The sequence below is a fragment of the Methylobacterium sp. AC832 genome (assembly GCF_979256025.1).
Genome location: NZ_CEEDMV010000007.1, coordinates 112696 through 166877 on the forward strand (window position 1 = coordinate 112696; position 54182 = coordinate 166877).

General features: G+C 66.4%; 60 protein-coding genes, 1 tRNA gene and 2 riboswitches (2 of these 63 only partly in view). Of the genes, 39 read left to right on the top strand and 22 right to left on the bottom strand.

Features of this window, described 5'->3' with window-relative positions; translation table 11 throughout:
- Nucleotides 1–136: the 5' portion of a chemotaxis protein CheW gene (locus AC0IXR_RS20605; protein ID WP_471761941.1), read on the bottom strand. 356 nt of this gene lie to the left of the window's left edge; only the first 136 of its 492 coding nucleotides appear in the window; the start codon lies at nucleotides 134–136; the stop codon falls past the left edge of the window.
- Between the two features lie 269 nt (nucleotides 137–405).
- On the opposite strand from AC0IXR_RS20605, the gene AC0IXR_RS20610 reads away from it, so the two are divergent.
- The 9 genes from AC0IXR_RS20610 (at nucleotide 406) to ilvC (ending at nucleotide 6969) form a co-directional block, all read left to right on the top strand.
- Nucleotides 406–864, top strand: coding sequence for a MerR family transcriptional regulator (locus tag AC0IXR_RS20610; protein ID WP_471761942.1), 459 nt, complete (start codon nucleotides 406–408; stop codon nucleotides 862–864).
- Nucleotides 782–1234 (top strand): carboxymuconolactone decarboxylase family protein, encoded by a 453-nt coding sequence (locus tag AC0IXR_RS20615; protein WP_419953906.1) that lies wholly within the window; start codon nucleotides 782–784, stop codon nucleotides 1232–1234. The genes AC0IXR_RS20610 and AC0IXR_RS20615 overlap by 83 nt, the downstream gene beginning before the upstream one ends.
- A 271-nt stretch (nucleotides 1235–1505) precedes the next feature.
- A complete protein-coding gene (locus tag AC0IXR_RS20620; protein ID WP_471761943.1) occupies nucleotides 1506–3281 on the top strand; it encodes an acetolactate synthase 3 large subunit in 1776 nt (591 codons plus the stop codon).
- A gap of 24 nt (nucleotides 3282–3305) precedes the next feature.
- A complete protein-coding gene (gene ilvN, locus AC0IXR_RS20625; protein WP_018044192.1) occupies nucleotides 3306–3848 on the top strand; it encodes an acetolactate synthase small subunit in 543 nt (180 codons plus the stop codon).
- 54 nt (nucleotides 3849–3902) lie between these two features.
- Nucleotides 3903–4184: an AbrB/MazE/SpoVT family DNA-binding domain-containing protein gene (locus AC0IXR_RS20630; protein WP_207412087.1), complete on the top strand. Its 282-nt coding sequence runs from the start codon at nucleotides 3903–3905 to the stop codon at nucleotides 4182–4184.
- Nucleotides 4165–4539 (top strand): type II toxin-antitoxin system PemK/MazF family toxin, encoded by a 375-nt coding sequence (locus AC0IXR_RS20635; RefSeq protein WP_471761944.1) that lies wholly within the window; start codon nucleotides 4165–4167, stop codon nucleotides 4537–4539. Before AC0IXR_RS20630 ends, AC0IXR_RS20635 begins: the two co-directional genes overlap by 20 nt.
- Before the next feature lie 7 nt (nucleotides 4540–4546).
- Entirely contained in the window at nucleotides 4547–5185 is a 639-nt protein-coding gene (locus tag AC0IXR_RS20640; RefSeq protein WP_471761945.1) for a glutathione S-transferase family protein, read from the top strand.
- Nucleotides 5186–5278: 93 nt separating this feature from the next.
- Nucleotides 5279–5923 carry a TetR/AcrR family transcriptional regulator C-terminal domain-containing protein gene (locus AC0IXR_RS20645; RefSeq protein ID WP_471761946.1) on the top strand — a complete coding sequence of 215 codons (645 nt, stop codon included), beginning with the start codon at nucleotides 5279–5281 and terminating at the stop codon, nucleotides 5921–5923.
- Between the two features lie 26 nt (nucleotides 5924–5949).
- The gene (gene ilvC, locus AC0IXR_RS20650) at nucleotides 5950–6969 is read left to right on the top strand and encodes a ketol-acid reductoisomerase (RefSeq protein WP_019904456.1); all 1020 of its coding nucleotides are present in this window, start codon (nucleotides 5950–5952) and stop codon (nucleotides 6967–6969) included.
- Nucleotides 6970–7170: 201 nt separating this feature from the next.
- On the opposite strand, the gene AC0IXR_RS20655 is transcribed toward ilvC, so the two are convergent.
- Complete coding sequence (locus AC0IXR_RS20655) at nucleotides 7171–7470, bottom strand: helix-turn-helix domain-containing protein (RefSeq protein WP_471761947.1); 300 nt, start codon at nucleotides 7468–7470, stop codon at nucleotides 7171–7173.
- 152 nt (nucleotides 7471–7622) lie between these two features.
- Nucleotides 7623–7814 (bottom strand): hypothetical protein, encoded by a 192-nt coding sequence (locus AC0IXR_RS20660; protein WP_471761948.1) that lies wholly within the window; start codon nucleotides 7812–7814, stop codon nucleotides 7623–7625.
- A gap of 265 nt (nucleotides 7815–8079) precedes the next feature.
- On the opposite strand from AC0IXR_RS20660, the gene AC0IXR_RS20665 reads away from it, so the two are divergent.
- A complete protein-coding gene (locus AC0IXR_RS20665; RefSeq protein ID WP_018044186.1) occupies nucleotides 8080–8733 on the top strand; it encodes a pyridoxamine 5'-phosphate oxidase family protein in 654 nt (217 codons plus the stop codon).
- Between the two features lie 148 nt (nucleotides 8734–8881).
- On the opposite strand, the gene tam is transcribed toward AC0IXR_RS20665, so the two are convergent.
- Genes tam through trpS form a run of 3 tightly spaced genes read right to left on the bottom strand, consistent with a single transcriptional unit; the run spans nucleotide 8882 to nucleotide 11460 of the window.
- The gene (tam, locus tag AC0IXR_RS20670) at nucleotides 8882–9664 is read right to left on the bottom strand and encodes a trans-aconitate 2-methyltransferase (RefSeq protein WP_471762009.1); all 783 of its coding nucleotides are present in this window, start codon (nucleotides 9662–9664) and stop codon (nucleotides 8882–8884) included.
- 27 nt (nucleotides 9665–9691) lie between these two features.
- The gene (locus tag AC0IXR_RS20675; RefSeq protein ID WP_471761949.1) at nucleotides 9692–10390 is read right to left on the bottom strand and encodes a haloacid dehalogenase type II; all 699 of its coding nucleotides are present in this window, start codon (nucleotides 10388–10390) and stop codon (nucleotides 9692–9694) included.
- On the bottom strand, nucleotides 10390–11460 hold the full coding sequence (gene trpS, locus AC0IXR_RS20680) for a tryptophan--tRNA ligase (protein WP_419953899.1): 1071 nt from the start codon (nucleotides 11458–11460) through the stop codon (nucleotides 10390–10392). The genes AC0IXR_RS20675 and trpS overlap by 1 nt, the downstream gene beginning before the upstream one ends.
- Before the next feature lie 221 nt (nucleotides 11461–11681).
- On the opposite strand from trpS, the gene AC0IXR_RS20685 reads away from it, so the two are divergent.
- Nucleotides 11682–11939: a type II toxin-antitoxin system Phd/YefM family antitoxin gene (locus AC0IXR_RS20685; protein WP_244478043.1), complete on the top strand. Its 258-nt coding sequence runs from the start codon at nucleotides 11682–11684 to the stop codon at nucleotides 11937–11939.
- Nucleotides 11929–12213: a type II toxin-antitoxin system RelE family toxin gene (locus tag AC0IXR_RS20690; RefSeq protein WP_471761950.1), complete on the top strand. Its 285-nt coding sequence runs from the start codon at nucleotides 11929–11931 to the stop codon at nucleotides 12211–12213. Before AC0IXR_RS20685 ends, AC0IXR_RS20690 begins: the two co-directional genes overlap by 11 nt.
- A gap of 15 nt (nucleotides 12214–12228) precedes the next feature.
- Here AC0IXR_RS20690 and AC0IXR_RS20695 read toward each other — a convergent pair whose 3' ends face one another.
- Complete coding sequence (locus AC0IXR_RS20695) at nucleotides 12229–12990, bottom strand: endonuclease III domain-containing protein (RefSeq protein ID WP_471761951.1); 762 nt, start codon at nucleotides 12988–12990, stop codon at nucleotides 12229–12231.
- A 157-nt stretch (nucleotides 12991–13147) separates the two neighbouring features.
- Nucleotides 13148–13247, top strand: a riboswitch (glycine riboswitch).
- Nucleotide 13248: 1 nt separating this feature from the next.
- Nucleotides 13249–13343, top strand: a riboswitch (glycine riboswitch).
- A gap of 56 nt (nucleotides 13344–13399) precedes the next feature.
- Between AC0IXR_RS20695 and gcvT the strand changes: the two genes are divergently transcribed.
- From gcvT to AC0IXR_RS20725, 6 genes are all read left to right on the top strand, one after another.
- Nucleotides 13400–14530, top strand: a complete 1131-nt coding sequence (gcvT, locus tag AC0IXR_RS20700) for a glycine cleavage system aminomethyltransferase GcvT (RefSeq protein WP_471761952.1) — start codon at nucleotides 13400–13402, stop codon at nucleotides 14528–14530.
- Nucleotides 14531–14581: 51 nt separating this feature from the next.
- A complete protein-coding gene (gene gcvH, locus AC0IXR_RS20705; protein ID WP_056159241.1) occupies nucleotides 14582–14944 on the top strand; it encodes a glycine cleavage system protein GcvH in 363 nt (120 codons plus the stop codon).
- Between the two features lie 234 nt (nucleotides 14945–15178).
- Nucleotides 15179–18025, top strand: coding sequence for an aminomethyl-transferring glycine dehydrogenase (gene gcvP, locus AC0IXR_RS20710; RefSeq protein WP_471761953.1), 2847 nt, complete (start codon nucleotides 15179–15181; stop codon nucleotides 18023–18025).
- Between the two features lie 188 nt (nucleotides 18026–18213).
- The gene (gene bla / locus AC0IXR_RS20715) at nucleotides 18214–19101 is read left to right on the top strand and encodes a class A beta-lactamase (protein ID WP_471761954.1); all 888 of its coding nucleotides are present in this window, start codon (nucleotides 18214–18216) and stop codon (nucleotides 19099–19101) included.
- A gap of 100 nt (nucleotides 19102–19201) precedes the next feature.
- Nucleotides 19202–19714 carry a methylated-DNA--[protein]-cysteine S-methyltransferase gene (locus AC0IXR_RS20720; RefSeq protein WP_471761955.1) on the top strand — a complete coding sequence of 171 codons (513 nt, stop codon included), beginning with the start codon at nucleotides 19202–19204 and terminating at the stop codon, nucleotides 19712–19714.
- A gap of 320 nt (nucleotides 19715–20034) precedes the next feature.
- Nucleotides 20035–21699 carry a cyclic peptide export ABC transporter gene (locus AC0IXR_RS20725; RefSeq protein ID WP_471761956.1) on the top strand — a complete coding sequence of 555 codons (1665 nt, stop codon included), beginning with the start codon at nucleotides 20035–20037 and terminating at the stop codon, nucleotides 21697–21699.
- A 12-nt stretch (nucleotides 21700–21711) separates the two neighbouring features.
- Here AC0IXR_RS20725 and AC0IXR_RS20730 read toward each other — a convergent pair whose 3' ends face one another.
- The gene (locus tag AC0IXR_RS20730) at nucleotides 21712–22416 is read right to left on the bottom strand and encodes a GyrI-like domain-containing protein (protein ID WP_461233148.1); all 705 of its coding nucleotides are present in this window, start codon (nucleotides 22414–22416) and stop codon (nucleotides 21712–21714) included.
- 243 nt (nucleotides 22417–22659) lie between these two features.
- Here AC0IXR_RS20730 and dapF point away from each other — a divergent pair, with 243 nt between their 5' ends.
- Nucleotides 22660–23547, top strand: a complete 888-nt coding sequence (dapF, locus tag AC0IXR_RS20735) for a diaminopimelate epimerase (RefSeq protein ID WP_471761957.1) — start codon at nucleotides 22660–22662, stop codon at nucleotides 23545–23547.
- Entirely contained in the window at nucleotides 23548–24795 is a 1248-nt protein-coding gene (gene mtaB / locus AC0IXR_RS20740; RefSeq protein WP_471761958.1) for a tRNA (N(6)-L-threonylcarbamoyladenosine(37)-C(2))-methylthiotransferase MtaB, read from the top strand.
- Between the two features lie 248 nt (nucleotides 24796–25043).
- Here mtaB and AC0IXR_RS20745 read toward each other — a convergent pair whose 3' ends face one another.
- Nucleotides 25044–25769, bottom strand: a complete 726-nt coding sequence (locus tag AC0IXR_RS20745; RefSeq protein WP_471761959.1) for an RluA family pseudouridine synthase — start codon at nucleotides 25767–25769, stop codon at nucleotides 25044–25046.
- Between the two features lie 41 nt (nucleotides 25770–25810).
- On the opposite strand from AC0IXR_RS20745, the gene ftsY reads away from it, so the two are divergent.
- The 3 genes from ftsY to AC0IXR_RS20760 all read left to right on the top strand — a co-directional run bounded on the left by ftsY (nucleotide 25811) and on the right by AC0IXR_RS20760 (nucleotide 28443).
- Nucleotides 25811–27202 (top strand): signal recognition particle-docking protein FtsY, encoded by a 1392-nt coding sequence (ftsY, locus tag AC0IXR_RS20750; protein ID WP_471761960.1) that lies wholly within the window; start codon nucleotides 25811–25813, stop codon nucleotides 27200–27202.
- Between the two features lie 151 nt (nucleotides 27203–27353).
- On the top strand, nucleotides 27354–27671 hold the full coding sequence (locus tag AC0IXR_RS20755; protein ID WP_471761962.1) for a helix-turn-helix domain-containing transcriptional regulator: 318 nt from the start codon (nucleotides 27354–27356) through the stop codon (nucleotides 27669–27671).
- 154 nt (nucleotides 27672–27825) lie between these two features.
- Nucleotides 27826–28443: a septation protein A gene (locus AC0IXR_RS20760; RefSeq protein ID WP_419953960.1), complete on the top strand. Its 618-nt coding sequence runs from the start codon at nucleotides 27826–27828 to the stop codon at nucleotides 28441–28443.
- Between the two features lie 18 nt (nucleotides 28444–28461).
- Here AC0IXR_RS20760 and AC0IXR_RS20765 read toward each other — a convergent pair whose 3' ends face one another.
- From AC0IXR_RS20765 to AC0IXR_RS20780, 4 genes are all read right to left on the bottom strand, one after another.
- Nucleotides 28462–29064: a DsbE family thiol:disulfide interchange protein gene (locus AC0IXR_RS20765; RefSeq protein ID WP_471761964.1), complete on the bottom strand. Its 603-nt coding sequence runs from the start codon at nucleotides 29062–29064 to the stop codon at nucleotides 28462–28464.
- Nucleotides 29061–29216: a heme exporter protein CcmD gene (gene ccmD, locus AC0IXR_RS20770; RefSeq protein ID WP_471761966.1), complete on the bottom strand. Its 156-nt coding sequence runs from the start codon at nucleotides 29214–29216 to the stop codon at nucleotides 29061–29063. Before ccmD ends, AC0IXR_RS20765 begins: the two co-directional genes overlap by 4 nt.
- Before the next feature lie 3 nt (nucleotides 29217–29219).
- Nucleotides 29220–29996 (bottom strand): heme ABC transporter permease, encoded by a 777-nt coding sequence (locus AC0IXR_RS20775; RefSeq protein ID WP_471761968.1) that lies wholly within the window; start codon nucleotides 29994–29996, stop codon nucleotides 29220–29222.
- Nucleotides 29997–30066: 70 nt separating this feature from the next.
- Entirely contained in the window at nucleotides 30067–30606 is a 540-nt protein-coding gene (locus AC0IXR_RS20780; protein WP_471761970.1) for a DUF2380 domain-containing protein, read from the bottom strand.
- A gap of 135 nt (nucleotides 30607–30741) precedes the next feature.
- On the opposite strand from AC0IXR_RS20780, the gene AC0IXR_RS20785 reads away from it, so the two are divergent.
- The gene (locus AC0IXR_RS20785) at nucleotides 30742–31758 is read left to right on the top strand and encodes an AraC family transcriptional regulator (protein ID WP_420604529.1); all 1017 of its coding nucleotides are present in this window, start codon (nucleotides 30742–30744) and stop codon (nucleotides 31756–31758) included.
- Between the two features lie 9 nt (nucleotides 31759–31767).
- Entirely contained in the window at nucleotides 31768–32379 is a 612-nt protein-coding gene (locus tag AC0IXR_RS20790; protein ID WP_207413754.1) for an SOUL family heme-binding protein, read from the top strand.
- On the opposite strand, the gene ccmB is transcribed toward AC0IXR_RS20790, so the two are convergent.
- The 3 genes from ccmB to relB form a co-directional block, all read right to left on the bottom strand.
- Nucleotides 32380–33036, bottom strand: a complete 657-nt coding sequence (ccmB, locus tag AC0IXR_RS20795; RefSeq protein ID WP_043764704.1) for a heme exporter protein CcmB — start codon at nucleotides 33034–33036, stop codon at nucleotides 32380–32382.
- Between the two features lie 8 nt (nucleotides 33037–33044).
- Nucleotides 33045–33701 (bottom strand): heme ABC exporter ATP-binding protein CcmA, encoded by a 657-nt coding sequence (gene ccmA, locus AC0IXR_RS20800; RefSeq protein WP_420604527.1) that lies wholly within the window; start codon nucleotides 33699–33701, stop codon nucleotides 33045–33047.
- Nucleotides 33702–34125: 424 nt separating this feature from the next.
- Nucleotides 34126–34344, bottom strand: coding sequence for a type II toxin-antitoxin system RelB family antitoxin (gene relB, locus AC0IXR_RS20805; protein ID WP_311275442.1), 219 nt, complete (start codon nucleotides 34342–34344; stop codon nucleotides 34126–34128).
- A gap of 299 nt (nucleotides 34345–34643) precedes the next feature.
- On the opposite strand from relB, the gene acnA reads away from it, so the two are divergent.
- Nucleotides 34644–37343 carry an aconitate hydratase AcnA gene (acnA, locus tag AC0IXR_RS20810; protein ID WP_471761973.1) on the top strand — a complete coding sequence of 900 codons (2700 nt, stop codon included), beginning with the start codon at nucleotides 34644–34646 and terminating at the stop codon, nucleotides 37341–37343.
- A 150-nt stretch (nucleotides 37344–37493) separates the two neighbouring features.
- Here the strand turns inward: acnA and AC0IXR_RS20815 are convergent, their stop codons facing one another.
- Nucleotides 37494–38615 (bottom strand): AI-2E family transporter, encoded by a 1122-nt coding sequence (locus AC0IXR_RS20815; RefSeq protein ID WP_461233160.1) that lies wholly within the window; start codon nucleotides 38613–38615, stop codon nucleotides 37494–37496.
- A gap of 373 nt (nucleotides 38616–38988) precedes the next feature.
- Between AC0IXR_RS20815 and AC0IXR_RS20820 the strand changes: the two genes are divergently transcribed.
- The 9 genes from AC0IXR_RS20820 (at nucleotide 38989) to AC0IXR_RS20860 (ending at nucleotide 46592) form a co-directional block, all read left to right on the top strand.
- Nucleotides 38989–39291, top strand: coding sequence for an acyl carrier protein (locus tag AC0IXR_RS20820; RefSeq protein ID WP_018044158.1), 303 nt, complete (start codon nucleotides 38989–38991; stop codon nucleotides 39289–39291).
- Between the two features lie 71 nt (nucleotides 39292–39362).
- Nucleotides 39363–39860 carry a 3-hydroxyacyl-ACP dehydratase FabZ family protein gene (locus tag AC0IXR_RS20825; RefSeq protein WP_056427490.1) on the top strand — a complete coding sequence of 166 codons (498 nt, stop codon included), beginning with the start codon at nucleotides 39363–39365 and terminating at the stop codon, nucleotides 39858–39860.
- The gene (locus AC0IXR_RS20830) at nucleotides 39857–41008 is read left to right on the top strand and encodes a beta-ketoacyl-ACP synthase (RefSeq protein WP_207413767.1); all 1152 of its coding nucleotides are present in this window, start codon (nucleotides 39857–39859) and stop codon (nucleotides 41006–41008) included. The genes AC0IXR_RS20825 and AC0IXR_RS20830 overlap by 4 nt, the downstream gene beginning before the upstream one ends.
- Nucleotides 41009–41137: 129 nt before the next feature.
- The gene (locus tag AC0IXR_RS20835; protein ID WP_471761976.1) at nucleotides 41138–42439 is read left to right on the top strand and encodes a beta-ketoacyl-ACP synthase; all 1302 of its coding nucleotides are present in this window, start codon (nucleotides 41138–41140) and stop codon (nucleotides 42437–42439) included.
- Nucleotides 42436–43200, top strand: coding sequence for an SDR family NAD(P)-dependent oxidoreductase (locus AC0IXR_RS20840; RefSeq protein WP_056427500.1), 765 nt, complete (start codon nucleotides 42436–42438; stop codon nucleotides 43198–43200). The genes AC0IXR_RS20835 and AC0IXR_RS20840 overlap by 4 nt, the downstream gene beginning before the upstream one ends.
- A gap of 13 nt (nucleotides 43201–43213) precedes the next feature.
- Nucleotides 43214–43489, top strand: a complete 276-nt coding sequence (locus AC0IXR_RS20845) for an SH3 domain-containing protein (RefSeq protein WP_056427723.1) — start codon at nucleotides 43214–43216, stop codon at nucleotides 43487–43489.
- 208 nt (nucleotides 43490–43697) lie between these two features.
- On the top strand, nucleotides 43698–44723 hold the full coding sequence (locus tag AC0IXR_RS20850) for a zinc-binding dehydrogenase (RefSeq protein ID WP_056427503.1): 1026 nt from the start codon (nucleotides 43698–43700) through the stop codon (nucleotides 44721–44723).
- A 96-nt stretch (nucleotides 44724–44819) separates the two neighbouring features.
- The gene (locus tag AC0IXR_RS20855; protein ID WP_056427506.1) at nucleotides 44820–45824 is read left to right on the top strand and encodes a lipid A biosynthesis lauroyl acyltransferase; all 1005 of its coding nucleotides are present in this window, start codon (nucleotides 44820–44822) and stop codon (nucleotides 45822–45824) included.
- 180 nt (nucleotides 45825–46004) lie between these two features.
- Nucleotides 46005–46592: a DUF1223 domain-containing protein gene (locus AC0IXR_RS20860; RefSeq protein ID WP_471761979.1), complete on the top strand. Its 588-nt coding sequence runs from the start codon at nucleotides 46005–46007 to the stop codon at nucleotides 46590–46592.
- Between the two features lie 29 nt (nucleotides 46593–46621).
- On the opposite strand, the gene AC0IXR_RS20865 is transcribed toward AC0IXR_RS20860, so the two are convergent.
- From AC0IXR_RS20865 to AC0IXR_RS20875, 3 genes are all read right to left on the bottom strand, one after another.
- Entirely contained in the window at nucleotides 46622–47887 is a 1266-nt protein-coding gene (locus tag AC0IXR_RS20865) for an aminopeptidase (protein ID WP_056427507.1), read from the bottom strand.
- 102 nt (nucleotides 47888–47989) lie between these two features.
- A complete protein-coding gene (locus tag AC0IXR_RS20870) occupies nucleotides 47990–48283 on the bottom strand; it encodes a DUF2218 domain-containing protein (protein ID WP_056427510.1) in 294 nt (97 codons plus the stop codon).
- A gap of 314 nt (nucleotides 48284–48597) precedes the next feature.
- Nucleotides 48598–50043 carry an FAD-binding oxidoreductase gene (locus tag AC0IXR_RS20875; RefSeq protein ID WP_471761982.1) on the bottom strand — a complete coding sequence of 482 codons (1446 nt, stop codon included), beginning with the start codon at nucleotides 50041–50043 and terminating at the stop codon, nucleotides 48598–48600.
- 165 nt (nucleotides 50044–50208) lie between these two features.
- On the opposite strand from AC0IXR_RS20875, the gene AC0IXR_RS20880 reads away from it, so the two are divergent.
- From AC0IXR_RS20880 to AC0IXR_RS20895, 4 genes are all read left to right on the top strand, one after another.
- The gene (locus AC0IXR_RS20880) at nucleotides 50209–50907 is read left to right on the top strand and encodes a fumarylacetoacetate hydrolase family protein (RefSeq protein WP_056427516.1); all 699 of its coding nucleotides are present in this window, start codon (nucleotides 50209–50211) and stop codon (nucleotides 50905–50907) included.
- Nucleotides 50904–51383: an NUDIX domain-containing protein gene (locus tag AC0IXR_RS20885; RefSeq protein WP_461224281.1), complete on the top strand. Its 480-nt coding sequence runs from the start codon at nucleotides 50904–50906 to the stop codon at nucleotides 51381–51383. The genes AC0IXR_RS20880 and AC0IXR_RS20885 overlap by 4 nt, the downstream gene beginning before the upstream one ends.
- A gap of 129 nt (nucleotides 51384–51512) precedes the next feature.
- Nucleotides 51513–51587 (top strand) — tRNA-Gly (locus AC0IXR_RS20890).
- A gap of 207 nt (nucleotides 51588–51794) precedes the next feature.
- Nucleotides 51795–51929, top strand: a complete 135-nt coding sequence (locus AC0IXR_RS20895; RefSeq protein WP_280136553.1) for a hypothetical protein — start codon at nucleotides 51795–51797, stop codon at nucleotides 51927–51929.
- A 741-nt stretch (nucleotides 51930–52670) separates the two neighbouring features.
- Here the strand turns inward: AC0IXR_RS20895 and AC0IXR_RS20900 are convergent.
- Both AC0IXR_RS20900 and AC0IXR_RS20905 read right to left on the bottom strand, forming a co-directional pair.
- Entirely contained in the window at nucleotides 52671–52853 is a 183-nt protein-coding gene (locus tag AC0IXR_RS20900; protein WP_374767566.1) for a hypothetical protein, read from the bottom strand.
- Between the two features lie 208 nt (nucleotides 52854–53061).
- A protein-coding gene (locus AC0IXR_RS20905) for an adenine deaminase (RefSeq protein WP_419952868.1) crosses the window boundary here: on the bottom strand, nucleotides 53062–54182 show its 3' portion. The gene runs 694 nt beyond the window's last position; the window shows 1121 of its 1815 coding nt (coding positions 695–1815); its start codon lies beyond the right edge, outside the window; it ends in the stop codon at nucleotides 53062–53064.

Genomic DNA, 54182 nt, shown 5'->3' on the forward strand with positions numbered 1-54182 from the left:
GATCGAGGAACCCGGCGAGCCAAGTACCCATCAGGGTGGGCGGATGGAGGAGGGGGAGGGGCAGGACCTCGCTCACGGACGAGCGTCGCATCGCGAAGCCGGTGCCGGCCACGTCGAGGATGAGATAGGCCGTCATCTCGGGCTGAGGCATCGTCCCGGCGGGGTCTGAGGAAGTACGATTTCGGATCCCCGCCAGATAGGACGACAGGGCGCTCCGGCGCAAACGGGTTCGTCATCCCGATGTCGCCGGATGCAAGGCGATCGAAGGCTGCCGCGCGCAGCCAAGAGAGCGGCCGGGGCACAACCTTCCGGGCCGAACGGAGCGGTCTCGCCGTACCGTCGAAAAGCCGCTTGACCTGGAGCGCACTCCAGCTCGTAGACAGCCTTTACCGAAGGGGTTTCGCGATGAGAATCAGTGCCTTCGCAGCGAGGAGCGGGCTCAGCGTCGACACGCTTCGATACTACGAGCGGATCGGATTGCTCCCTCGCAGCGGGCGCGATTCCGGCGGTCGGCGGGATTACGGAAGCGACGACCTCGTCTGGGCGACCTTCCTGCGCAAGCTCCAGGCGATGGATATGCCCATGCGCGAGCGGCTCGCATACAGCCGTCTGCGTGCGGAGGGCGATGCGACCCTCGAAGCCCGTCGCAGTCTCCTCGAGGCACATCGCATCGCGCTGATCGCGCGCAGGTCGGAACTGTCGGACCTCATCGCGGGACTGGATGACAAGATCACCCACTACCGGGCCCTGGAAGCAACGCGCGAGAGCAAGGACAATGACGATGACCCGACGTACCGTGCTGACCTCAGCAACGGCCCTCCCGCTGGCGGCCCAACATGCCGAGGCGCAGGAAGCACCGACTGAAACCCGCTATCAACGCGGACTGGCTCAGCTGGAGGCCATCAGCGGCCCGCACGGCGCGGCGGTCGTCAGAAGTCTCGACGACATCGCGCCCGATCTCGGCCGATACATCGTCGAGTTCGCTTACGGCGACGTGTTTTCCCGCGACGGGCTCGATGTGAAGACGCGGGAGATCGCCACAGTCGCCGCCCTCACGGCGATGGGAACGGCCGCGCCCCAACTCAAGGTCCACATGCAGGCCGCCCTCCGCGTCGGCGTGACGCCGGCGGCCTTGATCGAGACGATCATGCAGATGATTCCCTATGCGGGGTTCCCTGCGGCGCTCAACGCCGTGGCGATCGCACGCGACGTTTTCGCCACCGACCATCGGTGAGCCGACCTCTGATTGGCCGTTGACCGTGATGGATTGCTTCTATATTCAGACCCCTCGAAATGTCGATTCGCCATTCGGCGGGTCACAGAGCAAAGTTTTCAAGTCGATGCGTGTCATCCTTATCGTAACGAAAGCGCCACCGACGGGGCGGTCCTGACAGCAGGATCGCGATCCGGATGGTGGCGCATGCAGGGTCCTTCGGGGCCCTTTTTTGTTGCCTGAGCCAAGACGTGACACGGAACGAGCAACCGGGTTTCAGGGAGTTGAGACGATGAGCGGCGAGGTCATGACCGGGGCCGAAATGGTCATCCGGGCGTTCCGGGATCAGGGTGTCGATACGCTGTTCGGGTATCCGGGCGGTGCGGTGCTGCCGATCTACGATGCCCTCTTCCACCAGGAAGAACTGAAGCACGTCCTCGTGCGCCACGAGCAGGGCGCTGTCCATGCGGCCGAGGGCTATGCCCGCTCCTCGGGCAAGGTCGGCTGCGTCCTCGTCACCTCCGGCCCCGGCGCCACCAACATCGTCACGGGCCTCACCGACGCGATGCTGGATTCGATCCCCCTCGTCTGCATCACCGGCCAGGTCCCGACGCACCTGATCGGCACCGATGCGTTCCAGGAATGCGACACGGTCGGCATCACCCGCCACTGCACGAAGCACAATTACCTGGTCAAATCGATCGACGACCTGCCGCGCATCCTGCACGAGGCCTTCTTCGTCGCCTCGAACGGCCGGCCGGGCCCCGTCGTGGTCGATCTGCCGAAAGACATCCAGTTCGCCAGCGGGATCTACGAGCGCCCCACCCATAACGGCCACAAGACCTACCGCCCCGCCTTCAAGGGCGACGCGCAGGCGATCCAGTCGGCCGTCGAGCTGATGGCGGGCGCGCGCCGTCCGGTTCTCTATACCGGCGGCGGCGTCATCAATTCCGGCCCGCACGCCTCGGCGCTCCTGCGCCAGCTGGCGGAGGTCACCGGCTTTCCCGTCACCTCGACCCTGATGGGTCTGGGTGCCTTCCCGGCCTCGAACCCGCAGTTCCTGGGCATGCTGGGCATGCACGGGACCTACGAGGCCAACCTCGCCATGCACGAATGCGACGTGATGGTCTGTATCGGCGCTCGGTTCGACGACCGCATCACCGGCCGTCTCGACGCGTTCTCGCCCTTCTCCAAGAAGATCCACATCGACGTCGATGCCTCCTCGATCAACAAGGTGGTCAAGGTCGATGTCGGCATCGTCGGCGATTGCGGCTCGGTGCTCGAAGACATGCTGGCGGCCTGGAAGGCCCTGCCCAAGCGTCCCGACCAGGGCCGCTTCGACGAGTGGATGGCCAAGATCCGCACCTGGAAGGCGCGGGACTGCCTCGCCTATTGGCCGTCGGGCACGATCATCAAGCCGCAATACGCGGTGCAGCGCCTCTATGAGGCCTGCAAGGACCGGAAGACCTTCATCACCACGGAGGTCGGCCAGCACCAGATGTGGGCGGCGCAGTACTTCAAGTTCGACGAGCCGAACCGTTGGATGACCTCCGGCGGCCTCGGCACCATGGGCTACGGCCTGCCCGCGGCCATCGGCACCCAGCTCGCCAATCCGGACGGTCTCGTCATCGACATCGCCGGCGAAGCCTCGATCCTGATGAACATCCAGGAGATGTCGACCGCCGTGCAGTATCGCCTGCCGGTCAAGATCTTCATCCTGAACAACGAGTATATGGGCATGGTGCGCCAGTGGCAGGAGCTGCTGCACGGGTCGCGCTATTCGCAGAGCTATTCGGAAAGCCTGCCGGACTTCGTCAAGCTGGCGGAAGCCTATGGCGCCAAGGGCATGCGCTGCGACAAGCCGGGCGAGCTCGACGGGGCGATCGCCGAGATGCTGGCCCATGACGGCCCGGTCATCTTCGATTGCATCGTCGACAAGAAAGAGAACTGCTTCCCGATGATCCCGTCGGGCAAGGCGCATAACGAGATGCTGCTCTCCGACTACCTCGGCGAGACCGGTATGGACCTCGGTGACGTGATCTCCGAGGAAGGCAAGATGCTGGTCTGACCGGCGGCGCGGAGGAGAGACGTCATGAACGCCATGAACACACACTACCCCGATGCCGGTCGGGTCGAGCCGATCAACCGGCACACCCTCGCCGTCATCGTGGACAACGAGCCGGGCGTCCTCGCGCGGATCGCGGGGATGTTCTCGGGACGCGGCTACAACATCGAGAGCCTGACCGTGTCGGAGACCGAGGTGGCGCGCCACATCTCGCGCATCACCATCGTCACCGCCGGCACCGATGCGGTGATCCAGCAGATCAAAGCCCAGCTCGACCGCCTCGTGCCCGTGCACCGGGTCGTCGACCTCACGCTCCAGGGCAAGGCCCTCGAGCGTGAGCTCTGCCTCGTCAAGGTGGCGGGTACCGGTGAGCACCGCACCGAATCGCTGACCCTCGCCGCCGCCTTCGGCGCCAAGACCCTGGACGCGACCCTGAACTCCTTCGTGTTCGAGGTCACCGGCACCACCGAGGAGATCGACCGCTTCATCGGCCTGATGACGGTGATCGGCCTCGTGGAAATCTCCCGCACGGGCATCGCGGCCATGGGGCGTGGCTCCGAGGCGATGTAGGTACGACGCCGCGAGCGGTGATAAGGTCCTGCCTGCAACTCGGAGGGTGAGGCGATGGAAGCCAAAATCATTCGCTGGGGTGATGATCTCGTCGTGAGATTGTCGCCGCAAGCCGTGACGCAGCTCGGCGTGAACGAGGGTGAGACGGTGGAAGTGCTGTCGAAGCGGCAAATTCCGGCGTCGGGAGCACGACGCACCGTGAACGGCGTCGCGGTCCCGACGCTCGCTGAAATGATCGCCGAGATGGACCGATTGGGTCCGTCTCATCGCCCCGCCCCCCTCGATTGGGGACCGGACGTGGGTGCGGAGATCATTCGTGACGATTACGACCGCTGACCACCCGGTCCCAGAGGCTGGGGATGTCGTCTGGGTCGATCTGAGACCGACACTCGGTCGAGAACAGAGTGGCATCCGTCCGGCTGTCGTCTTGTCCGATGTGACCTTCCACCTGCGAAACGCGACAGCGATCATCTGTCCGATCACGAGCAACGTCACGCCCTGGCCGACGAAAATTCTCCTTCCGGATGGTCTGGTTGTCTCCGGCGCCGTTCTCCTCGACCATATCTGCTGCGTGGATCGCGCGTCCCGCGGATTCCGACGCGTCGGCGCACTACCGCCGGATATTCTCTTGAGGATTCGCCTGGGCATCGCAGAACTGATCGGCTTGCCCGCAGCGGTTGCCAACACATGAGTTCCCCATGACCACCCTCTACTACGCCCCCGGCGCCTGCTCGCTCGCCTCCCACATCGCCCTCGAGGAGACGGGAGCACCCTACGAGACCGTGCGGCTCGACCTCGCCAAGGGCGACCAGCGGGCGGCCGAATACCTCGCTATCAACGAGCGCGGCCGCGTGCCGGCGCTGGTGGAGGAGGATTGGGTGCTCACCGAGAACACCGCCATCCTGCGCCACATCGCGCGCAGTCATCCGCAGGCCGGCCTGTGGCCGCAAGCGCCCCGCGATCAGGCGCGGGTCGACGAATGGCTGGGCTGGCTCTCCACCGGCCATCATATCGCCTACGCGCATATCCGCCGGGCCGAGCGCTACGCGAGCGATGAGACGGCCTTCCCGGGCATCCAGGCCAAGGGAGTCGAGACCTGCGGCGACCTCTTCACGATGGCAGAGGTCAAGCTCTCCAACGGCGGCTGGGCCGTCGGCGAAGCCTACAGCGTCGCCGATCCCTACCTGCTGCTGTTCTGGACCTGGGGCCGGGGACCCGCGCTCGGTTTCGACATGGCAGAGCGCTTTCCCCATTGGACCGCACATGCCCGCGCCATGGCGGCGCGGCCCGCCGTGCAGGCCGTGTTCGCCCGCGAAGGCCTCAAACTGCCTGAATAAGGTTCGACCGGGGGTACACCGCCTCTTGTCCGGGAAACCGAATCGGCCTATGCCGCCGCGTACCGTACGGTACGGTACTGGTTTTCTGGAAGCATGAGCGCGACGGTCGCACGCGACGAGACGGTGCATGAGGCGCCCTCGGCCCGCCAACAGGCGGTGCTCGATGCCGTGCTCGCTCTCCTCGTCGAGGAGGGCGACCAGCTCACCATGGATGCGGTCGCGCGCCGGGCGAGTTGCTCGAAGGAAACCCTGTACAAGTGGTTCGGGGACCGGGACGGCCTCCTCACCGCCACGGTGCGCTGGCAAGCCTCGCGCGTCCATGCGGGGCGCGACGCGGTGGGCGCGCTCGATGCGGCGACCCTGCGGGAGCGCCTGCTCGATTTCGCCGTGACCTGGCTCGATGTGATCGCGGGCCGCACCTCGGTGGTGCTGAACCGCATCGCCATCGCGCATGCCGGGTCGCGCAAGGGCAACCTCGGCGCCATCGTGCTGGCGAACGGGCGCCTCGCCATCGGCGGGCGGGTCAAGCCCCTGCTCGAAGCGGGCCGTGCGGCCGGGCTCCTCGCCTTCGAGGACAGCGAGACCGCCTTCCGGACCTTCTTCGGTCTGGTCGGGCGCGACGTCCAGATCCGACTTCTCCTCGGCGACGCGCTCGACCTCGACGCCGCCGAGATCCGACGCGACGCGGCCCGCGCCGTCGACCAGTTCCTGGCCCTCTACGGCCAGGCCCGTCCCTGACACCCCACGAAGAGAGGAACCAACCCATGCGGGTCTATTACGATCGTGACGCCGACCTCAACCTGATCAAGGGCAAGAAGGTCGTCATCGTCGGCTACGGCAGCCAGGGCCATGCCCACGCCCTCAACCTGCGTGATTCCGGCGTGAAGGGCATCGTCATCGCCCTCCGCGAGGGCTCGGCCACCGCCAAGAAGGCGGAGCACGAGGGCTTCACGGTGATGAACGTCGCCGACGCCGCCAAACAGGCCGACGTCGTCATGATGCTCACCCCAGACGAGCTCCAGGGCGACATCTACAAGGAGTCGCTCGAGCCGAACATGAAGCAGGGCGCCGCCCTCCTGTTCGCCCACGGCCTCAACGTCCACTTCAACCTGATCGAGCCCCGCAAGGACCTCGACGTGCTCATGGTCGCCCCGAAGGGCCCCGGCCACACCGTGCGCGGCGAGTACCTCAAGGGCGGCGGCGTGCCGACCCTGATCGCCATTGCGCAGGACGCCTCCGGCAATGCGCACGATCTCGGACTGTCCTACGCTTCGGCGAATGGCGGCGGCCGCGCCGGCATCATCGAGACGACCTTCAAGGAAGAGTGCGAGACCGACCTGTTCGGCGAGCAGGCCGTGCTGTGCGGCGGCCTCGTCGAGCTCATCAAGGCCGGCTTCGAGACCCTGGTCGAGGGCGGCTACGCTCCCGAGATGGCCTATTTCGAGTGCCTCCACGAGGTGAAGCTCATCGTTGACCTCATCTACGAGGGCGGCATCGCCAACATGAACTACTCGATCTCCAACACCGCCGAGTACGGTGAATACGTCACCGGCCCGCGCATCGTCACCGCCGAGACGAAGGCCGAGATGAAGCGCGTGCTGGACGATATCCAGTCGGGCAAGTTCACCCGCGACTGGATGCTGGAGAACAAGGTCGGCCAGACCTCGTTCAAGGCCACCCGCGCCAAGCTCGCCCGTCACCCGATCGAGGAAGTCGGCTCGAAGCTCCGTGGCATGATGCCGTGGATCTCCGAGAAGGCCCTGGTCGACAAGTCCAAGAACTGATTTTTTGTGATGGGTGGCCGGGCTTCGCTCGGCTGCCTCATCGCGGAGAAAGCCGGCCTCGTGCGAGCGGGGCCGGCTTTTTCGTGCGCGACCGGGCAAGGAAGTTTATGTCGGGAGATGACGCTCCCATTGCCCGCCCCTCGATCTTGCGAAGGCCGCCGTCTCCCGAACCAGTGCGGAAGAGCGGCGATCTCTCTGCCGTCATGGCATCTGACCGAGCGTCTCCTCGACGAGGCGAGGGTTCTTGTCGAGGAGAGCCAGGAGTACGCGCGCCGGCCCCTGAGGCTGGCGACGTTGATGCTCCCATTGCCTGAGAGTTGCGACGGGCACGCCTATGCTCGCGGCGAAGGCTGGCTGTGCCTTGCCGGTCCGCCTGCGGATCCCGGCGACATCGACGGTCTCGGGAACATGGACGACGAGACCGGCCGGCATCCCTCCCTGGGCGTGTTCCTCGGCTTCCCGCAGAGCGGAAAGGGTTCGTTCGAAAATATCCCTGCCCATGGTCGACCTTGCTCCTGTGAGAGGGCGATGCCCTGGTTGCCGTATGGATGCGCGTCACCTTCCACGCTTCTGCCAATGCGCCTTGATGGAAAGCGTTAGCCGAGCCAGTTGCTGGACTTCCGCCGGCGAGAAGTTCTCCCGGTCCGCCTTGCTCAGAACCGCCAGGAGGTAGACCGGTGCATCGGGCCCGACATAACAGCGAGAACGCGATAGCCGCCGCTCTTGCCCTTGCCCCGCCCGGCGACGCGCACCTTACGGATACCACCCGAGCCGACGATGAGATCACCCGCCTCCGGGTTCGCGGCGAGCATGTCCTTGAGGGCCGTCCGAGTTGCGGCCGGCATGCGCTCGGCATCCGCATCCCTGACGAACTCGGAGGTTTCCGCGACCGTATGCAGGGGCGAGGGCGTTCCAATCGTCTAAGCCAACACCGCCCATACGTCAACGACGTACGCCACCGACCTCCATGAGCGATCCGGCCCGGCAGTCGGCGGCTCTGAAGGGAAGGGGGGAGGGACGGACGCTCCCCGTTGTACTCTTAAGCAAATCCGGCGATCATGCTCCGTAACGGCTGCCCATCTGAGAGCGGCCGAAGGTTGGAGGACACCCATGGCTTCGCTCTATTACGACGAGCATCGCGCGCTTCAGGAAGAGTACAACACCGTCAAGCTCGCCGAGCGTCTCGACACCGGCTGGGTGCATGACGAGATCGGCCCCGACGAGGCCGCCTTCATCGGCAGCCGCGACATGTTCTTCCTGTCCACGGTCGATCCCGACGGCATGCCCACCGTCTCCTACAAGGGCGGCAGCACCGGCTTCGTGAAGGTGCTCGACGCCAACACGCTGGTCTTCCCCGGCCTCGACGGGAACGGCATGTGGTACTCGATGGGCAACATCGAGGGTCAGTCCAAGGTCGGGCTGCTGTTCATCGATTTCGAGACCCCGCACCGTGTCCGCGTCCAGGGACACGCCCGGATGCTGCGCGACGATCCGCTGATGGCCGAATACACCGAGGCCAAGTACCTCGTGAAGATCGAGGTGACGAAGGCCTGGGTCAATTGCCCGCGCTACATCCACAAGTACCAGAAGGTCTCGCAGAACAAATACGTGCCGCGCCCCGACAAGGAGACGCCGCTCGCCCTGTGGAAGCGTCTCGACATGGTCGGTGACGTGATCTCGGACGAGGACAAGGCGCGGGTCGAGAAGGAAGGCCAGCTCGCCCTGCCGGAATACGAAGCACGCGTGGCGCGCGGCGAGAGCTGAAACCCGGCCGCGCACCGTCCCGGCCATCGCATCCGGGTCGGTGCGCTCAGCAGGTTCGCGTCGGCGAGCCAACGCTTCACCTCGCTTAGACCCTTGAAGTATCGCAGGTTCTGGGACGCAGAACCGGTGACCACTTTTGCGAGCCTGCTTAGTCCGCCCGGCGGGCGACGATGAAGACCCGCGGGAACGCGAGCAGGCGTCCCCCGTCGCTGCGCGGCGGATAAGCCGCATCGATCGCCGTCGCGTAGGCGGCGAGGAACCCGGCCATGTCCTCGGGGTCCAGCGGGTCGAGGAAGGGCCGGAGCCCGGTCGCCCTGACCCATTCGACGATGGCGGCGGCATCCGTCATCGGGTGATGATAGGCGGTGCGCCAGACATCGACCTCGGCCGCGAGGGGCGCCAGGAGGTCGTAATAGCCGGCCGGCTCCAGCATCCGCCCGAGCCGCCCGGCCACGACCGGATCGCCGATGGCCCCGGCCCAGGGACCGGCACCCGCCACCTCGCGCATCAACCGGTGCGAGGGCTCGGCGAGATTGTCGGGCATCTGCAGGGCGAGCACGCCGCCGGGTGCCAGGAGGCCGAGGAGCCGGGGCAGGAGCACCGGGTGGTCGGGCAGCCATTGCAGCACGGCGTTGGCATAGATCAGGTCCGGCGCCTGCTCGGGGATCCAGGTCGCCGCATCGGCCGTCGCGAAGGCGAGGCCGGGCAGGCGGCTCCTCGCACGCTCCAGCATCGCCGGCGAGGTGTCGAGGCCGATCACCTCCGCCTCGGGAAAGCGTGCAGTGATGAGCGCCGTGGAATTGCCGGGGCCGCATCCGAGATCGTAGACGAGGTGCGGGGCTTCGAGAGGCACACGGGCCAGGAGCTCGGCCGCCGGACGGGTACGCTCGTCTTCGAAGCGGGTATAAAGGGCTGGGTTCCAATCGGCCATCGTGCTCACCCTTCCGCTCCGTCGTCGTCAGCAGCCGAGCTGGTCGGCCAGATCCGTGAGGTCACGGGCTGCATAAGTGACCGGAACATTGGGCGCCGTTTCGCCACCGCCCGGCCCGTGCTCGCGCGGGCGGGCGATATGGGCGGTGGACAGGCCGTGGCTCGCCGCTGCCGCGAGGTCGCCCGAATGGGCGGCGACCATCAAGGTCTCCGCCGGAGCGAAGCCGAAGGCCGCCACCGCATCGTGATAGAGGGCCGGTTTCGGCTTGTAATCGCGGGAATGGCCGGCACCCAGGATCGCGTCGAAGATCAGCCCGTTGCGGCGGGCGAGGTCGGCCATCAGCCGGATATGACCGTTCGAGTTTGGCGCCAGGAGGTGGCGCGTCCGAAGGCGCCGCAGAGCGTGCGGTACGTCGGGCCAGGCGTCGAGCCGGTGCCAGGCCTGGACCAGTTCCCGCCGTGTGGCATCCGACGCGCCGACGATGCCGAGCTCCGCCAGAACGAGGGGCAGGGACTCCGCATGGAGGGTATCGAGGTCCACGAAGGGCCGGCCCCCCGAACGCACGGTCTCCATCGAAGGCCCGTAGTGCCGGCGCCACGCATCCGCGAAAGCGGCGGCATTGAGGGTGGGCGCCTCCGCGCCGAGGAGGCGTGCGGCCTCGCGGGCCACTCCCGAGCGCCAATCGACGAGCGTCCCGAAGACGTCGAAGACGAGCGCTCGGATCATTACCGGACGGTCCGCAACCGTGGCCCGCGCCGGACGAAACCGACAATGTCCTTCACCGCGTCCAGCGTCGGGGCCGCGATGGCCTCGGCGCGCTCGGAGCCATCGGCGAGGACGGAGTCGATATAGTCGGTGTCGGCCACGAGACGCTTCATCTCGGAGGCGATCGGCGCGAGGGTTTCCACCGCGAGCTCCACCAGCGCCCCCTTGAAGGCCGAGAACTGGGCACCGCCGTAATCGGCCAGCACCTCGTCGCGGGTGACGCCCTTCAGCGCCGCGAAGATGCCCACGAGGTTGTCGGCTTCGGGCCGTGCGGCCAGACCGGCCGTCTCGGAGGGGAGGGGCTCGGGATCGGTCTTGGCCTTGCGCACCTTGTTGGCGATGGTATCCGCCTCGTCGGTGAGGTTGATGCGCGAATTGTCGGACGGGTCCGACTTCGACATCTTCTTGGTGCCGTCCCGCAGGGACATGACGCGGGCGGCCGGGCCGCCGATCAGCGGCTCGGTGATCGGGAAGAAGCCCGCGCCCGCATCGTGCCCATGGGCGGAGATCGACTCCGAAAAGTCGTTGTTGAACTTCTGGGCGATGTCGCGGGTCAGTTCGAGATGCTGCTTCTGGTCCTCGCCCACCGGCACGTGGGTGGCGCGGTAGGCCAGGATGTCGGCCGCCATCAGCACCGGATAGGCGTAGAGGCCGACGCTCGCGTTCTCCCGGTCCTTGCCGGCCTTGTCCTTGAACTGGGTCATGCGGTTCAGCCAGCCGAGGCGGGCGACGCAGTTGAAGATCCAGGCGAGCTCGGCATGGGCCGGCACCTGGCTCTGGTTGAAGACGATGCTGCGCTTCGGGTCGATGCCGGCGGCAAGGAAGGCGGCCGTGACTTCGCGGATCTGGCCCTTCAGGGCGGCCGGGTCCTGCCACAGGGTGATCGCGTGCATGTCGACGACGCAGTAGAGGCACTGCGCGTCGCGCTCCTGCATCTCCACGAAGCGCTTGATCGCGCCGAGGTAATTGCCGAGATGCAGGTTGCCCGTGGGCTGGACGCCCGAGAACACGAGCTCTGTGAACGCGGTCATCGCGCGTGGTTCCTATGGCGTGATGGCGAGGGAGAAGCCGACGCTCGGGTCAGGGCACCGACGTTTGCGTTCTGAACGGCTCACCATGGGTGGTCAAGGTGCACAGCTTGACGGCATACGCCGCATCGAACCCGAAAAAGATCGAATTTTCGTACGCAATATGGTACCGAGACGAGATCGCCTCTGCCGTTCCAGGGAGGCGGCAGGCGGTGGAGTCGTGAATGGAAGCTCAGCTGCAGAGTGTCATGGCCGATGTGGCGGTGAGTGTGTCGGAGCTGAAGAAGAGTCCGACATCGGTGATGAACCGCGCCGACGGAGCACCGGTGGCGATCCTGAACCACAACCGCGTCATGGGCTACATGGTCCCGCCGGAGACCTTCGAGGCCATGATGGACGCCATCGACGACGACGTGCTGGCGTCGATCGTGAAAGCCCGCTCCGGGGAAGTGCCCGTGCGGGTCACCCTGGATGCCCTTTGAACTCCAGTTTCTGCCTTCCGCGCTCAAGGAGTGGCACAAGCTCGGCGAGACGCTCCGGGGGCAGTTCAAGAAGAAGCTGGCGGAGCGTCTGCTGAACCCGAGGGTCGAAGCGGACAAGCTTCGCGATGCCGACCTGAAGGATTGCTACAAGATCAAGCTGAGGTCCGCAGGCTATCGCCTGGTCTACCGTGTCGATGACACGACGGTCACCGTGACGGTGGTGGCGGTCGGCAAGCGGGAGCGAAGTGCCGTACACGGAGCTGCCAAGCGGTAGCGCCGCCGCTACCGCCTAACCCCGCTCCCGCGCCTGCCCGGTCGGGCAGATGTCCAGCAGCACGCATCTCCCGCACGCCGGATTGCGATGGTGGCACACGGCTTGGCCGTGGAGCATCAGGATCTCGTGGTTGTCGTAGAGATCCTGCGCGCTCCAATCCGCCGGAAGCTGCGCCCGCAGGATCGGATGCGAGGGGCCGACATCGACCTTCGCGCCGATGAGGCCGGTGCGTTGCGCCACCCGGTGGTGGTGGCTGTCCACCGGCAGGGCCGGCATCCGCAACAGGCTGAACGAGAGCACCGCCGCGCTGGTTTTCGGGCCGACGCCCGGAATCGCCTCGAGCCACGAGCGCGCCGCATCGACCTCCATCTCCTTCAGGAAATCGAGCGAGAGGGAGCCGTGGCGCTCGGCCACCGCCGCCAGGATGGCACGGATGCGGGGCGCCTTCAGTTCCGGCCATGTCACGCCGGAGATGGTGGCCTCGATCTCCTCCACGGGCGCGTCCACGAGGTCGGCCCAATCCGGGTAGCGTGCCCGCAACGCCTTGAAGGCGCGACCGGAATCGGCGTTCCGGGTACGGTGCGACAGGAGCGAGGAGACGAGTTCGCTCAAGGGATCGAGGCTGTGGAAATACGGAATCGGGCAGCCGTAGACGGGGCAGAGCCGGCGATGGATCTCCAGCGCCTTGTCCGTCAGGCTCGCGTCGGCGAGGTCAGCGGAGCGTCTGGTCTGCCGGGGGCGGGGGCCGGCGAGGTCGTGCCCGGATGCGATGGACATGACAACGGAATCCGCGCCGAGTCCCGCCGGTTCCGATCCGGCGCGAGAGGAAGTGCCGCAGGGCAGCAGTATCGTGCAATAGACTGACAGTTGCGCCAAGGTGAAAGCCCGAACCTTGCGCCCCGGCGAAGGTCATGCGAGGCTCTGTCCGTCAGCGAATGACGAAGCGGGAGAGCCCAGGCCGGTACCAACCGGTCATGGCGCCGACGGAGCAACCACCCCCGGAAACTCTCAGGCACAATCACCGCTTCGTTTTGACAATCTGGAGAGAGGCGCCTTCGCGGGCGTCCACCGAAGGAGAAATCCCACCCTTCCCGGGGCGGGAGAAGCTCTCAGGTAACCGTGACAGATGGGGGTATTCGGATCGCTCGATCGAGCATCCGGAGCAGTTCTGTCATGGGGTGACCAGATGCCGCTCGACGCTTCCAGCACACCGCTTCACGCGCTCCATCTGCGCCACGGAGCTCGCATGGTGCCCTTCGCGGGTTATGCGCTGCCGCTCCATTATCCGGCCGGCCTGATCGCCGAACACCTGCACACCCGCAAGGCGGCCGGTCTGTTCGACGTGTCGCATATGGGCCAGATCCGGCTGAAGCCGGGTCCGGGCGGCATGGCGGACCTCGCCTGCGCCCTCGAAACCCTCCTGCCCATCGACGTGCTGGGGCTGGCGCCCGGCCGGCAGCGCTACGGTTTCCTCACCGGTGAGACCGGCGGCATCCTCGACGACCTCATGGTCGCGCGCCTCGACGACAGCCTGATCCTGGTGGTCAACGCGGCCAACAAGGTGGCGGACGAGGCCCATCTTCGCTCTCATCTGACCAACCTGTGCGAGATCACGGTGCTGCCCCGGGCGCTCCTCGCCCTCCAGGGGCCGCTGGCCGGGAGCGCCCTGGCGCGGCTCGCCCCGGAGACCGCCGCCATGCGCTTCCTCGATGTGAAGTGGGTGGAGCTCCTCGGCTCGCCCGCCCTCGTCAGCCGCTCCGGCTATACCGGGGAGGACGGGTTCGAGATCTCCCTTCCGGAGAATGCCGCGGATGCGGTCGCCGAGGCGTTGCTGCAGGACAGCGACGTGGAGCCCGTCGGCCTCGGCGCACGCGATTCCCTGCGGCTGGAAGCCGGCCTGTGCCTGCACGGAGCCGATATCGATGCTGGGACGAGCCCGGTCGAGGCGGGCCTGACCTGGGCGATCCAGCCGGTCCGCCGCGAGGGCGGCGCGCGCGCGGGTGGCTTTCCGGGCGCTGAGCGCATCCTCCGCGAGATCGGTGACGGTCCCGCGTCGCGACGCGTCGGCCTGCTGCCGGAGGGCCCGACCCCGGTGCGGGGAGGGGCCGCGCTCGTCGCGGAGGAAGCCGGCGAGGCCATCGGCCGGGTCACCTCCGGCGGCTTCAGCCCCAGCCTCAAGGCGCCCATCGCCATGGGCTACGTCCCCGCCGCCCTGTCGACGCCCGGCACCCGTCTCTTCGCGGAAGTGCGCGGCCGGCGCCTGCCGGTCTCGGTCGTGGCGCTTCCCTTCGTGCCGGCGCGCTTCAAGCGCAGCTGAATCCCGGCCCCCGGCCGACTTCCCCCACACCACCTCTCCACGGAGCGCATCATGCTGAAATTCACGGACGAGCACGAGTGGCTGGCCATCGAGGGCGATGTCGCCACCATCGGCATCACCACCCATGCGGCTGAGCAACTCGGAGACCTCGTCTTCGTCGAGCTTCCCAAGGTCGGCGCCAAGCTCGTCAAGGGCGAGGCCGCGGCGGTGGTGGAATCGGTGAAGGCCGCCTCCGACGTGTTCGCCCCGGTCTCGGGTGAGGTGACCGAAATCAACGAGGCCGCCGTGTCGGACCCGGCCAGCATCGGCACCGACCCGCAGGGAGCGGGCTGGCTCTATCGCCTCCGCCTCGACGACGTCGCCTCCCTCGACGGATTGATGGACGAGGCCGCCTACGCCGAGTTCGCGAAGTAGCGCCCAATCCACCCTCCCCCCGCAGACCTCGGGCCTGCCCGAGATCTGTTCCTGAGTGCCCAAATGGGGCCAAGCCCAATTTGGGTGGGGGAGGGTGCCTGCGGAGCAGGCGGGAGAGGGGACGACCTCTCCGGACAACGCGCTCCCCTCTCCCGACCCGCATTCGCGGGCCACCCTCTCCCGCAGAGGGGAGAGGGACGCGCACAGCCGTCAATTGCACCTCCGAGGCCCATCATGCCAAACGATCGCTACGATCCCTACGATTTCGCCAATCGCCGCCATATCGGTCCGACCACCGCCGAAATCGCGGCGATGCTGGCCGTGATCGGCTCCGAGAGCCTGCACGGCCTCGTGGACGAGACCTTGCCGGCCGACATCCGCCAGGAAGAGCGCATCGATTTCGGCACGTCGCTCACCGAGCGCAGGGTGCTCGAACATATGCGCGGCATCGCCGACAAGAACCGGCTTCTCGTCTCGCTCATCGGCCAGGGCTACCACGGCACCACGATGCCGCCGGTGATCCAGCGCAACATCTTCGAGAACCCGGCCTGGTACACCGCCTATTCACCCTACCAGCCCGAGATCAGCCAGGGCCGGCTCGAGGCGCTGCTGAACTTCCAGACCCTGGTCTGCGACCTCACCGGCCTCGACATCGCCAATGCCTCGCTCCTCGACGAGGCCACGGCGGCGGCGGAGGCCATGGGCATGGCCTCGCGCATCGCCCGCAACGGCAAGACCGCCTTCTTCGTCGACGGCGAATGCCTGCCCCAGACCATCGCCGTCCTGAAGACCCGTGCCGCGCCGCTGGGCTGGACCGTCGTCGTCGGCGACCCGTCGACCGATCTCGACCCCGCGGAGGTCTTCGGCGCGGTCTTCCAATATCCCGGCGTCTGCGGCGCCATCCACGATTTTTCGGAGGTCATCACCCGCCTGCACGAGGCCGGCGCGGTCGCGGTGATGGCCGCGGATCCCCTGGCCCTCACCCTGCTGAAGCCGCCCGGCGAGATGGGCGCCGACATCGCCATCGGCTCGATGCAGCGCTACGGCGTGCCCATGGGCTATGGCGGCCCGCACGCTGCCTATCTCTCCACCCGCGAGGCGCATAAGCGCACCCTGCCGGGCCGGCTCGTGGGCGTCTCCGTCGATGCGAGGGGAAACCGGGCCTACCGCCTCGCCCTTCAGACCCGCGAGCAGCATATCCGCCGTGAGAAGGCGACGTCGAACATCTGCACCGCGCAGGTGCTGCTGGCGGTCATCGCCGGCATGTACGCGGTGTTCCACGGCCCGCGCGGATTGAAGGCCATCGCCGCCCGTGTCCACCGCGACGCGGTGCGCCTCGCCGAAGGGCTGGAGAGCCTCGGCTTCACCGTGGAGCCGAAGGGCTTCTTCGACACGATCACCGTCGAGGTCGGCGCCTTCCAGGGGTTGATCCTGCAGAACGCGGTGAAGAACGGCATCAACCTGCGGAAAGTGGGCTCGGACCGCATCGGCATCACCGTCGACGAGCGCACCCGGCCCGATATCGTCCAGGCGGTGTGGCGCGCCTTCGGCGGCGAAGGCTTGACCTATGACGAGGCCTGGCCGGCGCAGCGTCTACCAGAGGCAAATCTCCGCACCTCCGCCTATCTCACCCACCCGATCTTCCACATGAACCGGGCCGAGAGCGAGATGACGCGTTACATGCGTCGCCTCGCCGACCGCGACCTGGCGCTGGACCGCGCGATGATCCCGCTCGGCTCCTGCACGATGAAGCTCAACGCCACCGCCGAGATGCTGCCGATCTCCTGGCCGGAATTCTCGGAGATCCACCCCTTCGTGCCGGCGGATCAGGCGGAGGGCTACCAGGAACTCCTGCGCGACTTCTCCGACAAGCTCTGCGCGATCACCGGCTACGACGCGATCTCGATGCAGCCGAATTCCGGCGCGCAGGGCGAATATGCCGGCTTGCTCGCCATCCGGGCCTACCACCTCTCGCGCGGGGAGGGGCACCGCAAGGTCTGCCTCATCCCGTCCTCGGCGCATGGCACCAACCCGGCCTCCGCGCAGATGTGCGGCATGAGCGTGGTCGTGGTCGGCGCCGACCAGCACGGCAACATCGACGTGGAGGACTTTTCGCGGAAGGCCGAGTTGCACGGCGAAAACCTCGCGGCCTGCATGATCACCTATCCGTCGACCCATGGGGTGTTCGAGGTTCGGGTCCGCGAGATCTGCGACATCGTCCATGCCCATGGCGGCCAGGTCTATCTCGACGGGGCCAACCTCAACGCGATGGTGGGCCTCGCGCGCCCCGGCGATATCGGCGCCGATGTCAGCCACCTCAACCTGCACAAGACCTTCTGCATCCCCCATGGCGGCGGCGGCCCCGGCATGGGTCCCATCGGCGTCAAGGCGCATCTCATCCCGTTCCTGCCCTCCGACCCGCGTAGCGGTGAGGAAGGGGCCGTCTCGGCGGCGCCCTACGGCTCGGCCTCGATCCTGCCGATCTCGTGGAGCTACTGCCTGCTGATGGGCGGGCGCGGCCTCACCCAGGCCACCCGCGTGGCGATCCTCAACGCCAATTACATCGCGAGCCGCCTGAAGGGCGCCTATCCGGTGCTCTATGCCGGGGCACAGGGCCGGGTGGCGCATGAATGCATCATCGACGTGCGGCCGTTCCAGAAATCGGCCGGGATCGGCGTCGAGGACATCGCCAAGCGGCTGATCGATTGCGGCTTCCACCCGCCGACCATGAGCTGGCCGGTGGCCGGCACCCTGATGATCGAACCTACGGAATCCGAGACCAAGGGCGAGATCGACCGGTTCTGCGATGCCATGCTGGCGATCCGCGAGGAGATCCGCGCCATCGAGGACGGCCTGATGGACAAGGTCGACAATCCGCTGAAACACGCGCCGCACACGGTGGCGGACCTGATCGGCCCGTGGGAGCGGCCCTATTCCCGCGAGGCGGCGTGTTTCCCCTCGGGAAGTCTCGGCATGGACAAGTACTGGCCGCCGATCAACCGCGTCGACAACGCTTACGGCGACCGCAACCTCGTCTGCTCCTGCCCGCCGGTGGACGCCTATAGCGAGGCGGCCGAATAGGGTACCACGTCGGCCGCTCTCCTCTCGCTCGGGACGGGAGCGGCCGGTGGGGTGAATGTGGCCAAGCGCCTGATCGCACTGTGAAGGCTCGGCTCGCAAACCGCGGGGGGGATCCTCGCCCGCCCCTTCGGAAACACAATCCGAGAGCAAGCTTGGCCATGGCTTCCCCTTGGGCAGGACTGGTCTCCTTGAAACACACCGACGCGGATGCTGATGTTTCGCCGACACGCCGTAAATTGATCATTGGCGCAGCAATCGGTGTGGTCGGTGGCATAGGTGCTTCACATTCCGCCGACAGCGCCCCCTTCGCCGCCCTCGAAAGTCGATACGGTGGGCGCCTGGGGCTACTCGCGCTCGACACCGGCTCCGGTCGAACCCTCGAGCACCGGGCCGACGAACGTTTCCTGATGTGCAGCACCTTCAAGGGTTTGCTGGCCGCGCACGTCTTGGCCCGCGTCGATGCGGGAGCGGAAAGTTTTGGGCGTGAAGTCGCTTTTTCGCGCGTTGATCTTGTGTCACCCTCACCTGTGACAGAGTTGCACGTCTCGCGCGGCGCGCTGTCAGTCGAGACGCTCTGCCAAGCGATGGTTGAAACGAGCGATAATACCGCCGCGAATTTGCTAATGAAGTCCAGCGGCGGGCCTGACGGTCTCACCCGCTTTCTTCGCAGCATCGGCGATGAGGTCACACGCGTCGATCGCTTCGAGCTTGCTGCGAATACCCCCAAGGGAAATCTGGACACAACGACGCCCCGGGCCATCGTTGCTTCAGCCCGCTCGATCCTTCTCGGCGATGTGCTGATAGCCCGGAGCCGAGAAAAGCTCGAAACCTGGATGGTCAACTGCAAGCCGGGCTCGCAACGCTTGCGCGCGACCTTGCCGGCCCGATGGCAAGTAGGAAACAGGCCAGGCACCAGCGTCGACCGACACACCAACGACTACGCTATCGTCCGACCCCCAGGGCGTCCTGCACTCATGATTGCAGCTTATTACGATGCGCCGGGACTTGCGATGGACGTGCGCGAGGCAGTGCTGCGCGAAGCTGGTTCCGCTGTGGTGACCTGGGCGACCTCATGAATTGGCGGCGGGAGGCGTGTCGCGATGTGAAGCTCCGCAGACCACCGATCCGGTCTTCGAGGTCGACACCAACCCTCATGTTGCAACGAACGAACGTACTATGCCGCAAACCCGCTACACGGTCCTGCCCAGCCCGATCGGTCCGCTTGTTCTGGCCGGTACGGACGAGCGCCTGCGCTGCATCGGCTTTCCCACCGGCAAGGGCGCGGTGACACCCCGGGCCGACTGGCACCGGGACGACGCGGCGTTCGCCGAGGCCCGGCGGCAATTGAGCGCCTATTTCGAAGGCCGGCTGAACCGATTCGCTCTCGAACTCGACCCGCGCGGCACACCGTTCCAGAGGCAGGTCTGGACCGCGCTCATGGACATCCCGCTGGGCGAGACGATCAGCTACGGCGAGTTGGCCAGGCGAATCGGCCGTCCGAGCGCCAGCCGGGCCGTGGGTGCCGCCAATGGCGCCAACCCGCTCCCCATCGTGGTTCCGTGCCACCGCGTCATCGGCACGGGAGGCAGCCTCACGGGGTTTGCCGGCGGCCTCGACACGAAAAAGTGGCTGCTCGCGCTAGAGCGCGGGGCGACCTCTCGTGTCTCGGCGCAGCTCAGCCTGCTCTGAGCGACTGTTCGGGGTGTCTGTCCAAGGCTTGACCTCATCCTGAGGTGCCGCGGAGCGGCCTCCAGAACCCACCGAGCGAACGGGAGGGCTCGCTCAAAGCCTCCGCTACCCTCCGGGACCTCAGGATGAGGTGATCTGATGGGATGATCGACTCTGCGCCCGGCGCGACGCGGCGCTATGATCATTCTCCACATCCCCACCGCGACGACAAGCAGGCCCGTCCGCAGACACGCCCTGCGTGTTCCGACTTTGGGGATGTCCCGTTCCTGACGTATCCGCCTCTCCAGCGGCCCAACGACAGGGCCGAGCCGGAGGGATGAATGGCGGGACCGGACAATCGTCTGAGCGGGCTCGGCAAGGATGCGATGCGCCTGCTGCGTCCGATCTGGCCGCTCGTGGCCGTGTCCTCGGCGATCGGGGCGCTGAGCGGCCTCGCTACGGCGACGGTTCTGGCCAAGGTCAACACGGCCATCCATGCGGATGGCGGTCTTTCCGAGAATTTCATTCCCGTCTTCCTCGGCCTCGTCCTTCTCGGCGTGGGCGGGTCCCTTCTCTCCGGGCTCGGCAGCGCCCTGGCGAGCGGACGCATCAGCGCCGGCCTCAGCCGCGATCTCGCCGACATGATCCTCACGGCGCCCATCGACCGCATCGAGCAGATCGGCCGCCACAAGGTCCTCGCTTCGCTCAACACGGATGCCGGCACGCTGTCGACGACGGTGGCGATGCTGTCGGGACTCATCATCCAGAGCGGCGTCACCGTCGGATGCCTCGTCTACATGCTCACTCTGTCAGCCCCGCTCCTCGCCATCACCCTGCTGGTCTTCGGCCTCGGCAGCTATGTCGAGAACATCCTGCGCCGCCGCGCCATGGTCGGCTACCGCACGCGCCGCTCCCTCGCCGACACGATGCAGAAGCATTTCCAGAGCCTGACCGAAGGCAGCCGGGAATTGCGGCTCAACCGGCAGCGCCGGATGCGGTTGAGGGACGGGGCCCTGACCTCGTCCATCGAAGAGCTCCGCCGCAACGAATTCAGGACCCATACGCTCCTCGAATTCTCCTACCTGACGAAGAAGCTGGCCCTGTTCGCCACGATCGCGGCCATCGTGACCTACAAGGCGACTCTGGGGATCGACAACGCCGTCCTCTCCGGCTTCGTCCTGGTGCTGCTCTATATCGAGCTGCCGGTCACCTACATCCTCGCCATCCTGCCCGAGATCGGTAGGGCCCGGATCGCCTACCAGCGCATCGCCGAATTCTCGGCCGGACGCACCGTGTCGGAGCCGAACCTGCTCGCGCCGGAGGACACGCGGACGCCCCGGACCATTGAGGAAATCGAGCTTCGCGGCGTCAGCCACGCTTTCCCGGCCGTCGAGGGCAAGCCGGGCTTCACCCTCGGGCCCATCGACCTCACCGTGCGGCGGGGGGAGATCCTGTTCATCGTCGGCGAGAACGGCTCGGGCAAGACCACCCTCATCAAGCTGATCCTCGGCCTGTATCCGCCACAGACCGGCACCCTGTTCCTCGACGGGGCGCCGGTGACGGACGAGACGCGGGACGCCTACCGCCAGCATTTCTCGGCGGTGTTCTTCGATTATTACCTGTTCGACGATCTCGTCCTGCCCCCCGGGGCGGATCCGGCGGCGGCGGATGCCTATCTCGAGACCCTGGACCTCGCCCACAAGGTGACGATCCGGGACGGGGCCTTCTCCACCGTCGATCTCTCGGCCGGTCAGCGCAAGCGCCTCGCCCTGGTCCAGGCCTATCTCGAAGGGCGGCCGGTCCTCGTCCTCGACGAGTGGGCGGCAGAGCAGGACCCCACCTTCCGCCGCCTGTTCTACACACGGCTCCTGCCGGACCTAAAGCGTGAGGGCCGGACCCTGATCGTCATCAGCCATGACGACCGCTACTTCGATGCGGCCGACCGGGTGATCCACCTGAACAACGGCGCGATCCTGGAAGCTCCCCGAACGGAAGCGACCGCGTGAGCGAGACGTCGCCTATTTCGGCAGGGCGTAGATATTCACGTCGAGCTTCTCGTCCGCCTTGTCGTTCAGGTCGGTGACGTATTCCTCGATGAAGCGGTCCTGGACCACCACGTCCTTGGCGTCGAGATAGGCGGTGAGCGTCTCGTAGGTGCCGTCGATCTCGTCGTAGGAGCCCTTGTGCGGGAAGCGCAGGGCCTTGCCGCTGGGGGTCGTGCCGAAGCGCAGGCCGCCGGTCTCGGCGGGCTTCGGGTCCGGCATGGAGGCGATCGGGATCATCGCCTCGAACTGGAATCCGTCATCGTCGGTCTTGGCGAAGACCGCGATCGGTCGGCCGGTGGGGGTGATCCCGTTCTTGGCCAGCGCCTCCTCGATCTTCACGAAGGCGGCCTTCAGGGCCGGCACCGCCTCCTCCCAACTCGCCCGCCCCGCCAGGATCGCGGCGGGCTTGGGCGGCAGCGAGACCTCGTCCACGTCGTTGGCGTCGCCGGGGGTCTCCACCAGGGTCTGGCGTGCCGGGCCGGCCGGGAGCGCCGGCGCGGCGGGAAGCGCCTGGGTCGGCACCGGACGGGCCGGCGCATCGGGATTGACCGGATCGGGCGCCGTCGTGGTCGGCAGGGGAGAGGAGGTCGCGGGCGAGGACGGCTGCTGCGCGAGCGCTGAGGAGACGGCCAAAGCGGCGGCGAGGCTGACGAGCGGCAATAGACGATGACGGGTCAAGGCAACGCTCCGGAGATCGCACGCCGCGACGAATCGTACGGCTGAATCGCGAAGCCTTAAAATAGGGAGGAAGCCGCCCGCCTGCGAGACGCCAACCCGCCCCGAACGCAGGAACGTGACGGGCGCGTCCCTTGTGCAACGCTCCCCCGAGCGGACCCCGCGTGCGCGGCCCGGCGCTTTGTCCTATATGCGGGGGCCTCGCACGCGGGATGCCCCGTTCAGACAACGAAACCGAAGACGATCATGACGAGGCTCGAGAACCGTCGGTTCCTGAAGATGCACGGGGCGGGCAACGCCATCGTGGTGCTGGACCTGCGCGGCACGGAGCTGGTCGTGCGCGCCGAGGAGGCCCGCGCCATCGCCGGCCACCCGCGCTCGGGCTTCGATCAGCTCATGGTCATCCACGATCCGCGCAGCCCCGGCACGGACGGCTTCATGCGAATTTACAACACCGACGGGTCGGAATCCGGCGCCTGCGGCAACGGCACCCGCTGCGTCGCCTACGCCATGCTCGACGACCCGGCCATGGCGCGCCCGGCTGAGAACGGCCGCCTCACCCTGGAGACCAAGGCGGGGCTCGTCGAGGTGAAGCGCGTGGCGCACACCTCGTTCACCGTCGATATGGGCCGCCCCCGCCTGAGGTGGGACGAGATCCCGCTGGCCGAGCCGTTCCCCGACACGCGGCGGATCGAACTGCAGATCGGCCCCATCGACGCGCCCATCCTGCATTCGCCGGGCGTGGTGAATATGGGCAACCCCCACGCGGTGTTCTTCGTCGAGCGCGATCCCGACGATTACGATCTCGGCCGCATCGGCCCGATGCTGGAGAACCACCCGATCTTTCCCGAGCGCGCCAACATCTCCCTGGCGCAGGTGACGGGGCCCGAGACGATCAAGCTCCGGGTCTGGGAGCGCGGCGCCGGGTTGACGCTCGCCTGCGGCACCGCCGCCTGCGCCACCCTGGTGGCGGCCTCGCGCCTGCGCATGCTCGGGCGCCACGCCACCGTGAGCCTGCCCGGCGGCGACCTCGTCATCGAGTGGCGGGCCGACGACCACGTGCTGATGACCGGCCCCGTGGCGCTCGAATGGGAGGGTTTCCTGTCCCCCGAACTCTTCGCGCGGGTGGACTGAGTGGCGGTGGAGACCCTGACCTTCGGCTGCCGCCTCAATACGGTGGAATCCGAGGTGATGCGCCGCCATGCCGAGGCGGCCGGGACGGGCGCGGACCTCGTCCTCGTCAATACCTGCGCCGTCACGACGGAGGCCGGACGCCAGGCCCGCAAGGCGATCCGCAAGCTCGCCCGCGAGCGGCCGGGGGCCGAGATCGTCGTCACCGGCTGCGGCGCTCAGGTGGAAACGGACGCCTATTCGGCGATGCCGGAAGTGGCGCGCATCGTCGGCAACGACGCCAAGACCAGGGCCGAGACCTGGCTGCCCGCCACGCATGTCAGACCGCGTCTCGAGATCGACGACATCATGGCCGCGCGGGAAGCCGCACCGACGCGGATCGCCTCGGTCGCCGGTCATACCCGCGCCTTCGTGCCGGTGCAGAACGGCTGCGACCATCGCTGCACCTTCTGCATCATCCCCTTCGGCCGGGGGAATTCCCGCTCCGTCACGCTGGATGACGCGGTCGATCAGGTCCGCCGCATCGTCGACCATGGCGGGCGCGAAGTCGTACTCACCGGGGTCGACCTCACCGCCTACGGCCGGGATCTGTCTCAGTCATCCAGCCTGGGACGGCTGGTCCAGGCGATCCTCCGCCACGTGCCGGATCTCGCACGCCTGCGCCTGTCCTCCATCGATTCCATCGAGGCCGACGCGGCTCTCTGGGAGGCGATTGCCGGCGAGAACCGGCTGATGCCGCATTTCCACCTTTCGCTGCAGGCCGGCGACGACCTGATCCTCAAGCGCATGAAGCGCCGGCACGGCCGCGACGATGCGATCCGGTTCTGTGAGGCCGTGCGGCGTCTTCGCCCGAATGCCGTCTTCGGGGCCGACCTCATCGCCGGCTTTCCCACAGAGACCGAGGCGCAGTTCACTCGCTCCCTCGATCTCGTGGCGGAATGCGGCCTCACGCATCTCCACGTGTTTCCCTATTCCCCGCGCCCCGGCACGCCGGCCGCGCGCATGCCGCCCGTCGCCGGAGACGTGATCCGCGAGCGCGCCGCCCGTCTTCGTGACGCGGGAGCCACGGCACTGACGGCACATCTGGCGGGAGAGGTCGGCCGGACCCACCGCGTGCTCACCGAGCGCGGCGGAATGGGACGCACGGAAGGGTTCACGCCGGTCCGGCTGGCAGCCGACACGCCTCCGGGCGAGATTCGCGACGTGACGATCGCAGGGCATGACGGCCGGGTGCTGATCGGGGCGGAGTAATCCGGCGCGACAGCGACCGCCTCTCCCCGCACGCGGGGAGAGGATCGCGGACACCTTGTCGTGTCCGCGATGAGCGAGAGGCGAAGCCGAAGCGAGGGTGAGGGGGCGCATCCGATAGGGGCTCACCCGGACGCCCCCTCACCCTCGGCTGCTGCCTCGCCGCGACGACGACGAGGTCGTCGCGGCCCTCTCCCCGCGTGCGGGGAGAGGGGATGTGCACCTCTCGCTCAGCCAATCCATCGCACGCGTCATGCGCCGGCCCGATACCCACACATCTCCATCCGCTCCCGCATATGCCCCGGCGCCGGGGCCTCGACCACGATCGGCGGCTTCTTGGGGTAGAGTGGCAGGGTGAGCGCGCGGGCGTGGAGCTGCAGCCCGGGTCCGCCCGAGCGCGGGGCGGTGCCGTAGATCGTGTCGCCGAGGATGGGCCAGCCCATGGCGGCGCAATGGACGCGCAGCTGATGCGTGCGGCCGGTGACCGGGCTGAGGGCGAGCCAGGCGAGGCTCCGGTCCGGCGAGCGGCCGAGAACGCGCCATGTGGTCAGCGAAGGGTCACCGGCCGGGTCCGTCTTCATCCACCACGAGCGCGGGTCGTCCGAGCGGCGGGCGAGGGGGAGGTCGATGCGGCCCTCCTCCTCGGCGGGAACGCCCTCGACGATGGCCCAGTAGGTCTTCCCCACCGTGCCGCTCGCGGCGAACAGCTTGTTGAGACGGGCCAAAGCTTTGGCATGACGGCCCAGGGCGAGGCAGCCCGACGTGTCGCGGTCGAGCCGATGGGCCGCCTCGGGACGACGCGGCAGGCCGAAGCGCAAGGCATCGAGATGGTCGGTCAGGGTCTCGCCGCCCTTCGGGCCGGGATGGACGGGCAGTCCCGCCGGCTTGTCGATGACGAGGACAAGGGCATCGCGGTAGAGGAGACGCGCGCCTATGTCTGTTATGCGGTGTTCCACTGGGGCATCGGCTGACGGCATCGCCCTGCGCTACTCATGCGGGGTCGAGGGAGCAAGTGGGAATGAGCGAAGACAAGAGGCCGGGCTGGTTGCTGCGGCGGATGTTCGGGAAGAAGGAGGAAGCGTGGCCGCCCGAGCCGGTCCCGGTTCAGCCGCCCGATCCCAAGCCGGAGCGGAAACCCGAAACGGCCATCGAACCGGCATCGCCTCCCATCGCGTCTCCCGCCTCGGCATCGGAAGGCCAGCCCGACTTCGCCACGGGTGCGGACGACATCTCGGCGATCCCGCTGCCCCCCAGCGAGCCTGCGCCCGCCGACCCGGACAAGAACACGATCCCCGACGAGATCGAGGGGGCGGACCTGCAGCCCATCGCGGGCGCGGATGAGCGCCCGCCGGCCGGTACGGCGGGAGACGATCCCGCGTGCGGAGCGGAGAAGGCCGACACCACGACGGTCGCCTTCGCACCGGAGCCCGCCCCGGTCCCGGCCCCCACGCCCGAGCCAGTCTCCGAACCCGAACCGGCCTCCGAGAAGCGCGGCTGGTGGAGCCGCCTCACAGGGGGCATGAAGCGCACCTCCTCGGCCTTGTCCGAGCGGGTGACGGGCCTCTTCACCAAGCGCAAGCTCGACGCGGACACGCTGGAGGAGCTGGAAGACGCCCTGATCCAGGCCGATTTCGGCATCGACACCGCCATGCGGATCTCGGAGGCCGTGGGTAAGGGCCGCTACGAGAAGGGCATCTCCCCGGATGAGGTCCGGGCCATCCTCGCCGCCGAGGTGGAACGGGCGCTGACACCCGTCGCCATTCCCCTCACCATCGACACGACGAAGAAGCCGTTCGTGATCCTGATGATCGGCGTCAACGGCGCGGGAAAGACCACCACCATCGGCAAGCTCGCCCTGAAGCTGAAGGGGGAGGGGCACAGCCTGATGCTCGCGGCGGGCGACACGTTCCGCGCCGCGGCTATCGAGCAGCTCAAGGTCTGGGGCACGCGCACCGGGGTTCCGGTGGTGGCGGGCGTGCAGGGAGCGGATGCCGCCGGCCTCGCCTTCGAGGCCTTCCAGCGGGCCAGAACCGAGGGCACCGACGTGCTCCTGATCGATACGGCCGGCCGGCTCCAGAACAAGGCCGGGCTGATGGCGGAGTTGGAGAAGATCCTGCGCGTCATCCGCAAGATCGACGCCGAGGCGCCCCATGCCGTGCTCCTCGTCCTCGATGCCACCGTGGGCCAGAACGCGCTGAGCCAGGTCGAGCTGTTCTCGAAGGCGGCCAACGTCACCGGCCTCGTCATGACCAAGCTCGACGGCACCGCGCGGGGCGGCATCCTCGTGGCGCTGGCCGCGAAGTTCGGCCTGCCGGTGCATTTCATCGGCGTCGGCGAAGGCGTCGAGGATCTCGAACCCTTCGCCGCGCGGGACTTCGCGCGGGCCATCGCGGGGTTGGACAAGGACTGATCGCAAGGGAGACCAGCATGGTCGGCCATGCGCCAGCGGTTGTCGTCATGGTACCGCAAATGGTACCATGACGGATGCGGATCGTTGAATTTCTGGATGCGAAAGGCCGCAGTCCTTTTGCCGACTGGTTCGATCGTGCGGAGGAGACATCATGACCCTGACGCGCAGCTTCAGAGAGACGGTGAAAGCGCGTGCCGAGAGCGACCCGGCATTCCGAGAGGCACTTCTGACAGAAGCGGTGGATCAGTTCCTGGCCGGAGAACTCGATACGGGGAAGGCAGCACTGCGCGACTACATCAACGCGACGATCGGTTTCGAACGGCTGGCCATGGAAACCGGTTCTTCGTCGAAGAGCCTGATGCGCATGCTGAGCCCGACCGGCAACCCGACGGCGAGCAACCTGTTCGCCACGCTCACGACGGTTCAGAAGGCAGCCGGCCTGAAACTCGCCGTGGCGGCGGGCCGCTGACGCTACGGGCGATCCTCCTGCAGAGCCCCCGGTCGATCTTTGGCGCTGCCTGACGCGCTATGAAAGCCGGGGCGACTGTCCTACATCCGGCGTCCCGCCCGGCGCCGCTTTGCGTCCGGGCGTGCCGAACCACGAGCCGCTCGCGATCATGACCCTGCCCATCGAATCCGTGCCGCCGCGCCGCCATCTCGAACCGGTGCCCAAGCTCGCCCTGGAAATGGGGCCGCTGGTGCTGTTCTTCATGCTGAACTCGTTCGGCACGCGGTTCGGCCTGAGCGAGGACAGCAGCACCTTCATGGCCATCGGGGTGTTCGTGGTGGCGACGGTGGTGGCCTTGGCCATTCACTTCGCGCTGCTGCGACGGCTGCCGATCATGCCGCTGGTCTCCGGCATCGTCGTGCTGGTCTTCGGCGGCATGGCGCTGGCGTTGCACGACAAGACGTTCTTCGTGATCAAGCCGACGATCGTGAACGCCCTGTTCGGCGCCATCCTCCTCGGCGGCCTGCTGTTCGGGAAGTCTCTGCTGTCGGTAGTGCTCGACTCGGTCTTCGACCTGACCGAGGAAGGATGGCGCAAGCTCACCTTCCGCTGGGGATTGTTCTTCTTCGCCCTGGCCGCCATCAACGAGGTGGTCTGGCGGACGCAGACTTACGCCTTCTGGGCCAATTTCAAGGTGGTCGGCATCATGCCCCTGACCATCCTGTTCGCCCTGTCGCAGACCCCGCTTCTCATGCGCTACGACCGCAAGGCCGAGGCGAAGCCCGACGTGTAGGGAAAGCCCGTCGCCGGATCAGGGTTTCGCGGCGGCCATCGTCTCCGCCGCCCGGATCTTTTGGAGCACCGCCGCATAGTTCTCCGCCGTGACGATCCCCACGAGCTTGTCGCGGATCAGGCCGTCGGGGCCGATGATGAAAGTTTCCGGCACGCCGTAGACGCCGAAATCGATGCCGGTGCGGCCGGTGGAATCCATCCCCACCGCCTGGAACGGGACGCCGCTGCGTGACAGGAAGCGGCGGCCGTTCTCGGGGGCGTCCTTGTAGTCGATGCCGACGAGGTTCACGCCCGGCTCACGCGCCAGCCGCATCAGTTGCGGATGCTCGATCTGGCACGGGGCACACCACGACGCCCAGAAATTGACCACCGTCACGCGGCCCTTGAGGTCGGCGCTGGAAAGACCGGAAACGGCCTGGCCTTCGCCGCCGACGAGGTTGGGCAATGCCGGCAACGCGAAGGCCGGCACAGGCCGTCCGATCAGCGCCGAGGGAATCGCGGCCGGGTCCGCCCCGGATCGCAGGCGGATGAAGAACACCAGGGCCAGCGCCGCGAAAATCACCAGCGGCGCGATGACGAGGAGCGACCGGCGCACCGGCGCCGACGAGGATGCGGCGCTCACGGGCGCTCCCCCGCATCGCCCTGAAGGGCCGCGAGCGCGTGTTTTTGCGCCCGATGATCGCTGAGCGAGCGCCAGATCAAGGCGCCGATGACGAAGGCGGTGAAGGCGTAGGCGCCGAGGATGAAGCCGGCATGCGGCCCGAGGGAAGCCATCGCTCAGACTCCCCGGATCGCCTGGCCGAGGGGCCGGGCCGGACGCGGATCGGCATCCAGTCGCTCGGCCTCGCGGATGGTGAGCGCCCGGACCCGGCGGCGCAGGATCTCCGTGCGCATGGCGTAGAGATGCAGCGTGATCCCGAGCAGGGTGAAGGCGAGGATCATCTCGAGCAGGGGGTAGAGCATCGAGGGATCGATGCTGGAGCCGCCCATGCGCATGATCGAGGCCGGCTGATGCAGCGTCGACCACCAGTTCACCGAGAACTTGATGATCGGCAGGTTCACGGCGCCCACCAGCGTCAGGATCGCGATGGCGCGCGCGGCCCGGTTCGGATCCTCGATCGTGCGCCACAGGGCGATGATGCCGCAATAGATCAGGAACAGGATCAGCATCGAGGTCAGGCGCGCGTCCCAGACCCAGTAGGTGCCCCACATCGGCTTGCCCCAGAGCGAGCCGGTGACGAGGCAGATCAGGGTGAAGGCCGCCCCGATCAGCGCCGCGGCGCGCTGCGCCACATCCGCGAGGGGGTGGCGCCAGACCAGGGTGCCGATCGCCGAGATCGCCATCGACCCGTAGAAGAACACGCCGAGCCAGGCCGCCGGCACGTGGATATACATGATCCGCACGGTCTCGCCCTGCTGGTAGTCGGGCGGGACCACGAACCAAGTGAGGTACAGGCCGATTGCGAGCAGCACGGCCGAGAGCCCCGCGAGCCAGGGCATCACGGGGCCGGTCCAGCGCAGGAAGTGACCGGGATGGGCAAGACGTGTCCACATGGTCCGTGGACCTAGCCCAAGGTGCGGTGCAGCATCAATGCGGGCGTTACGCGCAGTCCGGCCGCGTCGATCATTTCTTCGCGCACGTCCTCGCGTTTTCCCCACCGGGCCGGTCGTCCTCGATCTCGCGCGCGAGGAAGGCTTCCGCGCGCTGCCAGGATTCGTCGTTATCGCCGCGAAAGTTGAGTTCCCGCGAGAAGGTCGTGGCGCCGCCGCCGGTCTCCACGATACGGGCGAACATCTGCATGATCAGCGTGCTGCTCTTGTGGATCACGCTGACGAAGGCGAGCCCGGCGCCGTTCGCCCACGCGACGCCGAGGATGCAGGCTGGCTCGTTTCCCGGGCAGGACCGCGCGAGGCCCTCCGCGTCGATACCGACCACGCGAAAGCAGCCCTTGGTGGAGAGGCGGGCGGAGAGCCCCTGGGCCATCGCCGCGAGGCGGGCGGCATGTTCGGAGGTCTGGTCCTTCGGCTCGCCGGACGTGTCGAGCATCCGGATCGGCAGCATCGCCAGGTTCGGAGCGGGATCGGCGGAACAGGGCAGGGCGCCCAATAGAAGAGCGATCCCGACGCCGAGCGCGACGGTGCGGCTTCGATGAATCGTGCGCATGGCGTGTCCTTGCCCAAGATCGGTAGCGCTCTGCATCGGCGCCTGATTGTCCGACTCTTCGGTAGCCGAGCGGGAACACACCTTCTTGCCATCCGGTGCCACCTCGGCGACCTTCTCGTCCGGGGGCGCGACGGGATGCTGATCGGTCTGACCAAGGCACGCTCGATGGGGCCGGTGGCGGACGCGGTTGAGCGCGCCGGCGGTTCGGTGGCCCGCGTGTTCGGCAGGGCCGAGATGCCGATGGCCCTGATCGACGAGCCGGATCGGCTGATCCTGTTGCGAGACCAGTTGCGCATCGTGGAGGAGGCGGCCCGCGAGGTCGGCGACGCGGCTCTGCCGGCCCGACTGTCACTGGGTGCGGGCGTGCCGAGCCTCGGCCCATACGGGATCCGCGTCTGCGCCTCCGCGACCCTCGGCGAGGCGCTGGCCCTCGGCACCACCCTGATCGTCGATCATTTGCAGACCGCGACCCGGATGGACGTATCGGTGAGGGCGGGCCGCGCCCATGTGACCTACGCCGTCACGGACGACAGTCCCGTCGGGCGGCAGAAGAACGAAATGCTGGCGCTCGGCTACATCCTCGATGTGCTCCGCCGATTCCTGGGGCCGGGCTTCGTGCCCGACGAGGTCGGTCTCTCGGGAGCGATGCTGCAGGATCGCGGGGCGATCGAGACCGTGCTTGGCTGTGAGCTTCGCCTCGGGCCGGGTGCCGTCGTGAGCTTCGATGCCGACCTCATCGCGACGAGGAACCCGCGACCGGCCACGGCGGCGGCGGTCCTAGACATGGCCGGGGTTCCGGATCCCAGCGATTTCCTCCTTTGCACGGGGCATCTCCTCCGCCTCGGCCTCCTCGACAGGCGCCCCTCCATCGATTGGCTCTGCCGCCGGCTCGGTCTATCGCGGCGTTCGCTTCAGCGCCGGTTCGAGGCGCACGGCACCAGCTACGGCGCCTGCCTCACACAAATCCTGATCGGGGAGGCCAAGCACCTGCTCTCGCGGACGGACCGGCCGATCGGCCGGATCGGCCTCGATCTGGGCTATGCCGACGCCGCGCATTTCACCCGCGCCTTCCGTGGCTGGACCGGCCTGCCGCCGACGGAATGGCGCCGTTTGGCGGCCGGATTGGAAACGCGGCCGTCGATGGGGCGTTGAGCCGACGCCATGCTCGACAAAGCCCTCTACTACGCCCTGACCTTCGCGGAATCGCTCCTATCCGTGGTCGGCATCCGTGCCACCTACGAGCAGCCGCGCTACGAGGTGGTCGAGCAATTGCCCCGCAACGTCGAGATCCGCCGCTACGAACCGCGTGTCGCGGTCGAGACCGACATGGCGGGACCGGGCGATGCCGAGGCGTTTCGCCGGCTGTTCCGGTACATCACCGGCTCCAATGGCGGAGACGACCGCATCGCGATGACGGTGCCGGTGGAACAGGGCACCCTGATTGCCATGACCGTGCCGGTGGAGCAGGGCGGCGATCTGCGCGTCATGCGCTTCTTTCTGCCCGCCGCCATGGCTAAGGACGGACCGCCGGTCCCGACCGACCCGGCGGTCCGCATCGCTCGGCTGCCTGCCGCGACCTTCGCCGCGCTCCGCTTCTCCGGCACACTCGATGCGAGAGCCCGTGAGAAACGCGAGGCGGTTCTCCGGCAGGTCCTGGCGAAGATGGCCCGCGAGACGACGGGGCCTTCGAGCGTGTTGAGCTACGATCCGCCTTTCGCGATCCCTTTCCTGCGGCGCAACGAGATCGTCATCCCGGTCGCCGAGGGGCACTGATCATTCCGACCAGCGCAGGGCCGCGGCCGCCGCGAAGGTCCCGATCACCGCCGCGATCAGGCTGAGAGCCGACAGGATCAGCAAGGGCGTCGTGAAGGGCACCGTGCCGCCGGATGCCGCCTCGGTCGCGGAGACGCCGAAGATCAGCGTCGGGATCATCAGCGGCAGCACCAGGACAGCGAGGATCAGGCCGCCCCGGCGGATCGACGCGGTGAGCGCGGCGCCGACGGCGCCGATGAAGGTCAGGGCCGGCGTCCCCACCAGCAAAGTGAGGGCGGTGGCGCCCATGGCGGTGCCGTCGAGGGCCACGAGCAGCCCGAAGAGCGGCGAAGCGAGAGCCAACGGCAGGCCGGTGGTGAGCCAATGGGCAATCACCTTGGCGAGCACCACCATCTCCATCGGTGCCGGAGCGCCGGTCATCAGGTCGAGGGAGCCGTCCTCCTCGTCGGCCTGGAACAGGCGGTCGAGGCCGATCAGGGTGGCGAGCACGGCGGCGAGCCAGAGGATGGCCGGACCGATCCGCGAGAGAAGGTTGAGGTCGGGCCCGAGCGCGAACGGCACCAGGGCGACGATCATCAGGAAGAAGACCAGCGACAGGGCGCCCGAGCCGCCCACGCGGGCGGCGAGCTGCAGGTCGCGGGCGATGAGGGCGCGCATCACGCCGATCACCACCACACCTCCGAATCGGCCGCATTCGCGCCGGCCGAGGCGGGTGCGGGTTTCAACGCCTCGTCGATGCGCAGTTCGCGGGCATCCTCCAGGCCGAGGGACTGGTGGGTGGCCGCCACAATGAGACCGCCCTCGGCCCGGTGGCGCGCCATCAATCCGGCGAGCACGGCCTGAGAGGCGGTGTCGAGGGCCGCGGTCGGCTCGTCGAGCAGCCAGAGCGGACGCCGGCACACGAGAAGCCGGGCGAGGGCGACGCGGCGGCGCTGGCCGGCGGAAAGGTAGGCCACCGGCAACCGCAGGGCATGGCCGAGCCCGAGTTCGTTCAACGCTTCGGCCGGGCTCGCGGTGGGCGCGCCGAGGAGGTCGCGGGCGAAGGTCAGGTTCTCCTCCGCCGTCAGCGGGCTTTTCAGCCCGTCGCGATGGCCGACCACGTGGAGACATTCGGCCAGCGTCGACTCGCCCACGTCGGCAACCGCGATGGTGCCGGCATCCGGCTTCAACCGGCCGGCGAGAAGGCTGAGCAGGGTGGATTTTCCCGCGCCGTTGCGCCCCGTCACCATCAAGGCCTCGCCGGGGCCGAGCGCGAAGGACAGACCCGAGAAGATGCGGCGGCCGGAGCGGCGGGCGGCGAGGTTCGTAGCGGTCAGCCGCACGGGGCGCCCTGTCGGCCGCCGGCGACGGCACGCCTCCAACTGCTCACGGGGACTGCGGCTTTCACGTCTCGCGCGGGCGGCGCGGGCTTCCTCTCCTGGAAGGCTACTGGATTTACGCATCTGCTCGACAGCCGTTCCCTCGATCCAGGAGGGTTGGCATGAGGCGCAGCGGAACTCCCTCTCCTGGAAGGAGAGGGCTGGGGTGAGGTGTGGTCCATCCCCGGAGAGGTCACACACCTCACCCTGTCCCTCTCCTTCCAGGAGAGGGGACCCGAGCCGCCCGCGAGAGGCGTGAATGCCGTAGCCGGAAGAGGGCGCCTGTCACGCCTCATACCGACGTGAGGGTTCTGACTCGTTGGCAGTTTTGTGGATGGGGCAAACCGCTGCATCGCAAGGGTAAGAGGATCGTGCGCGACGGCCGCGATCACAATGCATACCGAGCGAGGAGTTCCGAGATGGGAACGGAGTCGCTTTTCCCAGCCTTCAGGTCGGCAAGCCGCCGCTCGGCGATTTGAACGTCCGCACGATCCTCAAGGTAATCTAGGATCGCGTCGCGGGCGTCTTCACGCGCGTCTTGGCCTGTCCGCCGACCATGCGCATCCATATGCGCTTCGATCTCCGGGGGCAGGCGAAAGGCGATCATGGAATGCTCCGGCATGGCCGCCTGCATAGCTCGCGCACCGAGGCTCGTCCACGTTCTCCCCGACACTCCTGCGCTCGTGTCACAGCAGGGCGTAGCGGCCAGTTTCGAAGTGTTCTATACGGGGCGCAGGCTGCGCCGCGCGAGTCCCGAGCGTCCAAATCGCTCGTCGCGCAACATCCTGTCCGGGCACCCCCGGAGCGGCGCGCGCTTTTTTTAGAAGCGCTCCAGCCGAACACGACTTCGTGGCGCAGGTCATGCCTGCGCGTGTTCGACAACCGCTCGTGAGGAAGAAACAAGCCGTGGCATCACTCGACAGCTTTCACTCCCGCCAGACCCTCACCGTCGGCGACAAATACTATACCTACTACTCGATCCCCCATGCCGAGCAGGCCGGCCTCGCCGATGCGACGGCTTTGCCCTTCTCGATGAAGGTCATCCTCGAGAACCTGCTGCGGTTCGAGGACGACCGCTCGGTGAAGAAGGACGACATCTCCGCCACCGTCGCGTGGCTCGGCAACCTCGGCAAGGTCGAGACCGAGATCGCCTTCCGCCCCTCGCGCGTGCTGATGCAGGACTTCACCGGCGTGCCCGCCGTGGTGGATCTCGCCGCAATGCGCGACGCCATGGTCGCTCTCGGCGGCGACCCCCAGAAGATCAACCCGCTGGTCCCGGTCGATCTCGTCATCGACCACTCGGTCATCGTCGACGAGTTCGGCACCCCGAAGGCCCTGGCCGACAACGTGGCGCTGGAATACGAGCGCAACGGCGAGCGCTACACCTTCCTGAAATGGGGCCAGTCGGCCTTCGACAACTTCTCCGTCGTCCCCCCCGGCACCGGCATCTGCCACCAGGTGAACCTCGAGTTCCTGTCGCAAACGGTGTGGACCAAGACAGAAGACGGCACCGAGCTCGCCTATCCCGACAGCCTCGTCGGCACCGATTCGCACACCACCATGGTCAACGGCCTCGCCGTGCTCGGCTGGGGCGTGGGCGGCATCGAGGCCGAGGCCGCCATGCTCGGCCAGCCGCTCTCCATGCTGATCCCGGAAGTCGTCGGCTTCAAACTGTCGGGCAAGCTGCCCGAGGGCACCACCGCCACCGACCTCGTGCTCACCGTGACGCAGATGCTGCGTAAGAAGGGCGTGGTCGGCAAGTTCGTGGAATTCTACGGCCCCGGCCTCGACGACATGGCGGTGGCCGACCGCGCCACGATCTCCAACATGGCCCCCGAATACGGCGCCACCTGCGGCTTCTTCCCCATCGACCAGAAGACCATCGACTTCCTCAAGGTGACCGGCCGCGCCGACGACCGGATCGCCCTCGTGGAGGCCTATGCCAAGGCTCAGGGCATGTGGCGCGACGCGCAGACCCCGGACCCCGTCTTCACCGATTCCCTCTCCCTCGACATGGGTGACGTGCGTCCGTCGCTGGCCGGCCCCAAGCGGCCGCAGGACCGGGTGCTGCTGGACGGCGCCAAGCCGGGCTTCGCCCAGTCCATGGAGACGGAGTTCAAGAAGGCCGCCGATATCGCCAAGCGCTACCCCGTCGACGGCGCGAATTACGATATCGGCCATGGCGACGTGGTGATCGCGGCGATCACGAGCTGCACCAACACCTCGAACCCGAGCGTGATGATCGGCGCGGGGCTCCTCGCCCGCAACGCCGTCGCCAAGGGCCTGCGTTCCAAGCCCTGGGTGAAGACCTCCCTGGCGCCGGGCTCGCAGGTGGTCGCCGAGTATCTGGAGAGCGCGGGCCTGCAGGCGCCCCTCGACGCCCTCGGCTTCAACCTCGTCGGCTTCGGCTGCACCACCTGCATCGGCAATTCCGGCCCGCTGCCGGCGCCGATCTCGAAGGCGATCAATGACAACGACGTGGTCGCGGCGGCCGTGCTCTCCGGCAACCGCAACTTCGAAGGCCGCGTGAACCCCGACGTGCGCGCCAACTACCTAGCCTCGCCGCCGCTGGTCGTCGCCTACGCGCTCGCCGGCTCGATGCAGATCGACATCACCACCGAGCCGCTGGGCATCGGCTCCGATGGCCAGCCGGTCTATCTCGCCGACATCTGGCCCTCCACGGCAGAGGTCGCCGAGTTCATCGAGGCCAACATCACCTCGACCCTGTTCAAGTCGCGCTACGCCGACGTGTTCAGCGGCGACCATTACTGGAAGGCCGTCGAGGTCACCGAGGCCGAGACCTTCAAGTGGGACTCGACCTCCACCTACGTGCAGAACCCACCCTATTTCGAGGGCATGACCAAGACGCCGGCGCCGATCACCGACATCGTCGATGCCCGCATCCTCGGCCTGTTCCAGGATTCCATCACCACCGACCACATCTCTCCGGCAGGCAACATCCGCGCGGCCTCGCCGGCCGGCGCCTACCTGCAGGAGCATCAGGTCCGGGTGCAGGACTTCAACCAGTACGGCACCCGGCGCGGCAACCACCAGGTCATGATGCGGGGCACCTTCGCCAACATCCGCATCAAGAACCAGATGGTCCGGGACGAGAACGGCAATGTGGTCGAGGGCGGCTGGACCCTGTTCCAGCCGTCCGGCGAGCGGATGTACATCTACGACGCCGCCCAGAAATACGCCGAATCCGGCACGCCGCTCGTCGTCTTCGCCGGCAAGGAATACGGCACCGGCTCGTCGCGCGATTGGGCGGCCAAGGGCACGAAGCTCCTCGGCGTCCGCGCCGTGGTGGCGGAGAGCTTCGAGCGTATCCACCGCTCGAACCTCGTGGGCATGGGCATCGTGCCGCTGGTGTTCCAAGGCGAGACGTCGTGGGCGTCACTCGGCCTCAAGGGTGACGAGACCGTCAGCCTTCTCGGCCTCTCGGGCGACATCAAGCCGCGCCAGACCATGATCGCCGAGATCACCTCGGCCGACGGCACCAAAACAGAGGTGCCGCTCACCTGCCGGATCGATACGCTGGACGAGCTGGAATACTTCCGCAACGGCGGAATCCTGCCCTATGTCCTGCGCTCGCTGGCGGCGTAAGCCTACGATGCGAGGAAGGCCCTCCCCGGTCAGGGGAGGGCCTTTCGGCCCAGAAATTCCACCGGAATCTGAGCCGCCTTTGCAATCCCTCGAAACACCGTCCGATGGCGGTCGTTTCGGCCGTCCTATGGCGGTTGCGGGCGGCTCGAATTACGGGCCGCGCGGGCCTATGGATGTGGCCTGCGCCGTGTCCCCATCTGTGAACTCCCGCCACAATAGCACCAGGGCCGCCATCACCGCCGGGCCGAGGAAAAGCCCGAGCAGACCGAACGTCTCGACCCCGCCGAGGATGCCGAGCAGCACCCAGAGGAAGGGCAGGCGGGTGGTGCCGCCGATCAGGACCGGCCTCACGAAATGGTCGGCGACGAAGGTGACGACGAAGCCCGCCGCTACGACCACCACCGCCGGTATCACCGCCCCACCAGCGAGCAGGATCAGTGCGGCAATGCCGAAGACCAGCGGCGCTCCGAAAGGGATCATCGCCGCCACCGCCGTCAGCGCGCCGAGCAGGACCGGATGCGGCACGCCCGCAAAATAGTAAACGATTCCAAGGAGAACGCCTTCGCCGAGGCCGACCAGCACCAGCCCATCGACGGTGCCATGGACGGAAGCCACCATCTGGCGGGCCACCCGCTCGCCGCGCGGGCCAAACAGGCGGGCGCTCGCCGTCAGCGACTGCCTGATGACAGTTCGCCCGTCACGGAACAGGAAGAACAACGTCAGCAGGGTGAAGCCGAATAGCACAACCCGGCGAACGACTTGAGCCCCGAGGCTCTTGGTCAGGCCGATCGTGGTCGAGTTGTCGAGCTTGTGCAGGATCTCGGACCCGGCGGACGGGTGGCTGAGAGTCTCGCTCCACCATGCGCTCGCTTTGGCCGCACCGTAGGGAAGGTGGGACAGGAATTCCGGTACGGGGATACCGCTGCGCTCGGCCGACTTGGCCCAGGCCATCGCGTCATGGGCCTCCCGCGCCGCCTGTACCCCGAGGACCACCAGGGGCGCGAGGAAGACCAGCGCTACCGCCAGGGTGAACAGGCTCGGCAGCAGGATGTTGTGGCCACCGGGCGGCCAGCGCCGTTCCGCCTTCGCATAGAGCGGCCAGAGCGCGATGGCGAGGATCACGGCCCAGGCCAGCGCCGGAAGGAACGGGTGGAGCACCCACAGGCCGAGGGCGGACAGCGCCAGGACCAGGGCGATGCGCGCGCCTCCTTGGGCGCGGCTGCGATGGTCCGTCGGCAGCTCCGCCGCATCGACGGATGTAGGTCGTTCCATTCTCGTCACCTCTGCCGCCTCCTGGCATGCCTCACGCTCGATGGTTTCGCGCAGGAAGTAGAGCACAGGCCCACGTCGAACGGGCGCGTGTCCGCATGTAAGTCAAGGCATCGACGGGCGGAATGGTCCGGGGCGCCCCGCAGGCGCACGAAGGCGCGAGCCCGAGCCGAGTATCTGCCAAGGTTGCCCGGCACCACCCCCTCGTGTAAGGGACCGCCTTCGATCGGAAGCGGCGCGACGCCGCTTCGGGGGCATGCTGCGCGACCCGGGGGGCGCCGGGTTCACGCGCCAGCCTCGGACCGGCCGCGCCCGCCATGGGATCCGACACCGGATCCGCCACGGCGCGCCATAGAGAAGATAACGGCGAGAACGCATGTCTGACCAGCCGACCACCGCTACGTTCGACCGCGTCGCGGACATCATCGCCGACACCGCCGACATCCCGCGCGACACCATCTCGCCCGAGAGTCACGCCATTGAGGATCTTGGCATCGATTCGCTCGCCTTCCTCGACATCGCCTTCGCGGTGGACAAAGCCTTCGGCATCAAGCTGCCGCTGGAGCGTTGGACCCAGGAGGTCAACGAGGGCAAGGTGCCGGCCGAGGAGTATTTCGTGCTTAAGAACCTCTGCGCCCGCATCGACGCGCTGGTGGCCGAGAAGGCCGCCAAGGCCTGAAGGGCGAGCCCAGCGGCCGAGCCTTTGAGTGTCCAGCGGAGCCTCTAGTCCCCAGCGGAGCCTTTGACGCCATGCGCCTCGAATATTTCGAGATGATCGACACGGTGACGAGTCTCGACAAGGCCGCCGGCCGGATCGAGGCGCTAGCTCACGTGCCGATGGAGAGCCCGGTCTTCGAGGGTCACTTTCCCGGTCATCCCCTGGTGCCCGGGGTGCTCCTCACGGAGACCATGGCCCAGGCCTCGGGATACCTGCTCCTCGCCCATCTCGACTTCGTGCAGATGCCGTTCCTGATGGCGGTCGACAAGGCGCGGTTCCGCTCCTTCGTCGGCCCTGGGGCGACGCTCGTCGTGCAGGCGAGTCTGGAGCATGACGGCTCTGGCTACGCGGTGACCAAGGCTTCCATCAGCCACGAGGGCAAACCTCTGGCCGATGCAGAGTTGCGCTTCCGAACCATGCCGTTTCCCGCAGGGCTCGATGCTCCCATGCGCGAACGCGCGCAGCGGATCGGCCTGATGGATCGCGCGGTTGCGGCAGGAGCTCCCCCCGGGGGAGCGGTTCCGGCATGAGCAAGACCAGCATGGACCGGCGCGACGTGGTCGTCACCGGCATCGGCCTCGTATCCTGTGCCGGAGAGGGAATCGCCGCCCACCTCGAAGCCTTCGCAGCGGGCAGGCCGAAGGCCACAGATACGGAGCGCTTTGCGCCCTATCCCGTCCATCCGGCCCCGCCGCTCCTGCTGGATGGACAGATCCCCAAGAAATCCGACCAGCGGCAGATGGAGGCGTGGCAGCGCCTGGGCGTCTACGCGGCCGGACTTGCCCTCGACTCGGCTGGGGTGAAACAGGACGCTGCCTTCAAGGCAGCGATGCATCTTGTCGTCGCCTGCGGCGGCGGCGAGCGTGATACGGCGGTGGACGGTGCGATCCTGACCGGCCTGCGCGACGCGGCCGACCCGGGCGCCTATCTCAACGAGCACCTGCAGAACGACCTGCGCCCGACCCTCTTCCTGGCCCAACTCTCGAACCTGCTCGCCGGCAACATCGCCATCGTCCATGGTGTCACCGGCGCCTCACGCACGTTCATGGGCGAGGAGGCTTCGGGCGTCGACGCCTTGCGCAATGCCCAGAGCCGCATCGCTTCGGGCCAGATCGATACGATGCTGGTGGGCGGCTCCTACAGCGCGGAACGCCCCGACGTTCTCGTCGTCCACGAGATGGGCGGATACCTGCGGAAGGGCGATTACCGGCCGGTTTTCGAGCGCGAGGGTGAAGGCGAGGCCGGCTTCATTTTGGGAAGTACCGCCGCTTTCCTCATGCTGGAAGCCGCCGAGACCGCAGCGGCGCGCGAGGCGACGATCTTCGCCCGCCTTCTCCCAGTGGAAAGCGATCGCCCCCGGCGCGAGGCCGGCAGCGTAGGGCGTAGCCTCTGCACCTTGTGGGGCGAGGCCGCTTCCAAGCCGGATCTGGTGATCTCGGGTGCCACCGGCGTCAAAGAGATCACTGCCGAGGAGCGTGCTGCCCTGGACGTACTGACGCCCGGAACCCCCATCACAGCCCTCGGGGACCTTACCGGCCATTCGCTCGAAGTTACGGCGCCGCTGGGGGCGGCACTCGCCGCCGCACTCATTTCGGAAGGAACGGCGCGCGAGATCACGATCACCACCGTCGGCCATCGCCGTGGTGAGGGCGTGATCCGGTTAAGCGCGCTGTCGTGACCGGCAGGGATGTGGCTGTCAGCGAACGGAAATTCCGCTAAGACCGGTGCAACCGTGATCGATCGGCCCGAATGTTCGGGGCGGGGCATCTTCAAGGCCGTTCGGTCGGAACGATAGCAAGACGGCGCGATGACGAATTCCTCTCCCCCCGATTCACGGAACTTCCGGGACAGCCATGGCAGGCCGCTGGTCGCCGTGACAGGCCTCGGCATCGTCACGTCCCTGGGGCAGGGACAGGTCGACAATTGGGCCGCGCTCACCGCCGGCCGGTCCGGCATCCACAGCATCGCCCGTTTTTCTACAGACGGCCTGCGCACCCGCATCGCCGGCACGGTAGATTTCCTCGATACCGACCCGCTCGTGGCGCCCGCCCTGTCGCAGCGCTTCGCCGAAGAGGCGGCCGAGGAGGCGATCACCCAATCCGGCATCGGGACGAAGGGCAATTTCCCCGGCGCGCTGTTCATCGCCGTACCGCCGGTGGAAATGGAATGGCCGCAGCGCCAGTCGCTGGCACAGGCGTCCGGCCAGAACGGCGACATCACCTATTCCGACCTCCAGCGAGCGGCATCGAGCGGACGGTTCGACGCTTGGCACGATCTCTTCATCTTCGCTACCGTGGCCGACAACATCGCCGATCGGTTCGGCACCAAAGGATCGCCGATCTCGCTGTCCACCGCCTGCTCATCCGGCGCCACCGCGATCCAACTCGGCGTCGAGGCGATCCGGCGGGGCGAGATGCAGGCGGCCCTGTGTATCGGCACCGACGGTTCGGTGAACCCGGAATCACTGATCCGATTCTCGCTGCTCTCCGCACTTTCGACCCAGAATGATCCGCCGGAGGGGGCCTCGAAGCCGTTCTCCAAGAACCGCGACGGCTTCGTCATGGGGGAGGGGGCCGCCGCCCTGGTCCTCGAGAATGCCGAGGCAGCGCGTGCACGCGGCGCGACGATCCTCGGCTACGTTCTCGGTTGCGGCGAGAAGGGTGACGGCTTTCACCGTACCCGGTCGAGCCCGGACGGGGCGCCCGGCATCGCCGCCATCCGCGCAGCCCTGCACGATGCTGGCACCGAGCCGGATTCGATCGACACGATCAACGCCCACGGCACGTCGACGCCGGAAAATGATAAGATGGAGGCGTTGGGCTGCGCTGCCGTATTCGGTGAGCGGATCCGCTCCCTGCCGATCTCATCGAACAAGTCGATGATCGGTCATACGCTGACAGCCGCGGGGGCTATCGAGGCGGTGATCTCGCTCCTGACCGTCACCCATGGCCGCATCCCACCGACGATCAATTACGCTGTGCCGGACCCAGCTCTCTCCCTCGACGTGGTAACGAGCGCACGCGACGCACGGGTCAGCCGGGTTCTGTCCAATTCCTTCGGATTCGGCGGGCAGAATACCTGCCTCGTCCTCGGGGACGAGCCGGCATGACGAACGAAGTGTCCCGCCGCGTCCTCGTCACGGGCGGCGCCTCCGGCCTCGGATCGGCCATCGTACGCGCGCTGGTCACCTCCGGCTACGACGTCGCTTTCACCTATCGGTCATCGGGCGAGGCAGCGGAGCGACTTGTCGCCGAACTCGTTCAGACTCACCCCGAACGGGCGATCACCGCCCACCCTCTCGACCTCGCCGATCGCGATGCCCTAGAGGCTTTCTGCGAGGCCCAGGAGGGGGAAGCGTTCTACGGGCTGGTCCACAATGCAGGCCAATCTTACGACGTGCTGGCCGCGATGATGGCGCAGGACAAAGCCGAGGCGGCGATGCAGGTGAACTTCTGGTCGCTGACCCGCATGGCGAAAGCGCTGGTGCGCGGCATGATCCGCGGACGCTCCGGCCGCATCGTCGCCATCGGTTCGGTGGCGGCCCTCCAGGCCAATCCGGGTAATGCCGCTTATGCGGCGACGAAGGGTGCGCTGATCTCCTATTGCCGGACGCTGGCGATCGAATCTGCCAAGCGTGGGGTAACCGTCAACGTCATCGCGCCGGGCTTCATCGACACTGACATGATGGCTCCTTATGCCGCGCACCGCACCGGCATGGAGAAGCAGATTCCGTCCGGACGCTTCGCCAAGCCGGAGGAAGTGGCGGCGCTGGTGGCCTTCCTCATGGGAGATGGCGCCGCCTACATCACCGGCGCCGTTCTGCCGGTAGACGGTGGGCTGACAGCGATGATGGGCATCCATCGGACTTGAGGTGGACGATCCATTGCGCCTTCGCCTCATCTACGCGCTGGTTCTGACAGCAGCTCCGGCAATCGCCGAAACCGGCGCTTTCCGCGTCGATGGTCTTCCGCGCGGCGACGCGTTGAGTATCCGCGAGACCCCGGATGCTTCCGCGCCCGTACTGGGCCAGGCACCAGAAGGCGCGCGCCTGCGCGGCTTCGGCTGCACCAACGAGACGCCGAGCGGTCTCACCTGGTGTCGGGTCAAGGCCGGCCCAATCCTCGGCTGGGCGCGGCGACGCTACCTCGCGCCGGATTGAGCCGAGCCGACTTTCAGTCGATAAGGCGCCCTACCCATTCCGTTCCCTCATCCTGAGGTGCCGGAGCATTGTGGAGGCCTCGAAGGAGGACTCCAGACGGCACGCGGGCCCCGTAGCCCTCCCTCTACACCCGCCCACGCGGGCACCTCAGGATGAGGTGGTACGAAGGAGGTTCGGAGCCCGAAGCGCCCGACGAGAGACAAGCCCGATGCAAGCCCTCCAACTCTTCGGTGACCGCGACCTGCGCCTCAGCGAGGTCGATCCGCCGGCAGCTCCCGGCGGGGGCGAGGTTCAGATCCGCGTGCGCGCGGTGGGCTTGAACTTCATCGACGTCTGGGGCTTTCGCGGCATGGCCTTCGCCAAGCGCAAGATGCCGCTCACGGTAGGGGCCGAAGCCTCGGGCGAGATCGTCTGCGTTGGCGAGGGCGTCACGGATCTGCGTGAGGGCGACCGCGTGGTGATGTACGGCGCGCAGACGTGTGGTCGCTGCAAGGCCTGCCGGGAGGGTCGAGACAACCTGTGCGAGGACGTCTCCGGCGTTATGGGCTTCCATATCGACGGGTTCGCGCGCGAGCGTGTCACCATGCCAGCACGTCTCGTAGTGAAGGTACCCGATGGGGTGAGCTTCACCGATGCAGCCTGTGCTCCAATCGCCTTCGGCACTGTCCAGCACATGCTGTTCGACAATGCCAAGCTGGAGCCTGGCGAGAGCATCCTCGTTCATGCCGGTGGCTCGGGGATCGGTACCGCCGCGATCAAGATGGCCAAAGCCATTGGCTGCACTGTGTTCACGACGGTGGGGGACGACAAGAAGGGCGAGATGGCCAAGGCGCTGGGCGCCGATCACGTCATCAACTACCGCGACGAGCGCTTCGAAGGCGAGGTCCGCCGCCTGACCAAGCGAAAGGGTGTAGACGTAGTGTTCGAGCATGTCGGCCCGGATACCTGGAACGGCTCGCTCCTATGCCTCAAGCGCGGCGGCCGCCTCGTCACCTGTGGTTCCACCTCCGGTGTCTCTACGACCATGAACCTCATGCAGCTGTTCCAGCAACAGTACCGCATTACCGGGTCCTTCGGCTGCTCTATGGCCAACATCCGCCAATCCCTGGCGAAAATGGCCGAGGGGATCACGCCAGTAGTGGATACCGTGCTGCCACTCGCGGACTTTTCACAGGGGCTGGAACGCCTGGAATCGCGCAAGGTGTTCGGGAAAATCCTCGTGGCGATCGACTGATATGTCGCCTGGGCGGCGAGACTCGCATTCACCTCAGGCTGCCCCTTACCCGGAAAATGTTCTACACGAGCGCGATAGCCACTCCCGGATAGTCTCGTGCTGCGTCTTGCCCTCGTCCTGAACCGCCATCTGCCCCGGATGGCGGGGATCGCCATGATTCCGTTGGTCCGCTGCCTCTTCTGGCTAGCGCGATTGCTGGGGACCGAGCGGGCGAGCCGGACCGGCGGGGCGATTGCACGGAGAGTAGGTCCGTTCCTACCCGCGAACCGCATCGCATTGGCGAACCTGCGTGCCGCCTATCCCGAGAAAGATGAGGCCGCGATCAGGGCGCTCGCGCGCCAAGCCTGGGACAATCTAGGCCGGACGGGAGCGGAATACGCACATCTTGCAACCCTATTCGATATCGACCCCACCGATCCAGCAAGTCAGCGCATGTCCGTTGCCGGCGCGGAGCATTTCGAGGCTTTGCGCGACGACGGCAAGCCGGGGCTGATCTTCGCCGCACACCTCGCCAACTGGGAATTGCCGGCGATCTGCGCCGCTCGCTACGGCCTCGAGGCCACGGCGATTTTCCGGCCGCCCAACGATATAGCCTCGGCTCGCCTCGTCGCCGAGGTGCGCCGAGAGACCATGGGTGGCCTGGCAGCGGCGGGGCAGGGCGCCGTATTTTCCATGCAGGGCGTCGTAGAACGCGGCGGCCATCTCGGCCAGCTCATCGATCAGCATTTCACCCGTGGCGTAGTCGTGGAGTTCTTTGATCGACCCGTTCTGGTGAATCCGCTGCTCGCCAAGCTCGCCAAACATTACGAATGCCCCGTTCACGGAGTCCGCGTGGTGCGCAAGGACAATGCCCGCTTCCATCTCGAACTCACGCCTCCCCTCGACCTACCCCGCGATGCCAAGGGCGAAATTGATGTGCAGGGCGCAATGCAGGCGATGACACGCGTGGTTGAGGAATGGGTTCGGGAAAATCCGGGTCAGTGGTTGTGGATGCACAGGCGGTGGCGGCCGAACATGCTGCCCAAGCCCAAGGTTGCTCCAGTTAAACAGTCTAATCCATCCACGGCCCATCGAGGCAACGTGACTTCCGTTTCCGGTTGAGGCGCTGTCACATAGGGATATGGTCCGATCCGCTTTACGGCTACTCAGCTCCGCGCTGAACCCTCTCGCACTGACACTTCTCCTTCCGTACATGACAGGCCCGGCACACGCCGAGCCGCCTCGCGCGGTATCGAGCTCTTCACTAGCCAAGGTTGCGGCGCCTGCCAGAAGGCCTCGCGGATGATGGGGGATTACGCCCAGCAGGCCGACATCATCGCCCTGACCCTTCCGGTCACCTACTGGGACTATCTTGGCTGGAAGGACGAACTCGCGATCCCGGCCTTCACCGAACGCCAGCGCGCCTATGCTCTGAGCCATGGCGAGCGCCAGCTTTTCGCACCGCAGGCCATCGTCAACGGCGAGCCATCCCCGGTCAGGTCAGACCAAGCCTTCCTCGACCGTAGCCTCCGCACGGCGCGGCAGTCGTGGGGCCTTATCGTGCTGGTAAAAGCGACGGACCAGGGGGACCGTATCACCATCGATATCGGCGCCGGACGGGGAAGCGGCGAGGTCTGGCTACTCCCGATCCTGCGCAGGCACAGGACGGCAATCGGGCACGGTGAGAACAAGGGACAGGTGGTCGATTACGTGAACATGGTGCGCGGGATGCACAAGGTCGGAGCCTGGATGGGCCAGGCCGCGCATTTCGAGCTCCCGCGTAGCCTCGCTCGTTCAGGTCATGCCGACAACTACGTGGTCATGCTCCAGAGTGGGACGCTTGCCCATCCCGCCCGCATTCTCGGCGCGACGAAGGGGCCAAGTTTCTGAGCCTTGGCCCGCTTACTGCCTTCGACGCTTCAGCCCACCCATTCCCCAGCGCGCATAACCGGCACGGCGCGCCCTTCGGCGGTGAGGCCATCGACGTCGATCTCGGCCGAGCCAATCATCCAGTCGATATGGATCAGGCTGCGGTTCGCACCCCGTGCCGTGAGATCGTCCTCACTGAAGCCTTCACCGCCGTCGCGGAAGCATTTGCTGTACGCCTGACCCAAGGCGATGTGGCTCGCCGCATTCTCGTCGTACAGGGTATTGTAAAATAGCAGTCCAGAAGCGGAGATAGCAGACGAAGCCGGCACCAGGGCGACCTCACCTAGACGGCGAGCCCCCTCATCCGTGTCGAGGACGCGCGCGAGGACATCGCCCCCTGTGCGAGCCGTCGCCTCGACGATGCGCCCATCTTCGAACCTTACCCGGATGCCGTCGATCAGCGTACCCTGGTAGGATAAGGGCTTGGTGCTTGCCACGTGGCCGTCCACCCGCGACTTGTGAGGCGTGGTGAACACCTCCTCGGTGGGAATATTGGCGTTGCACAGGATCCCGCTGCGCGAAACGGAGGCCCCACCGCACCACTCGTGATCGTCGGCAAGGCCGACGGTGAGGTCGGTGTCCGGTCCCTGAAACCGCAAGGCAGCGAAGCGATGCTCGTTGAGAATCTTAGTGCGGGCGTGGAGAGCGTCGTTATGCGCCTTCCACTCGCCCACCGGGTCGGTACCGTCAACGCGAGACGCCGCAAAGATCGCGTTCCACAGGCGTGAGAGGGCTTCGTCCTCGGCGCAATCCGGGAAAACAGTCCGTGCCCAAGGGCGGGTCGCCGCTGAAACGATCGTCCAATTCGTGGCGAAATTCGCGATGAGTTCGAGAGCCGGCACATAGGCCTTCGAGCGCGAGCGATTGGCGCGGGCGACTTTCTGGGCGTCCTGTCCAGCCAGCAACGACGGATCATCCCCGGCGATCGCAAGCCTTGCGGCTCCGTTCCGGAACGCGTCGGCCATACCGCTGTAGAGCCAGCCCGCCGCCGTATCGAACGCGTCCTCAGGTGCGTGGGCGAAGCGCGCCAAGGTCGCAGCGTCGTCGGAATAGAAAGTAGTCACCAGGGACGCGCCGGCCTTGTAAGCCTCGGTGGTGATCGCACGGGCGAGAGGCGCGGCTTCGAGCGGCGCCGTCATCACCAATTCCTGGCCGTTCTGGAGTCCGAGCCCAATGCGGACCGCCACCTCGGCGAGGCGGCTGATCCGCTCGTCGAAGGAGAGCGCGGTCGTGTCAGCCCCAGTGCTCGTCGTCATCACCAATCTCCTCAGCTCCATCCCGCATATGCCACGGGGCGGGCGTTCAGCAAGATCGGGATTCGTGATGCTGATTCAAGCGCGGGACTCGCAGCGAGATGGTCAAGCAGCGCGCGACCAAGTGATTTCGCCGAGATTCTCGCGGAAGGCGAAACGCATGAGATGGTCGGCCACCACGTTTTCCAGCCGCGTCAGACCAGCTGGATCAGGAGTCGCGACACGCATCAACAAAGCATCGGCCTCTGCCTGGAACGTGCAAACGCGATCTTCGCCGAACGGGACCGTACCGGCCGCGTCCGTCGCTTCCACGGGGAATTTATGGCTCCAATGGCGGCAGAGCTGCTTCAGGTAGCGGCTTGCCTCGGCAGTTGGAACTCTCGCCTGCGAGATCGGCATCGTCTTGTCTCCTTCGGTCCCTGAAATCCATGGACGCAGCTGGTGCATCGTTGTCGCTGGGCTGCAGACCTTCATTGAGGGTGCGATCCGCCTCTTACTGAAGGGGTCAGGACCGTTAACGTCCCCATAAGACGCTGCAGCGCACCCATGAAGCACTCTCATTGCAATAACGCTTTAGATCAGGACTTGAAGCCGTTTCATGGCGCATCGCGAGATCGATTGTGATCTTTTCTTGTGCGACGCACAATGGGGCATGTGAACAACGCCGTGAGTGTCTGGATGGCTTATGCGGCGAAGTCACACGCCCCCGGCGCTTACTCCTTCGGAAGCGCCGGGGGAGGGTTCGCTGACAACGCGATCACCTTCCCGGGGTTCAGCAAATCTCGCGGATCGAGGGCGCACTTGAGCCGGCGCATCAGGTCCAGGCCGACCGGATCGGCGTAGAGGCCCAGTTCGTCTCGCTTGATTAGGCCGATGCCATGTTCGGCGGCGATGGACCCGCCCATCCGATGCACGATGTCGTGAACGATCCTGTTGAAGCGTCCCCATTCCTTGAGGAACGTAGCCTTGTCCATGCCGAGAGGCTGGCTCAGGTTGAAGTGGATGTTGCCGTCGCCGAAATGCCCGAAGGCGCAGACACGCAGGCCAGGCATTTCAGCCTCGCATGCCGCGATTGCCGTATCTAGGAAATCGGCGAGACGTGATAGCGGCACCGAGACGTCGTGCTTGATCGAGCCGCCTTCGAGCGACTGAACGTCAGACAAGTTTTCTCGGAGCGCCCATAGGCTCGCGTTCTGCGTCTCACTCGACCCGATGACCGCGTTTTCCACGAGACCACGATCGATAGCTGCGGCAAGCGCCGTCTCGATGGCATCCGAGGCCTCTGCCCCAGCGTACGTCGTAGACATTTCGATGAGCGCGTAGCCCGCATGATCCCCGGGAAGGGGACGTGGAAAAGCGGGTCTGTGTTTCAGTACGATTTCGAGTCCGAAGCGCGGAATGTACTCGAATGCCGTGAGGTTATGGCCAGCGGTCCGTTTAAGCGTGTCGAACAAGGCCAGAGCGGAATGCGGCGACGAAAGACCCGCAAAGCCGACTGCCCGCGACGAAGGCTTGGGATAGAGCTTCAGCACCGCCGCTGTGATGATTCCAAGGGTCCCTTCCGATCCAACGAACAGGTGTTTCAGGTCGTAGCCCGCATTGTCTTTGCGCAGCGCGCTCAACCCGTTCCAGACCCGGCCGTCTGCCAGCACCACTTCGAGGCCGAGCACGAGATCGCGCATGTTGCCATAGGCAAGGACGCCGGTTCCGCCGGCATTGGTGGCGAGGTTGCCGCCGATCGTGCACGAGCCCTCCGAGGGCAGTGACAGGGGGAACAGCATCCCCTCCTGGTCGGCCACCGCCTGAGCCTCGGCGAGCAGGACGCCCGCCTCGACGGTGATACTGGCGCTCAACGGGTCGATGGCGCGGATGTGCGAGAGGCGACCAAGCGACAGGACGATCCCGCCATGCGGCACTCCGCCTCCCACCAACCCGGTATTACCACCCTGAGCAACGATGGCGATTCCAGCGTCGGCGCAGGCCGCAACAACGAACGCGACGTCGCCGGTATCGGCCGGCCGAACGACGGCGAGCGCGCTGCCATGAAAGAGGCCGCGCCATTCCAGGAGATGGGGTGCAATCTCTGCGGGGGCCGTGAGGACGTGCTTCTCCCCCAAACGCTCGGTGAGACGGAAAAGAAGATCGGCGGGAGCAGTCACGGGCAGCTCGGGGCTTGAGATCGGGGGTAACACGAAGGGGGAGGCCGGACCATCACGATGGCGGCTGCGAGCTCACCTCCTATGATAAGGTTCGTGACCCGTCTTTGCAGGGCACGGAGCCGTGCCGCAACCGATCAGCGCAAACCCGGAGGAGGCGCCCAACCGATGCTGTCCGTGATCCCGAACCCACCCCGTACCGCCCTGCCCATTGTTGGCAGCGAGGACTTTTTCCCTGTGCGCCGCGTCTATTGCGTGGGACGCAACTACGCCGCCCATGCCCGCGAAATGGGGAAGGATCCCGAGCGCGAGCCGCCGTTCTTCTTCATGAAACCGGCGGACGCGCTTCAGATCGTCCCGGGCGCGGATGCAGTAGACCATCCCTATCCGCCCCGCACCGCCAATTACCATTTTGAGGTGGAACTCGTAGCAGCCCTCGGACGCGGCGGGCAGGACATCCCCACGGCCGATGCCCTCGATCATGTCTACGCCTACGCCGTCGGGCTCGACATGACCCGACGCGACGTTCAGGACGAAGCCAAGCGCCTTTCCCGCCCGTGGGACCTCGCCAAATCGGCCGATGCCTCGGCACCCATCGGACCACTCCACCCGGTCGAAGGTCGCAGGCATCCGATGCGCGGCGCCATCACACTCTCGGTGGACGACAATCCCCGCCAAGCCGGCGACCTATCGGAGATGATTTGGTCCGTAGCCGACCAGATCGCGCTCCTTTCCACCTATTTCGAGCTCCATCCCGGTGACCTGATCTTCACCGGTACGCCTTCAGGCGTCGGTGCGGTCGAGCGCGGACAAGTGATGCAGGCGGCCATCGAAGGCTTCGGTGCCATCCGCCTCAACGTCGTATGATTGGCTCCCTCCTCAACCGGCCGCTGATCCAACGGTTATTCCAGTTCGGCGCCCTCGTGTCCCGTGGAATGACCCTCGGCGTGCGGGGCGTCGCCTTCGACGCTCAGGGCCGCGTCTGCCTCGTGCGCCATACTTATGTGGAGGGATGGCACCTGCCCGGGGGTGGCATCGAGATTGGCGAGAATGCCGTCGACGCCATGGTTCGAGAGTTTCGGGAGGAGGCCGAGATCGTCGTGGAGGCGGCAGACACCTTGCGCCTGCATGGCTTCTTCCGCAGCACCGCCGCAGCGGGCCGCGACCACATCGCTGTCTACGTCGCCCCCACCTTCACACTCCTCGGACCGAAGGCGCCAGACCGGGAAATCGCGCAGAGCGACTTCTTCGCGCTCGACGCCTTGCCCAAAGACACGACGCGGGCCACCCACAGCCGCCTCGACGAGATCGTCCATGGACTCTCCCCAACGGCCACGTGGTGAGAACGCGAGAAAGTTGCCCGCCGGCAAAAGAACCGAAAAACAGCTCTTGCCACGCCCGCCGGAATGTTGTTTAGAGACGCCGTCCGGGGCCGCCGGCGGGTCTTCTCCTCCAGCGGCACGGCATAGTGAGCGGGTGTAGCTCAGGGGTAGAGCACAACCTTGCCAAGGTTGGGGTCGAGGGTTCGAATCCCTTCGCCCGCTCCAATTCATCCAACCATCAGAACATACGCGATAGGCCGCCTTCGGGCGGCCTTCGTCGTATCTGGGGCTCGCATTCCGTCTTTCGATGGACGGTCATGACGAGTTCTCAAGCATACACATTTCTGGTCATCCGATGGCCGCCAGCGGACCTTCTCGATGAACCAATACGCCCCCTGCATGTTGAGTCACCGACAGCAAGGGATAAAACGTATGACATCGACTTGGATGACCCTCGAGGAACTCGCCCTCAACCGCCAGATCACGGTGGATGAGGCGCTCCGCATTGTGAACGAGGCCCATTGCCCCAAGGTGTTCCGTGCGACGGCAACCCTGTATCTGGTCTGAGGGCCAGGCGGGCGTAATAGAGATTCAGTAGCGGTAGTTATTTTCTACCTCCGTCGGGTTCTGACTCGCCAACTTAGGACCCGGCGGCATACAAAGTTCTGAGATCATTGCGGGTTGCCTGTCTGACGGCATTCAAAAGCTGCACTATCTTCGCTTCGACAATCCAGGCTGCGCCCATGCAGCTCGACGAGGTGCGGTCCGCTCCGTGGAGCACCGTTGAACACGTTGAGTACGGTTCCGATAGCAGCGCCTGTTATCTGCGCCGAGAGACCATTCGCCAGGAAATTCGTCATGAGCATCCTTTTAAGATACCCGTCTTTGGGCTCTGTGCTGCGGTTACTGAATATCACACCGGCGTTAGTTTTTAATTGATCTAAATGGGGATAGCCCAGCGCCATCATTTGGCACTGGGCTATTTTTGTTTCAAGAACTATCCAGCATCAGCTATTGGTACGGTATTAGTCGCGAATAACGTTCTATATCGAAGTGATAGCAGATCCGGTATTTCCGACCCGACCGTGCCGGGTCATACCGGTATTCGGCAGGATCGGTATTGTGTTGGGCTGCAACCCGCACTGCACTTGTACCGGCGAAGAACGGCCAGCTGGTGACGTTTCCACCCGCCCCCACCTTGGCTGGGACAAATAGCGTTGGGACCGCCCAATTCAATAAATCTGCTCCTTCGCGCGCACGAGAAACCGGTTTGTCACCGCCGCTTAAAAGCGCTGAACGGTGATACCGTCACAACGCCTGTCCGCCATTCTGACGCATGGGATCACAGATTTTCGCAGACACCTTATCGAGATGTTCGCATGCATTCTTGAGGTACCAAGCCCTCAGATCCGGCTGGGTTGGTGCGACGAACATCGCCACAAGGACGAAGCCGACGAAGCCGAGGACGACAAGCGTCAGAAGATTCCGCATCAACTCACTCCAAAAAAAGAGCGTCCTCTCCGGGAAACAGGGCGCAAGCCCATAGGAGACAACGTAAAACGGCCAGCCAATCGCCTCAACGGACAATTCAGCTGGCCGATTCGGTAATAACACGGCTTGTGAAAGCCGACACGGGAAAGGCTGTTGAGACCTGAACTTTCAACGTTGTTGGCAGCGTCCTGGTTCCCAGTTGTGGATCTTATCTCTCTGCAGGTTCAAAAAGCGGTACGATCTTCATGGCCGGCACCAGCACGAGGCCTTTGTCGGTGATCCGAATCTCTGGAATGACAGACAGCGGAATCAGGTTGAACCCCATATAGGGGATCGTGCAGCCGGCCCGCTCCCAGGCTATCTTCAGCAAACGGACTTCTTCGGCGACGAGGCCGACGCGCTTGTCGGAGAGAAGCCCTGCCACAGGCAGCGGAACCATCGCGGTGACCTTCCCATCCTCGACCACGCAGACGCCCCCCTGGATCGTCGACAGCGCATCTAGAGCGACGCGCATGTCCTCTTCATTCAGCCCGGCCACGATTACGTTGTGCGAATCGTGGCCGACACTGCTCGCGACAGCGCCCTGTTTCAGACCAAAGGCGCGCAGCAATCCGTGCGCGACGTTCCCGGCCCTGCCATGGCGCTCGATCACGGTGACGAAGCACAGGTCGTTGTCCCGCAATGTCGTTACCCAATCGAGGCCGGGAGTCAGATCGTAGCGCTCGTGGGTCAACTCGATGCCGGGAAGCGTGGTGCGAATGGCGTTGACGACACAGCGGCCTTCGGGAAACGGCGGGACGAGGGCAGGAAGCGGCTGTGGCAGATGCATCGTTGCATAGGCTGGTGCAGGATATCGATAGGGTCGCGAGAGTGCCGCATCGAGGAGGGGAGTGACCGCACGGTTCTCGACCACGCACCGTCCGCCATACCATGTGGTCTGCGGGATCAAGTCATCATCGAGGAGGACCAGATCGGCCCGACGTCCCCCGCCGAACCCACCAATCTCGCCATCGAGCCCATACCGGGTCGCCGGATGGAGCGAGCCCATTGACCATGCCTGTTCGCGGGGGATGCCCATGCGGATTGCCTCGCGCACCACCCAATCCAGGCCGTAAGCGAGGAGATCCTGCGCATCGCGGTCGTCGGTGCAGACGCAGACCCGCTTGGCCGAGGCTCCCAGTTCGATGATCGTGCCGATAGCCTTGGGCAAACTATGCCAGGGCGTGGTCGGCGGGCCGCCGCGCAGGTAGATCCACAAACCCGCCTCGAGCAGGTCGTCGGCAATGTCCCTGTCGATGGCTTCGTGGGTATCAGTGACCCCGCTGGCCG

Bases quoted from the DNA above. Each gene is read 5' to 3' on its own strand.
- AC0IXR_RS20775 (WP_471761968.1), bottom strand. From the start codon at position 29,996: ATGTGGACACGTCTTGCCCATCCCGGTCACTTCCTGCGCTGGACCGGC.
- AC0IXR_RS20725 (WP_471761956.1), top strand. From the start codon at position 20,035: ATGGCGGGACCGGACAATCGTCTGAGCGGGCTCGGCAAGGATGCGATG.
- AC0IXR_RS20695 (WP_471761951.1), bottom strand. From the start codon at position 12,990: ATGTCCATCGCATCCGGGCACGACCTCGCCGGCCCCCGCCCCCGGCAG.
- AC0IXR_RS20720 (WP_471761955.1), top strand. From the start codon at position 19,202: ATGCCGCAAACCCGCTACACGGTCCTGCCCAGCCCGATCGGTCCGCTT.
- AC0IXR_RS20630 (WP_207412087.1), top strand. From the start codon at position 3,903: ATGGAAGCCAAAATCATTCGCTGGGGTGATGATCTCGTCGTGAGATTG.
- AC0IXR_RS20825 (WP_056427490.1), top strand. From the start codon at position 39,363: ATGCGCCTCGAATATTTCGAGATGATCGACACGGTGACGAGTCTCGAC.
- trpS (WP_419953899.1), bottom strand. From the start codon at position 11,460: ATGACCGCGTTCACAGAGCTCGTGTTCTCGGGCGTCCAGCCCACGGGC.
- tam (WP_471762009.1), bottom strand. From the start codon at position 9,664: ATGGCCGATTGGAACCCAGCCCTTTATACCCGCTTCGAAGACGAGCGT.
- AC0IXR_RS20900 (WP_374767566.1), bottom strand. From the start codon at position 52,853: ATGCGGAATCTTCTGACGCTTGTCGTCCTCGGCTTCGTCGGCTTCGTC.
- AC0IXR_RS20815 (WP_461233160.1), bottom strand. From the start codon at position 38,615: ATGGAACGACCTACATCCGTCGATGCGGCGGAGCTGCCGACGGACCAT.
- AC0IXR_RS20610 (WP_471761942.1), top strand. From the start codon at position 406: ATGAGAATCAGTGCCTTCGCAGCGAGGAGCGGGCTCAGCGTCGACACG.
- AC0IXR_RS20660 (WP_471761948.1), bottom strand. From the start codon at position 7,814: ATGCCGGCCGCAACTCGGACGGCCCTCAAGGACATGCTCGCCGCGAAC.
- AC0IXR_RS20790 (WP_207413754.1), top strand. From the start codon at position 31,768: ATGCTCGACAAAGCCCTCTACTACGCCCTGACCTTCGCGGAATCGCTC.
- AC0IXR_RS20850 (WP_056427503.1), top strand. From the start codon at position 43,698: ATGCAAGCCCTCCAACTCTTCGGTGACCGCGACCTGCGCCTCAGCGAG.
- AC0IXR_RS20870 (WP_056427510.1), bottom strand. From the start codon at position 48,283: ATGCCGATCTCGCAGGCGAGAGTTCCAACTGCCGAGGCAAGCCGCTAC.
- relB (WP_311275442.1), bottom strand. From the start codon at position 34,344: ATGATCGCCTTTCGCCTGCCCCCGGAGATCGAAGCGCATATGGATGCG.
- AC0IXR_RS20645 (WP_471761946.1), top strand. From the start codon at position 5,279: ATGAGCGCGACGGTCGCACGCGACGAGACGGTGCATGAGGCGCCCTCG.
- ccmD (WP_471761966.1), bottom strand. From the start codon at position 29,216: ATGGCTTCCCTCGGGCCGCATGCCGGCTTCATCCTCGGCGCCTACGCC.
- AC0IXR_RS20895 (WP_280136553.1), top strand. From the start codon at position 51,795: ATGACATCGACTTGGATGACCCTCGAGGAACTCGCCCTCAACCGCCAG.
- ftsY (WP_471761960.1), top strand. From the start codon at position 25,811: ATGAGCGAAGACAAGAGGCCGGGCTGGTTGCTGCGGCGGATGTTCGGG.
- AC0IXR_RS20615 (WP_419953906.1), top strand. From the start codon at position 782: ATGACCCGACGTACCGTGCTGACCTCAGCAACGGCCCTCCCGCTGGCG.
- gcvH (WP_056159241.1), top strand. From the start codon at position 14,582: ATGCTGAAATTCACGGACGAGCACGAGTGGCTGGCCATCGAGGGCGAT.
- AC0IXR_RS20620 (WP_471761943.1), top strand. From the start codon at position 1,506: ATGAGCGGCGAGGTCATGACCGGGGCCGAAATGGTCATCCGGGCGTTC.
- AC0IXR_RS20885 (WP_461224281.1), top strand. From the start codon at position 50,904: ATGATTGGCTCCCTCCTCAACCGGCCGCTGATCCAACGGTTATTCCAG.
- AC0IXR_RS20675 (WP_471761949.1), bottom strand. From the start codon at position 10,390: ATGATCCGAGCGCTCGTCTTCGACGTCTTCGGGACGCTCGTCGATTGG.
- AC0IXR_RS20665 (WP_018044186.1), top strand. From the start codon at position 8,080: ATGGCTTCGCTCTATTACGACGAGCATCGCGCGCTTCAGGAAGAGTAC.
- AC0IXR_RS20690 (WP_471761950.1), top strand. From the start codon at position 11,929: ATGCCCTTTGAACTCCAGTTTCTGCCTTCCGCGCTCAAGGAGTGGCAC.
- AC0IXR_RS20820 (WP_018044158.1), top strand. From the start codon at position 38,989: ATGTCTGACCAGCCGACCACCGCTACGTTCGACCGCGTCGCGGACATC.
- ilvC (WP_019904456.1), top strand. From the start codon at position 5,950: ATGCGGGTCTATTACGATCGTGACGCCGACCTCAACCTGATCAAGGGC.
- AC0IXR_RS20685 (WP_244478043.1), top strand. From the start codon at position 11,682: ATGGAAGCTCAGCTGCAGAGTGTCATGGCCGATGTGGCGGTGAGTGTG.
- AC0IXR_RS20835 (WP_471761976.1), top strand. From the start codon at position 41,138: ATGACGAATTCCTCTCCCCCCGATTCACGGAACTTCCGGGACAGCCAT.
- ccmB (WP_043764704.1), bottom strand. From the start codon at position 33,036: ATGCGCGCCCTCATCGCCCGCGACCTGCAGCTCGCCGCCCGCGTGGGC.
- AC0IXR_RS20640 (WP_471761945.1), top strand. From the start codon at position 4,547: ATGACCACCCTCTACTACGCCCCCGGCGCCTGCTCGCTCGCCTCCCAC.
- AC0IXR_RS20785 (WP_420604529.1), top strand. From the start codon at position 30,742: ATGCTGATCGGTCTGACCAAGGCACGCTCGATGGGGCCGGTGGCGGAC.
- AC0IXR_RS20880 (WP_056427516.1), top strand. From the start codon at position 50,209: ATGCTGTCCGTGATCCCGAACCCACCCCGTACCGCCCTGCCCATTGTT.
- AC0IXR_RS20755 (WP_471761962.1), top strand. From the start codon at position 27,354: ATGACCCTGACGCGCAGCTTCAGAGAGACGGTGAAAGCGCGTGCCGAG.
- AC0IXR_RS20865 (WP_056427507.1), bottom strand. From the start codon at position 47,887: ATGACGACGAGCACTGGGGCTGACACGACCGCGCTCTCCTTCGACGAG.
- dapF (WP_471761957.1), top strand. From the start codon at position 22,660: ATGACGAGGCTCGAGAACCGTCGGTTCCTGAAGATGCACGGGGCGGGC.
- gcvP (WP_471761953.1), top strand. From the start codon at position 15,179: ATGCCAAACGATCGCTACGATCCCTACGATTTCGCCAATCGCCGCCAT.
- AC0IXR_RS20745 (WP_471761959.1), bottom strand. From the start codon at position 25,769: ATGCCGTCAGCCGATGCCCCAGTGGAACACCGCATAACAGACATAGGC.
- AC0IXR_RS20860 (WP_471761979.1), top strand. From the start codon at position 46,005: ATGATGGGGGATTACGCCCAGCAGGCCGACATCATCGCCCTGACCCTT.
- AC0IXR_RS20780 (WP_471761970.1), bottom strand. From the start codon at position 30,606: ATGCGCACGATTCATCGAAGCCGCACCGTCGCGCTCGGCGTCGGGATC.
- AC0IXR_RS20830 (WP_207413767.1), top strand. From the start codon at position 39,857: ATGAGCAAGACCAGCATGGACCGGCGCGACGTGGTCGTCACCGGCATC.
- AC0IXR_RS20840 (WP_056427500.1), top strand. From the start codon at position 42,436: ATGACGAACGAAGTGTCCCGCCGCGTCCTCGTCACGGGCGGCGCCTCC.
- AC0IXR_RS20655 (WP_471761947.1), bottom strand. From the start codon at position 7,470: ATGGGCAGGGATATTTTCGAACGAACCCTTTCCGCTCTGCGGGAAGCC.
- gcvT (WP_471761952.1), top strand. From the start codon at position 13,400: ATGCCGCTCGACGCTTCCAGCACACCGCTTCACGCGCTCCATCTGCGC.
- ilvN (WP_018044192.1), top strand. From the start codon at position 3,306: ATGAACGCCATGAACACACACTACCCCGATGCCGGTCGGGTCGAGCCG.